We start from the raw sequence: 57,671 nt of genomic DNA on the forward strand, positions 1-57,671 counted from the left end.
ACGATGCGGCTTAATACAATTGAAACTAAAATTGTATAAAGTCACAATTCTTAGGCTGGAATGTGTAAAAGATTTTTAAATCAGTTTACAGGTTCTGTAAAATCTCTTAGGATCATAGTTAATTAATGTATTTTTCAATTAATTTTTTGTTTCCCGAAAATCAGGAATGTGTCTTGTTTAGCAGGCAATAACATGACCATCATCATTTATCAGAGCAACATAATTACACCATTTACAATAGATTAATTATTGAACATTAAATTGAATGTTATGGAAAGTATTCTTATTATCAACAACAATTCTCCCAAAGCAAACACGCCCCAATTTTTGCTTAAAAAATAGCAAGTCAAACCAATTAAAAAGGGTTACCAGGCAATTATTTAAACAAATTTTCTGATGATCTGTTGATTAAACTAATGAGCTTACCAACTTCAATGAACGCCATGGTTTTGGAAAGTCCGGGCAAGCCCCTGGTTTATAAAGAGGTGCCTGTTCCCACGCCTTCAGCAAACCAGGTATTGATAAAGGTAATCGCATGCGGGATCTGCCGTACAGACCTTCATGTAGTTGACGGTGAACTAAATCACCCTAAGTTACCGCTCGTTCCTGGTCACGAGATCATTGGAAAAGTAGTTATTCAAGGCAATAATGTTCTCAACATTAAAGTAAATGACATTGTTGGTGTACCGTGGCTGGGGTATACCTGCGGCATTTGTAAATTTTGTAAAACAGGAAAGGAAAATCTATGTAACAATGCAGGCTTTACCGGTTATACAATTGACGGCGGGTATGCTGAATATACAGTTGCGGATGCGCGCTTTTGTTTTTTACTTGATGATGAACACAGCAAACCAGGTGCAGCACCCCTGCTCTGTGCAGGCCTGATAGGTTTCCGGTCCTATAAAATGATTAACTCCGCAGCAAAAAATATCGGATTGTATGGATTTGGTGCAGCAGCACATATCCTGATACAAATTGCAGTGTCACAGGGCAAAAACGTTTTTTCATTTACTAAAGATGGGGATACAACTACACAAAACTTTGCCAAAACACTTGGCTCTAAGTGGGCTGGCGGAAGCTCCGATGTTCCGCCTGTTAAATTGGATGCAGCAATAATTTTCGCACCCGCAGGTGAATTAATTCCAATGGCATTAAAAAACCTGGAAAAGGCAGGACAGGTTATTTGTGGCGGGATCCATATGAGCGAAATTCCAGCCTTTTCTTATGATTTATTGTGGGAAGAAAGGTCCGTTCAATCTGTAGCAAACCTTACCCGAAAGGACGGTCAGGATTTTTTTAAAGTCCTGGAAAATGTACCTGTCCATACAGAGACCGAACTGTTCAGTTTGCAACAGGCTAATGAGGCGCTTGAAAGGTTAAGACAAGGAAAAATAAAAAGTGCAGCTGTCCTTGTGATGAATTGAACATTAGTGACTTTTCCCGGAAATTGTATTTTAAAATCTTAAAGGATATTGTGAATAGGCAAAGTGTTATTCTGTATAGGATTTAATTAACCAGAAAAACAGGAAGATTTGAAAGCACATAAATACTTTTCATTTTTTTATTCCTGACCATTTTCCAATTGTAATTTTTATGCTATAAGGGGGGCTGTCTAGATTTTGGAAGGTATATTTACTATATTCGATAATTAAACCATATTACCATGAAACCTGCTAAATTCATACCGCCGCTATTACTTTGCTTTATTGCATTTGGTTTTACAACCATTGATAAAAAGGATCATTGGGAACAATTGTTCAATGGGAAAAACCTTACCGGCTGGGATACTTATATTGGGCCTGACCTGGATAATAGTGGCAAACCCATTACCGGCGAACCCTTAGGCCTGAATAACGATCCCCGGCATGTTTTTACCATAGTAAAAGATGGGGGTGAAAATGTAATTCGCATTTCGGGTGAGAATTGGGGGGGCATATCCACAAAAAAGGAATATGAAAATTATCACCTCCAATTGCAGTTTAAATGGGGCGCGCTTTCATGGGGGCAAAAAAAGAATAAAAAGAAAGATAGCGGTCTGTTGTATCATTCAGTTGGCAAATACGGGGCAGATTATGGTGCGTGGATGCGTTCGCAGGAATTTCAGATTGAAGAAGGCAATTGCGGTGATTTTTGGGGTGTTGCGGGCGGTTTTGCTGATATTCCTGTAGTTAAAAAATCGGATACAGATTATGTTTACGATCCGCAGGGAACCCTTACCACTTTTAAAGAAGGCACTAAACAAGGCAGGCATTGCATAAAGGGAACTGATGCAGAAAATCCGTCAGGCCAATGGAATACGGTAGACCTATATTGCCATGGCGATACCAGCATACATGTTATAAATGGTAAAGTAATGATGATTTTATATCACAACAAACAAATGGATAACGGACAGGAGTTACCGCTTACAAAGGGGAAAATTCAAATACAATCAGAAGGTGCAGAATTATTTTACAGGCAAATAAAGATCCAGGCAATTAACCGGTTGCCTGCAGAATTTATTAAGTAAGATCATAGGCTTTTTTCATAAGCTTTCTATTTATACTTTTAAATCATATACCGTAAAATATCACAATTGGAAAAATTGAGCTATAGCTTCCTATCCGCTTTTCCAGCCATTTTTGGCAAATCATTTTGCATAGCAATCATCAATTCATCCATGGCGCTTTCACATAGTGGTAATATTTTTTCGGGAGTGATAAAAGGTATGCCGGCAACCTGCGCACCTGATTTTTTTGACAAAGCCTCTTTTTTTACTGAAAATATCTTATCGCCGTTCCTGTTAAATAATACAATATTAACCTGAGCATTAACCTTTACAAGCGCCACCCGGCCTAAACCCCTCGATTCCAGGTCAAAATTGATGTATACTTTCATTATGCCATCACATTGATCAAAAATGTTAAGCAACTTTTTTTCATTGGCATTTCCCTTTAAGGGCAGGATCACTTTATAGCCATTAACAGGGACGTAAGTATTTCCTTTTAAAATATCCTTGAATCCACCGTTCTCCGGAGCAAAATCTTTATAAGCATCATTACCTGTAACCTGATTTTCCGGTAAAAGCTGAAAAGGAAAACTCTTTGCGTAGTTTTCAAAGAATTGATCGTGAAAATTTGTGAGCAATGGCCCAATATTAAATTTAAGGTCATCGCCAAGTTGGGCAAAAGCAGCTGTCATGCTGGCCGGGCCTGTGTTAGCTACGTCAATTAACTTATTGACATAAAAGGTAACAACTGCCACTTTTTTATTTTGAGCATAAGCGCCGGTTATTAACTGAATTGTAAATAGCAAGGAATATATTATCGATTTCTTCATTTTTTATTTAAGGAGATGTCGTTTTCTTTGAGGCTGCAAAACTAAATAAATATTGTCGAACGTCGCGGTAGATGCAACTTGAAACCCTCCTACCGCTATTTTCCGGGCTTTTATACATGTAATAAAAAAAAATGCGTTCCGGATCTCGTCCCGGAACGCTCTTCTTAAATCGTAAATAATTTTGTTCAACTATATCCCTTAAACACCGTTGTCTTTGTTTTGTTTAACGATAGTTAGATAATAAGATCTGCGTTCTTTGCATCCACGCCTGGTCAACACCTTCCATCCGGGTATCTATGTTACTTCCGTCAAAATTGCAAAATGTATAGTAACCATAGTTGGTAACATTTCGTAATTTACTGTTCATGTAATCTATATTTTGCTGTGCATAATCAAGCCAGGCAGTATTACCATCAGTCTGGTAAAGCCTGATCATTGCCTGCGATCCCCAAACACACCAGGCCGGGTTGATCCTGCCATCTGTTGTATTAAAAATGTACACATGGTAAGTGCTATTCCACAAGGTAGTATTCATACTAATGCCCAGATTCTGCGCTTTGGTTGTATAGCTGCTATTGCTCATTATGGTGGCATATAAAAGATCAGCTTCAAGCATTATAGCATTATCATAAGTAAATTTCTCAGTGTGTTTGGTACCTGAACCTCCTCCGTCAATCTTCCAGATATACAGGCCTGTGGTACTATCAAACATATTTGTTTCCAACCATGTTTTAACCGAGTTTGCCCAGTCGCGGTAATAGGTTTGCCCTGTTACCTGGTATAATTTCAGAAACAGCTGCATAGCTAAACCATTGGTTTGCGTTGGCTTCAGGTCCTTAGTGCCTGAGTGCCACCAAAACCCGCCCCCGTAAGTTGTATCCCACAGGCCGCTATTCATTAACCAGTTGGCAACAGCTTTTGCCGAGTTTAAATAGTTGGTTTGAGTGGTTCCTGTAGTTACGTTGTAGGCATCGAGATAAACAAGACCGCTTAAGGAATTATCATCAACATATTTATCACCGCCTGCTCCGGAACCATCAACATTGGCAGCAGAAAAATAGCCACCCGTCGGTGCAGAACTGTCCCACATGTGGTTCATCCACGTGTATGAATTATTCATATAAGAAGCATACCTCGAATCACCCGCCTGGATCATTGCAGCATCAGCATAAATCTGACTTACATTATACCATTCATAGCAGCTGTTTGTTGTGAGATTTACTTTGTAGCTATTGTAGCTTGTTAATATATTACCTACGACAAATGCATGTGTATCCTGCGCTTTTGCCCAATAAGCCGAGGTTGACCCGTTAACCTTAAGATGGCTTGTAGTTTGATCTTTCGCTTTAGACGGGTCAGCATTAATTTTGACATTGTCTTTTTTGCACGAGGCCATAGTTGCAATAAAAGCCAATGCCGCTAAACCCCTGATAAAGTGTTGTTTTTTCATAATATTAATTTTTAAATTGGTTTCTATTATATTAATCCAACACATCCAATCCAGCGAACTATCTGTTAAAATAATTGCTAATGCATAGCTTATCTTTATTTAAATATGTAATAATGTATGTACATTTTTATTAGCAAGATTTCACTATATATTTATTTAATAATCAATTCTTTCTACTACTTTCCAGCTTACTCAGCCGGGCGTATAATTCAGCAATACAAGCCTCATCAAGCAGCCATTTTGGCTTTTTAATTTGGGCATCGTCAGCGGTCCAAGTATTTGTTAGCAATCCGTATTTATCAGTTGTATTTTGCCATGCGTAATCAAGGTCTTTTCCTATAGTCTCTATATAGTTATAATTGCCATCAACCTTATATAAAGCCTCATAGCCACGGAACAGCACTGTTACAAACCAGGGCAAATCCATACTAATGGAAAGATGCGGATCATGCTTCAGATCACTGAAATGTTTATATGCGCCATTCGCTGTAACCTGGGCATCTTTAAGATAAGTCTTATTATGTGTAAATTGATATAAAAGCACTCCTGCCTCAAGCATAGAGCCCGAATTATAAGTATAGTAAACCTTATTAGCTTTGCCGTCTATCGTTTTTTTATCATTCCAATAAGCCCCGGCAGAGTCGCGCAGATTGGTATGCATCCAATTATAAAAGCGTTTTCCCCAGGTTAAATAATATGGATCTTTAGTTGCCTGGTAAAGTTTAAGTGCTACCAATGTAGCCATTCCGTTACTGCAGGCCGGCTTCTGGTCCTTATGTCCTTCAAGCCAGGTAACCCCTCCCCCAAGCTGATCATCCCATCCGCTTATAATAAATTTGAAAGCTGTTTTGGCATGGGTTAAGTAAAGTGGGTTCTTTGTGTTAAAATAAGCTTCCAAATATTCAATACCCACAAGCCCGTTGTCATCGTAATAACGGTCATCCTTTTCAAACATTGACGGATAGGCCTGGTAACCAACCGGTTTGCGTTTGGTGTCAAGATATTTCTCCATTCCCATTGCCATGCTATCCAGGTATGGCAGATATTTTTTATGCTCTGCCGGGATCTGTAACAATGCATTTGTTGCGGAAAAAACACCTGAATAAGGCCACAAAAAACTAACCTCTTTTTCCTTAACCTTGTCCCCTTGCATATAATCAAGAGAATCATTTTTTGATGAAGGGTAATTTTCTAAGAACAGGCATTTATATTTTGGAACACGATAGTATTTCCAGATCTTACTATACATAAGCTCTGCTCTTTGCAAATATTCTTTCGATTTTTTGTCCTGCTGGGCAACAGCAACTGTGCTAAACAGGGATAGCCCGGCCAAAACAAACAATGCAGATTTTATTCTAATAATTGAATAGGTACTCATAGATGAATTTTATAAATTTTATTTATCTGGTTAAACTATTGTGCAGATGGGGGCGGGGTTTTAGTCCCCCAGGCCTTATTTGGCTGGCTTCCCATGGTAAATACCATTTTACCACCCTTCATCAGTTCGTCCCGGTACAACCAGCAGTTATTTAGCTGTTTGCCATTAAACTCAACTGATTGTATATAAAGGTTTGTTTTTGAATTATTTTTTGTTTCGATAACAAGCGTTTTATCATTGCCCAATGTGATGGTTGCCTTATCAAAAACAGGGCTGCCAAGCTCAATTATTGGTTTGGCATCAGTAAATCCTTTAACATCAAACAAGCCAAGCGCGGTCATTACATACCATGAGCCTAATTGTCCCTGGTCTTCATCCTGCCCGTAGCCATAACCATGAATTGGTTCGATCCCGTAAAAGCCGCCAGAGATGAGCCTTGTCCATTTTTGAGTTAACCATGGTTTGCCCGAGAAATTGAAAAGCCAGCAAATATGCAGACTCGGCTCATTACCGTGGTTATAAATAGCATTGATACCTGCAAAAGCATTAATCACCTTGCCACCGCCAAAACCATCTTTTTCCGACGCTATAAAAATGCTGTCGAGCTTATTATTAAAATCATCCCTACCGATGGTTGAAATTAAGGCAGCAGGGTTTTGCGGAACGTAGTAGGTGTACTGCATAGCATTTCCTTCCTGGTAGCCACGCCATGGCGCGTAAGGGTCAAATTTGTCAATAAAAGTACCATCGGCCTTTTTTGGCTGCAGGAGCTTATTTGCGGGGTTATATAAATTGCGCCAGCCGTTTGAATATTTTATCAGCTTTTTATAATCATCCATCTTGCCCAAATTTTTTGCCATTTGTGCGGCGGCGAAGGCGCTGAAGCTATATTCCAAAGTGTGCGATGCCGAAAAATGGGCACCGGTTGAATCAGTTCTATCCTCTTCAATAAACGGCGAATAACCATATTTCAGAAACGCTTTGGTATCCATTTTCCCAGAGCCAACTTTGCGGTTCTTATAACCCAACTCGTTATTTTTAACAGCGTTATAAGCAAGGTTAATATCATAGTTGCGGATGCCAACCTGGTAGGCCGCAGCTATTGACAGGCCTACAAAATTAGTGCCCACTCCCGATACATATTCGCTGTTTGCAATACCATCGCCAAACCAGCCCTTATCTTTATAGATCTGTAGCTGAGTATGCACAAAATCCTGGTACCAGCTGGGGTATGATAAAGCCCATAGCTGGGTTAAATCCCAAAAGCCGCCCCAAATTGCATCGGTATTCATAAAATTGTAGCTTAGCTTACCATTGATATCCAAATGCAGCTGCCCTATTTTACCACCATGCGTTGGATAAGCTCCGTTAACATCACTGGCAATACCCCTGCCTAATAATGCATGATACAGGCCGGTATAAAATTTTATTTTGGCGGTATCATCTTTCCCTTCAACCCTAAGCTTGCCAAGCTCATGCTCCCAGGTTTTTTGTGCATTTATTTTAGCCTGGTTAAATGAAAGATTAGCAGCCTCGGCCTGTAAATTTGCTTTAGCATTCTTTTCTGATGTATAGGAAAGGCCAACTTTAATTTCGATAGCCTCACCTTTAGTTGTTTTATAATCAAAGAACAAGCCCGCTCCTTTTCCGTTAGCTGATGATGATGTTTGAGTGATGCCTGTATCTGTAAATGAGCCAATGTTTGCTGGTTTTTTGCTCACCTCGCCATAAATAAACATTGATACCCTGCCGCCCTCATCATAGGTTTTTACATATTTTGGATAGGTAATAACAAAGCCTTCAAAGTGGGTATTATCAACCATTTTTATCCCGGCATCCATAACCGCGCCGCTTTCGCCCTGTACATTGCCAATATCGAGAATGATGTGCGACTGATCACTTTCCGGGAAGGTATACCTGTGGAAACCTACCCTTTTAGTTGCGGTAAGCTCGGCTGTAATGTTGTAATTATCCAGCAATACTTTGTAGTAGCCCGGTTCAGCTATTTGATTTTTACGGTCGAAATTTGAACGGTAGCCTGTGTTTGGCGTATCAAGCGCGCCGGGCTTAACTTTTAACGGCCCCATAGTGGGCATAAAACTGACGCCGCCAATCTGCCATTCATGAAAATGCACAAACCCTTCAATTGAGTTTTGGCGGGTATCATAGCCCACGGCCTCCCAGCCCTGGTTATTCCCATAATGTCCGTTTGTTGATGGCGCCAGTTTGGCCATTCCACCAGGTACCGCTGCCGGGGTATAAAAAAACCACCTGCTGTGCGCAGTACCAATATTAGGGTCGACATATTTTAGTAAGCTTTGTGCCGCTAACCTGCCAGAGGACAATAAAATAGCTGACCCAAAAACCAATGATCTGATTGTTATTTTCATTTAAATTTATAATTACTTATACTTTGAAAGCAATACCTGCACTCTTTGCATCCAGGCCTGGTCCACGCCCTCCATGCCATATTTACTGTTGCCATCAAGCCCGGCATATTGCCAGTATCCATGGCTTGAAGCATCACGCATCACCACATTTATCGCATCAATATTTCCTTTGGCATAATTCAGCCATGCTGGATTGTTATCCGCCTCATACAGCCTGATCATTGCCTGCGAGGCCCATCCGCAATAGGTTGGGTTTATCCTGACATCACTGGTGTTAAAAATATAAACATTGTGTGTGGCATCCCACAAAACAGTATTCATTGCTGTGCCCATAGCCTGGGCCTTAACAAGGTAGCCGTTATCGTTCATTGCCTTTGCATACAGCAGATCAGCTTCTAACATAATAGCATTATCGTAGGTAAAGATCTGGGTATCTACCGTGCCGTTTTTTTCAATTTGCCAAATATAAAGCCCTTTACTGCTATCATACATTTTGGTGTTTAGCCAGCTATTTACAGAAACAGCCCAATCATGATAAACCGATTGGCCGGTAATTTTGTATAATCGCAAAAACAGTTGTAAAGCAAGTCCGTTTGATTGGGTAGGTTTATTTGTTTTATCCGTATTCCACCAAAAGCCGCCGCCAAAAGTAGTGTCCCATAAGCCACTTTTTATAAGCCAGTTTGCACAATTTTCTGCAGCAGTAAGGTATTTTGCTTTGTTGGCGTTTGTGCTTATTTCGTAAGCATCAAGGTATGCAACCCCTGTTAATGAGTTATCATCAATATATTTTGTTCCGGATGCGCCGCTGCCGTTAAGGTTTGCAAATGCAAAGTATCCACCGTTAGGGTCTGATTTATCCCAAAGGCCATTCATCCACGCAAATGTTCCGTCCATACTATCCTGGTATGATGCATCACCATTTGCAACCATGGCGGCATCAGCATAGATCTGGCTTACATTGTACCATTCATAAGCGCTGTTGGCATTAGCACCCGTATTTACCCTGTAGCTTTTATAGGATGTAAGCAGGTTGTTGGTTATATATTCATGCGTTTCGTTAGCTTTTGTAAGATATGCAGAAACAACAGGTGTAGTATCCGGCGGCGTATTCCCTCCGGTATCACCTTTTTGCGGCGTTACTTTTTGCTTGCTGCACGATGCTGCTAAAAATATTAAAACAGCCATCCATCCGTATAAAAAGTTTTTCATAGTGATTTTTTTAATCAATTCACCTGCAACCTGGAAAACGGTTGCAGGTGAACTTTTATTTAATTATTCCAGGTTATCCGGCAATGCATTTTAGTTAAATGCAGTAGCAGTGTACCTATATGGCCCGGTTGCCTGGAAATAAACATCAACCTTTACATTGTGTGTATCAGCAGCGGGATCAAACTTATAGGTATTATTCCATTGATCGTTAGTAACCGGCAGCAGGTAAAAATAATCAGCAGGCTTACCGGCAGGCGCATCATTATTAGCATTTTCGCTTCCATAATATTCCAGCCCGGCCGGTGTATGTATAATATATTTAAAGCGCTCATCACGTCCCCATGAAAACTGGTAAAATGTGACCGGAATTTTAGCTGCTTCCCAGGTACTGTTGCCAATGTAAGCCAGCTGGCCGATCTCGTCATTATATGCAGACATGTATAAGCCTACTGACTGAATTTCTGTTGCATCAGTTGTAGCCACATTAAAATCATAACTTAAGCGGTAAGTTTTTGTAGCCCCGCTAACAGTTGTTGATGAAGTGCCCTGCTGAATTACATTACTGGCATTTAAATAATATTTGGTGCCGCTTGCATCCGGTTTATCAGTTAACTGGTAAGTACCTGCCTTTAAGCTGGTATATAACTCAAAAAGACCATCAGCAGTTTTCTTCAGCGGAATTGCCTTGGTAACATCGGCGCCACTTTCTGTTGCAGTACCGGTAAGATACATAGCAGTTGGGAGTATTGCAAAGCCGGCAGGCCTTTCAATAGTAAGGCTCCTTGTCATTGTGCTTAGCATTGCGTTGGTGGCTTTGGAAGCAATTACCGCCCATTTTATTTTCCCGCTGCTTGATGATGCAACGCCTGCCAGTGCCGCAATTTTATTCAGGTCTTTTTGTGTAATGGTTGCCTGTGCCTGAACACCGGATCCATCAGAAACCGTTTTATAAACAGGCTTGCTGAAGTTGCCATCGGCTTTATCAAATGCAATTTCATATAATACCAGGTCGCCATCTGCTGCCTGTGCAGCATTCCATTTAAACACCAAACTTGAACCTGTTATTGGCTGAATTTTAATATCAGCCTGGTCTGAAGGTTCATTAAGGATACTCACTGGTGTAAGGCCAAGGTTCAGCGACCTTGTATCTTTTTTGCAGGATGTAAAAGCGACAACGGCTAACAGTACTGCAAAGCTTAATTTTATTAATGTTTTCATCTCTAATCTATTTTGTTTAGGTTGATTAATAGCCAGGGTTTTGAGTAAGATTCTTATCCAAACCAATATCATTTGACGGGATGGCCCACAGGTAATCTTTTGCAGGGTTAAACTGTCTTTTTTGTGTACGGATATAGCCATTGTCCGTTGATTGATCTGAAGAGAATTTGGCGCCATGAGCATAACCATTCATTACCACTTCAGCTGTTTTCCATCTTCTTATATCATCTACCCTTAATCCTTCCATGGCCAGTTCAACCCTTCTTTCGCGCCTTATGATATTGGTCATATCAGCATTACCCGGATAATTTAATGCACCCGCATCTGTAAAACCAGCCCTTGCACGTAATGCGCCTATGGTTTTGCTCCACACTGATGCATCCATTTGTCCCAGGCTGTTTTTTGCTTCGGCATAGGTTAATAATACTTCCGCATATCTTAGTAAGTGAAGGTTATTGCCAGATACATAGCTGGCTTGCGCACCTGGATCAAAATATTTTCTCCAGTAATAAGCCGTTGCCGATGAGCTTTGTGAGCTTGGGGTATATTCATCCGCACCCGGCTGAACAGGGTCGGAACCTGGTTTTATATAAATAATTTTGTTTGATCCGTTAACTCCGCCGCCACTATTCCAGTTATATCCATCGTAAACAACAGTTGCAGTTAATCGTGGGTCCCTGTTTATATAGGGGTTGTTTTGATCATATCCTGAACCTGTATCGTTTATCCCTTTGCCATTCAGCATTATATAATCGTTAACCAGCTCCTGGGTTGGTGCCATGTTACTAACGCGCCCGCCTACAGAACGTGGTGCAAAGTCCCAGAAGTCTTGCCATGTTCTGATAGTCGGCACATATTGAAGCGAAAGTATTACCTCATTATTGGTTTTGTTTACTTTCGGATCGCTAAATAAATCGTTATAGCTTGGGTTTAATGAGTAAGTTCCGTTAGTAGCCTGGTCATTCATCAGCTTTTCGCAAACGGTTACAACATCAGCCATCCTATCGCCCTGGTATAATAATACCCTGGCTTCTAACGCTAATGCTGCTCCTTTAGTGATCCTGCCATTTTCACTTGCCGGCATCTGATCTTTTGAAGGCAGTACGGCCGCGGCTGCCTGCAGCTCATCAAGCACGAACTTAACTACGGTTGCTTTTGGTGAACGGGCTATTACTTTTGCTTCTTCCGGGGTTTCATCATGAGCAAGGATCGGTACGTCACCGTACCACTTTGTTAAATTAAAATGTTCAAAAGCACGGATAAAGCGGGTTTCTGCTTTTAGTCTGGCTACGGTAGCTGCCCCCAATGTAGTGTTCTGATCAATATTACCCAGGAAAATATTACATGATTTTATGGCTGAATAATAATTCGCCCAATCACCCTGGAACTTTGCTGTTCCTGCGGTGGCATTCCCGCTGGCAATAAGGTTCAGATCGCCTGATGGTGAATAAGCGTTGTCTGATATTGCTTCCGGGTTAAAATACAAACCGCTGTTATATATTAAGCTGTAATTATTATATAACGCGCTGTAAACATTCTGGTCTACCTTCCAAAAGGTAAGGTCGGAGAATCTATCTGTTGGTGCAATGTCCAGTTTTTTACATCCAGCCGCTGCTATCAACGCAAAGGATATAATGCAGATCTTCTTTAAAAATTTCATATGTGTATTTTTAAAATATTTTTATTAAAATGTTATATCAAGTCCGGCTCCGTAAAACACAGGAAGCGGGTATTGCCTGGCGCTGTTTGAGGCCGCATTTGCATTCAGGTTATTACCAAATTCTGATGTTTCAGGATCAATAAATTTCAGCTTTGTAAGTGTCAGCAGGTTTTGGCCGATAACCGAAACTCTTAATCTTTCCATCCCTATCTTTTTGCTCATGCTTTTCGGAAATGTGTAACCAATATTTACGTTCTTTAACCTTGCATAAGCGGCATTGAACTTATACAAGTCAGAGCCTGTGCGCCAGTTATATGTATTCGATGGCGACCCGATGGCTGCAAGCCTTGGAAACCTTGCATCAGGATTGGCAGGCGTCCAAAAATTTGTTTGGTGCTCGTATAAGGTTTGTCCATAATTGTAATGGAAGGGCTCAACAAGCTCGCCCCTCAAAAACTCATCTCTTTTACCAACGCCCTGGATAAACATGGAGAAATCAAACCCGGCTACATTTAACCGGTAAGTAAAGCCGAATGTATACCGCGGGAAAGGATTACCTAATACGGTTTTGTCATTGGCATCTATTTTACCATCACCATTCAGATCTTTAAATTTCAAATCGCCCGGCCCAACTTCAGCTCCGGCAATTTTTGGTGAATTTGCTATATCTGCCTGGTTCTGGAAAAAGCCATTTGTTTCATAACCATAGTATTGTGTAACCGGCTGACCTACTTTCCTGATCAGTTGAAACACATCCTGGTTTATAATTTGCTCAGTTGTTCCGCCGGTCAGTTGTAATAATGTATTTTTATTATCAGCCAGGTTTACGCTAAAGCTTTGGGTAACTCCTGGGGTTCTTAAATTATAGGTTAACGCAAACTCCCAACCCTTATCCCTAACTTTGGCTACGTTATAATCAGGTAATGCGGCACCGAAAAGTGAAGGGACATCATATCTTGGCTGTAAAATATTGCTGGTTGTTTTATTAAAGTAATCAAACGATGCTGAAAGCTTATCATTAAAGAAGCCAACATCCAAACCAATGTTTAAGGCTGCTGCTTTTTCCCATGTCAAATCATGGTTTGACAATAATGTACCGGCACCACCTACTGAAACATTATTAAAACCATAAGCGCTTGGGTAGTTGAAATAAGTAGTTTGATATTGGTAGTTACCCACATTTTGGTTGCCCAATACGCCATACGTAGCACGTAATTTAAGATTGCTTATCGTATTTTTAAACTGCTGCATAAACGCTTCGTCAGATATTAGCCAGCCGCCGCTTACTGATGGAAAAAAGCTGGCCCTGTTGCCCTTGGCAAATTTTGATGATGCATCATCGCGGAAGGTAGCCTCAAAAAAGTACCTGTTTTTATAATTGTAATTTAACCTCCCGAAAACAGAAAGCAAGCTGTTAGCATTCACTGCGATGCTATTGGTTGAGTTGATAGGATCTATTATGGTTCCTGTTGTTGGCGTACCTAATAATGGATCGGTTAATGTTTTTTGTAACTGGAACCCGTTTTGCGAGTAGCTTTCGCTTGATACGCCAACCTGCACTTTGAAAGTGTGGTCGGATATTGTTTTACCATATTCCGCATACAATTGTGTATTCAGCAATAATGATTTTGCATTGCCATCAAGCACGGCACGGTCATCGCCATAAACGCCTGATGGTAAATAATTAACCTGTGTACGTTTATAAAACGTACCGTTATTTTGAATAGTACCGCCAAATATGCCGGTTATCTTCAAGTCTTTAGTAATACGTAATTGGCCGTTAAAGGCGCCAAAGATCTGATCATTATCTGCCTGGTTGTAGCCGCCTTTTTGCAGCACACCATATTCATTGTACTGTGATGCTACCGGGTTGGTTAAGTAATTGCCGTTAGCATCTGTCCAGCTATAGTTAGCCGGTACACGGTTAGCATCGGCAAATATATTATTGTCGCCTACGCTGTTTGTCTTGTTACGGGTTTTGGTATAATTAAGGATAACATTGGCTTTAAAGATCCCAACTACTGATGTTTGATTTAAGCGCAGGTTATATTTTTGATACCCGAAGTCGGCACCATCGCCGCCATTGCCTATTAAATTGCTGCCCTGGTTTTGGTATCCGGCTGATATATAATAGGAGCTGTTTTCACCTCCGCCCGTAATGGCTACATTTTGCGACTGCTGGGGTGCCTTTTTCAACAAATGTTCTATATCCCATGTGCCATTACCTGCATCTTTCAAGGCCTGGATCTGGTCAGGTGTATAAGCAGGCGGCAAACCTGAATTAACTAATGATTCGTTTTTGTAATATGCATTGTCAGATGCGCTTACTTTGTGTACCAGCACCTGCGCATCCTGTATTCCATAGCTGCCGTTATAGGTCACGCTTGGTTTCTGATTTATTTTGCCGCCTTTTGTGGTCACTAAAATAACGCCATTGGCTGCGCGTGATCCATAAATAGCAGCCGAACCGGCATCTTTTAATATGGATACGTTGTCAATATCATTGGGGTTAATTGTATTCAGGTCGCCGCCGATAATACCGTCAATAACCACCAAAGGGGTATTATCGCCCAGCGTACCAACTCCCCTTATGTTTACAGTAACACCACTGCCGGGATCAAGCTGGGTTTGCTGGATAATAAGGTTTGGCGATTCGCCCTGCAATGCCTGGTAAGCATTTAATACCGGCTTGTTCTCAATATCCTTTGACCCGATAGTTCCCACAGCACCGGTTACACTTACCTTTTTCTGCGTGCCGTAGCCAACAACCACAACTTCATTAAGCTGACTGGCATCGGGTTTCATGCTGATGTTAATGGTTGTTTTATCACCAATTGCAACTTCCTGTTTGGCATAACCCAAAAATGAAAAACTTAGCGTTTTTGAAGTATAGTTATCGGGGATGCTTAAAGTGTAATTTCCTTTCACATCCGTAACTGTACCAGTTGAAGTGCCTGTAATGCTTACACCTACGCCGGGCATTGGCTGTCCCGTTTCGTCCGTTACATTTCCTTTAATGCTGATCTGTGCATTTATCTTCGGAAATATTAAATCCGTCCTGGCGGCGCCATAACTTACCGAAACGGTAAGGGTTAAAACAACTGCCGACAACACAGGCAGCCATTTAATCTTTCTTAATTTGTGTAATAATTTAATTCTCATAATTATCAGTTGATTAGTAGTTATTTTGGTTATACAATTGATTTATTGTTGGTTATATGTTTCTTTCCAGTATGATTCGATGTTTTCCAACGACCTGCCCTTGGTTTCCGGAATAAGTTTCCACGTGATCCATAAGGCTGGCGAACAGCACAAGGCGAAGAGCCAGAAAGTCCATGACGAGCCAAGTCCTTCCAGCATTAGCGGGGTTAGTTGCCCCACTAAAAAATTGCCTACCCATAACGAGAGCGTAGCCAGGGCCATTGCCTTGCCCCTTATGGCATTTGGGAAGATCTCTCCTATTACCACCCAGCAAACCGGGCCGAACGAAAAAGCGAAACAGGCTATAAACGCTAAAATGAATATCAGGATCCAGGGCCCGGATGTTAGGCCGATTGCGAATAATAACCCGATAACAATTAATGAAATTACCGCGCCGGCAATTCCTGCAAATAACAGCGGTCTTCTCCCCCACCTGTCAATTGTAAAAATGGCTACAAAAGTAAATACCACATTAACCAGCCCTATGGTAACCTGTCCGCCTAAAGCATTATTTAGTGTAAAGCCGGCTTGTTCCAAAATCCTTGGCCCATAATAAATTACTGCGTTAATACCGCATACCTGCGAAAGAAAGGGCAACAGGAGACCTATCCACATTGCCTTACGGTAAACAGGCTTAAATAATTCCTTTAATGATCCTTGTGATACCTCATCCCCCGATGCTTTAAAAGCCGCTATCTCATTTTTTGCGGCATTAGCACCGTCAATTTTTATCAGGATCTCTTTTGCTTTTTGCTCTTCGCCCTGCAACAGCAACCACCTTGGCGACTCAGGCACCATGAATAATGAGATGAGAAATATAGCAGCCGGCAGAGCGCCAAGGCCAAGCATGGCCCGCCATACTTCGGTAGAAAAGATCTTATTCATACCTTCACTACCAAATGAACTACCTGCATGATTAACCAGGTAAGCGTTTGAGAAATAGGCCAGCACTATCCCAATGGTTAAAGCGAGCTGGTATAATGAAACCATCATCCCGCGGAACCGTGACGGTGAAAATTCAGAAATATACAAGGGTGATACCATTGAAGCCACTCCAATCCCCAAACCACCTATCAACCTGAAAATTACCAATGCAATGAATGAGCCGGAAAGCATACAGCCCAATGCCGAGGCAAGAAACAATACTGCTGAGAGGATCAGCACTATTTTGCGGCCATATTTGTCGCTTAGTTTACCCGAACTGCTTACGCCTATAATACAGCCAAGTAACGCACAGCTTACAAACCAGCCTTCATAATTCGCATCAAGGTTAAAATCGTGCTTTACAAGGCTAACCGTTCCCGAAATTACGGCTGTGTCAAACCCGAATAAAAACCCGCCAAGGGCCGCTACCAGGCAAACCATGTACAGGTACGTATTGCTCTTTTTTGTTAAAGTATTTATTGTTGCTGTATCCATCGGGTTATTTTAAAAATGCGTTTATAACTTTTGCTTTGTTTTTGCCAAGGTTGGTCAGCTTGTAGCTGTTTGCCGCTGCCGGGATTACAAAAGTTTCGGCATAAACGAATATTCGGCTTGATCCGTCCGCTGTTTCTATCCGTATTGATTCGCCTTCAACCAGCATCATCACATGGCAGCAGTTATCGGTTTCTATTTTTATCTCACTATCAAAATCAATGCGGTGCACATCATAAAAATGATCGGCATGGGTTGGCAAATGGATGAGCTTCCAATCTTTTCCGGTTTCTAAAACTTTCGGGGTTGAGATCAACTCTTCCTGTACGCGGTTTCCTTTACGCTCAAAATTCAAATTGTTAAAGGCGTGGTCAATATTGATAGGGCGCGGGTTGCCATCAAGGTCAAGTCTAAGCCAATCGTACATTTTAAAAGTAAAAATGTATGGCGTAGCGCTTATCTCCAGTACCAGGTTCCCGGCACCGGCGCTATGAACAGTACCGTTGGGGATTAAAAACAGATCGTGTTTTTTTGCGGGATGCGATTGTACATAATCGGTAATGTTTACTTCAGTCCCTTCATCCTGGCTTTTCTCTAATTCTTTTCTAAAGGTTTCGGGCTCAATATTTTCCTGGAAGCCTAAATACACATGGGCATCTTCTTCGCAATCCAACATATAATAAGTTTCATCCTGTGTAATAGTTTCGCCAAATGTTTCCCGGATGTATTTTAGCCTTGGATGGCATTGGATAGATAGATTTCCACCATCGTAAGTATCTAAAAAATCAAACCTTATCGGGAACTCATCACCAAATTTTTCAGCATGCCTGCCCAGCACCTGTTCTTGGTTGTGGAACATCAAAAAATCAAACGATGCTTCCAGCAAGTAGCCGTCACTTTCAAAAACAAGCCCATTCTCAGGTACGATCAATTCAAACGACCATGCATAATTAACGACATCCTTATTTACATTTGGGATATGTTGTTTTATCCACTGACCGCCCCAGGTACCAGGCTCAAACCATGGCCGCACACGGATTGTTGAATGACTGATCTTGTTCAACCCATCCGTGAAATCGGTCGCCAACATCCAGTTAATATCCGTTGGCCATTGACCATCAGCTAATACCGTTATTTTATCAAGTATTGCTTTTTTATGCTGATTTAGTAAAACCCAATCCACAAAATAAAAGCGCTTATACATAATGAATGGTTCAGAAAGCTTATTGCTGCCCAGGTTGGTAACAGCGCCTGCCCTCATCCTGAATTGCAATTCATTTTTTGGCAGATCTATATAAATAACCGGCGCGTCCCATCCCGTTAATGCGGCGGCAGTGCCTATCACAATATTTATATCATATGTATTATCAGGCTTGCTGGCAGTAAGTGTTTGCAAGTTATAAAAGTCTTTAAGCTGCAGCGAACATTTGGTTCCCCAAACAGAATCAGCCGTACCTAAAAAAGGCTGTGTCAACGCATCAATTTCTTCGGATGATTTTAATTGTGTAGCCGTATTTATCCAGTTTACTGTTAAGCCCTCATTGGTTATTTGTTTATTTAATTCTGACTGGATGGTTTCATAAAACACCCCTTCGTAGCCATCAATAATAACCGTTTTATGTTTTATAATCCATTGTGCAAGTGATTTGTAGCTATTAAATATTTTATTGCTGCCCAGGTTACAAACCGGGTAGATATTATAAGCCCCGTCAGTTACTTTGTAATTGTTTAATTGTACGGGCATTAAAAATTGCGAGGATTTACGCAACTGTTTTTCTGCATGGTCTTTATTAATAATTGGATCAGTAGTAGTATTTAAACTCATATTTTATTTGTAGTAATGTATATACATATTAATAAATACATAAAAATGCCGCTATTTGGCATTTAGTTATTCCGCAAGAAAATTAAATAAATGGTTTATTATGTTATAATGTACAAACATATAAATAAATTTGAAATTCCAAATTATTTATTGAAAATTTTTATTGTTGCCAGAAATACAAATAATTAACCCTATATTTTGACTAAAATATGTACCAACAATAAAACTAAATTGCAAAAATGTTTACTATTGTAAATTATTAAAATCCATGAAATATTCTATTGATCACAAAAGCCCTATCCCGCTGCATGCCCAGGCCGAAACGATTTTAAGAAAAATAATTGAGGATGAAGAGTATCAAAACGGCAAGGTATTACCTAACGAAGTTGATCTTGCTAAAAAACTTGCAATATCCCGCACTACATTAAGGCAGGCTATAAATAAATTGGTTTTTGAAGGATTATTGGTACGTAAAAAAAGGACCGGTACCAAAGTTGCCCAAGCGGCAGTGAGTTCAAAATCAAATAACTGGCTAAGTTTTTCGCAGGAAATGAAGCTGAGAGGTATTCCTATCAAAAACTTTGAGCTGCATGTTACCTGGGTTTATCCAGATGAGGCTTTAGCTAACTTTTTTGAAATAAAAACAGATCGCAAGATCCTTAAAATGGAAAGAGTAAGGGGCAAACCTGAAGAACCATTCGTATACTTCGCTTCGTACTTTCATCCACGTGTTGGTTTAACAGGCGAAGAAGATTTTAAAACGCCTTTATATGAAATGCTGGAAAATGAACATTCGATAGTGGCCACCCTGTCCAAGGAAGAAATAAGCGCGAAAGCAGCCGATGCGTTTATCGCGGGTAAACTTAAAGTGGCTGTTGGCAGCCCGGTGCTTTTCCGCAAACGCTTTGTATTTGACCAGGGCGAAAGACCAATTGAATACAATTTAGGCTATTATAAGGCTGATAGTTTTGTATATTCTGTAGAAAGTTCAAGATAAAGCTGGCATAACTAATTAAATAATGCTTTAAGCTTTTCTGTTTTAACTGATACAGTTGGCTTGTATCCAGGCGTGCCCATATATGTTTCCAGACTGTATAGTAACTGTTTCGCTTCGGGACGTTTTTCCTGATCAGTGAGCAGATCAATTCCCGAAACCATTAAGCTTCCGTTTCCCACCTTGCATTCAAAGATCAGCCCCAACGGCCTTGCTGTAAACCAGTCGTCAATGATCCTTACAATAGGTTTGATATCGCTTGAAAGGCTATCCAGCCGGATAGCATTACTATGGCTCATCCCATCCTGCCATTCCCAGTTACTATAATAATCAGTTGGAAATTCCGCCAATGCCGGATGTTTGGGATTGCATAAGATCCCTAGCGTATGCGGGGGTTGATTATTAGTCCATGAGGTATTCCAGAAAATACTTGAAAACCCTACTGCAACACTACCGCCCATAGTTTCCTTAATTGCGCCTTTTTTTAGGGTAAGTAAAACCTTACCGCCGTTATTCAGCGTGGTCAAAGCTTTTTTGTCCAGTTGTTGGGTAACATAGATCTGCTTATCGGGTTCAGGGTTGTGTGAAGGATAAACAAAAATATCCCATGAGTTAATATGCCCGCTGGCTTCTACTTGTAATACCAATTTCTCTGGCTGGTTGATAGCAGACAGCGATTGGCTGATCTGGCCAAGTTTAAAGCCGTTTCCAATCGGTATATCGGTGGTTTTAAACTGCCCTTTGTATAAAACTTTGCCTTTATTATTCTGCAATTGCCATGTTGGGGTGATACTCTTTAACGGAGCGTTGCCATAATGAGCTATCTCAACCGAAGCTTCAAGGTTTTCATTATTTTGGTAGATGAGCTTTGCCATCCGGGCAAGTGGTACTGTCGCATTACAAAACCTGCTGTATTCCTTTGCTGTAACATAACCCTTATCATCCCAAAAAGGATCCAATATGCCTACCAGTGCAGTACCCTGGCCCGGGAAATCATGGAGATCCAATAATTGAAACCCGCCGAAACCCGGCGTGCGGAGAGCCGCTTCAATATCAGTTTTATAACAAAGCACTTGTAGCTTACCTGATGCCATTAGAAAGCTATCGGCAAGAGAGGTTAGGTTGTGTTCTTTTAAACGATCATAAAATATTTCGAAATTTTTAGGTTTAAGCACGCCGTCATATTTTTTTATTTCTTTGAAATCAGGATAAACACACCATTGACCAATCTCATGGCTTACGGTTGGCTGTGGCCATTTATTGATGATGGATGACCAGTCGTAATTGGTACTTGGAGCTTCTGCATTTATAATGCTCTTAATGCCAGCCCCCCAGGCCTGAATCCGCGGATCAGGTGTGCTGTTGTAGTCACTTTCGGGGACAACAGGCCAGCCTGAAGCTGTTGTATATAACCGTCTTGAATCTTTTTGCTTCCAGTATTTAACAAATCCTGTAAGGTATTCAAGGTGATGTTTGCCGCCGGGTTCATTACCATAAGGCATCATACAAAACGAGGGATGGTTGCCAAAAGCGTTAACTATCCGGTTACTTTCTGCATAAATAAATTTGTCGATGGGTTTGCCGTCCCCTACCGTTGCCCAGGCAGAACACTCAATAGATAAATAGAATCCGGCTTCATCAGCGGCTTCAAATGCGGCTTCAGGCGGGCACCAGGAATGAAACCGCATGTGATTAAGACCGTATGACCGGCACACGCCGAATATTCTTGCCCACGCCGCTTTATCTGTCGGCGGGAAACCCGTTTTAGGAAAAATAGCACATTCCAAAGTCCCCCGTAAAAAAACCGGGCGATCATTAATTGTAAACTGCCTTCCTTTAGCAATAAATTTACGCATGCCAAAAGTAACTTCCCGGCTATCAGTTCCGCTTTCTCCCTTTAAAGTTACCTCCATGCGATAAAGATTAGGATTGAATTCATCCCATAACAGCGGGTGAATCCCCATCGGATAAGTAAAAGATACTATTGTAGAATCTTTACCGGCGGCAACTGTTTTTTGCAGGGTTGGCAAATTCATAGTTCCATTGTTTTCCTGTACGCTGAATGCCAGTTTCAGCAAACCTGTATTGCCATACAAGCTATTGATCTTTACTTTCACTACAACCAGTTTCTTATCTACGTCCGGAAATAATTGAACAGATGCAAGATAAACAGCGGGCCTGGCGCTAAGTGTCATCTCTCCAATAATACCATTCCAATTGGTTTGAGTATTATCACTTACGCTGTGCGCATCTGCCCCCGGGTCAATATCTTTAATCCGGTTATCAATCCTTATTGTAATTGTGTGTGTTCCGGGCTTAAGAAGGCTATCTAGTTGATAGATATGAGGTGCTCCCAATGCGTTTTGCATCCTTGTCCCCTTACCATCAATCCACAAAGTTGTTTCCCAATGGCATCGTTCAAGGAATAGTTCAATATGCTGACCAGACCATTCCCGGGGAATAACTACTTCTTTTTGATACCAGGCTGCGCCCACATAATGTTTTACAGGCTGCAGCCAGAATGAAACTTTAATATTACCGGGTTGCCGGTATTTGACATAGCTTGAATCTTTGTACCATTGGGCATTCCATACGCCTCCCGTCCAGAGCGTATGGGCTGTGACATCGTTCCCTTTTCCGTTCGTAGTCATAGAGCCCGGAAGATGGATGGTTTCGGGTAATTTATTGTTAAACCATTTATCTTTCACCCCGATGTCAAGAGAATCAATGGCGAATGCCCAGTTTCCTGAAAGATCAATTTTTTTATTTTGAATAACCTGTCCGCTGCCGGCGATACTGCAGCAGGTAAGCAAACCTGAAAGGATAAAGTAAATGATCTTCTTCATGGTGAACAGCCGGGATTAAGGTTGAAATATATTGGTTAACAAATCTGGTAATTAACCGCCTTTAAAAAAATGAGATTTCACCAGAAATAATGCACTATCTTACTGAATTTCAATCACTTTTTTAAGCTGGTCATAATATGCTTTCATTGTATACCACGATTTCTTTTTATCACCCTGATCTGACAGCAAACCCTTACGGTTCCATCCTTTCTGATAGGTTGATTGCATCCTCACCGGCGACCTGAAATCAGCAAGCACCCATGGACAAACGCCTTGTAAAAAAGGAATCTTTTTGAACATCTTTATTTGATTGTTATAGATGTTCACTACATAATCTTCACTCCATGCACTTGCTTTTACCGCGGTATCAATCTTGTTATTGTATACCGATTCACCGCCAAATTCAGACATGATCATGGGTTTGTTGAAATTCGAGATCCACTCAACTTTTTCCGGGTCTTTTGGCCAATCTGTGTACCAGCCCATATATTCGTTAATGCCAATTACGTCAACATACTTCATTACAGAATCTTTCAATTCCATTTTGTAATCGTGGTAGCTAACATTATTAAAAGCGGCTGTTACTAACCGCGAGGGGTCTAATAATTTTGCTTCTTTTGCAAGCGCTACAAGGGTTTTATCTCTTTCTTTTGACGGACTTGTTTCGTTGGCAATGCTCCATAAAATAACATTACACCTGTTTTTATCCCGCTTTATCACCTCCCTTAACATCAGCTCAGCTTTATTTTTTACGGTTGAATCGGCAAAATCAATTCCCTGGTAAACCGGGATCTCTTCCCATACCATCAAACCTTTTTCTTCAGCCTGTTTAATCGTGTATTCATTGTGCGGGTAATGAACAAGCCTTACAAAATTACACCCCAATTCCTTTGCCCAATTTATTAAAACCTGCGCGTCAGCATCTGAATAAGCCCTTGTTTTTCGTTGAGGGATCTCTTCGTGAATGTTAACACCTCTTAAAAAAACAGGCTTCCCATTCAGTAATATTTGCGTACCATCAACTTTAATTGTACGAAAGCCTATCCTGTCGTTAATGCTGTCATTTTCAACACTTAAACCAGCATTATAAAGCCTGGGTTGTTCGGGTGTCCATAATTGGATCTTCCTTTTTAGGCTGATAGCTGCAGATCCTTTGTCGTTAGTAGTTATTTTCTCGTCGATCTTTAATTCAGGGATCTTTATTGAAATTTTCTGACCGGCTAATTCACTGTTCAATTTTGCGTAGCCGATAATGTGACTCTTATCATCCGGGTCGAGCTGAATTTTGTAATCTTCAATAAATACTTTTTTTGTTTTTATCAAATGAACATCCCTTGTAATTCCCCCATAATTAAACCAATCAAAACCAAAGCCGGGAATGCCGTTTTTAACCCGGCTGTTATTTACCCTTACAATAAGTGCATTGCCATTCTCTTTAATCAGATCGGTTATTTCAAATTGAAAGGGAGTAAAACCACCCTCATGCCTGCCTAATTTTTTACCATTGAAATATACATCAGTAATATAATTCACAGCACCGAAGTGAATAAACAAACGTTCATTTTTATCCGGAACGTGGCTGAACTTTTTTTTATACCATACCGAACTTTCATAATAAGTTAGTTCCGGTAATTGTGAGTTATAATCTCCGGGTACATTCAATGTATTCTCTTCAATAAATGAATATTCAACAAAATCATTTTTGCCGGTTGGCTTGGCATCTTTATAAACAGCCCGCCAGCCTATACCTGCATCAAACGGATCAATTATGGTTTCCCACCTGCCATTTAACTGTTCACTGTTTCGCCCATACACATTGATCATGCTTGTTTGTGCATAACCCAATTGAAACAGGATAAAAAACAAGAGAAAGCTTAACAGTCCTTTTGATTTCATAGTTAAATTTTAAATACTTTGATCAAAACTTATTATCAGCAAGCCATTTTTCTATCAACTGAGGATATACCGAAGTGCCGCCTGTTTTATTTCTTATCCCATAACCATGACCACCTTTTGGATAAAGATGCATCTCAGCCGAAACTTTAGCTTTTTTGAGCGCGAGGTAATAATACAAGGCATTTTCGACTTTGATAGGATCGTCTTCTGTTTGCATGATAAATGTTGGCGGTGTTTTTTCAGTCACCTTTATCTCCGGCGCAAGTTTGCCTTCTTCCTTTTCATCAACTAAATACGCAGGGTAGGCTAATATGGCAAAGTCGGGACGGCAGCTAAGCTCGTCTGCAGCATCAACCTGCTGATAGGTTCTTTTATCGTAAGTATTGCTTACCAACGCAGAAAGGTGCCCGCCTGCCGAAAAGCCCATAATACCGATATGATCCGGCTTTATGCCCCATTTGGCAGCATTAAACCGCACTAATCCCAGGGCTCTTTGCGCATCCTGCAGTGGCGCCTCATACCTGGGTTTCCCAGGTAATGCAGGTACCCGGTACTTCAATAATACGGCGGTAACTCCTATCGAATTAAACCAGGTACAGAGCTCAGTCCCTTCCAAATCCAAAGCCAGGATGCCGTATCCTCCGCCCGGGCAAATTATAACAGCTGTACCGTTTGCATTTTTGGGTTTGAAAATCTTAATTGTCGGATTGGTAATATCCGCCAGGCGGATCACGCTCATACCTTCTACTTTATCGTCATTGGGCATAGTTATATCATGTTCAACTAATTTATGCCCGCTTACCGTGTCAACCAACCTGTTTTGGGGCCATAAATTAATTTCAACAGGGGTCTGGGCCTTTGCGGTTATAGTGATAAGACAGGCAAAAATCATGATATACTTTTTCATTTTAAATTACATTTATCCAAAGTACTTATTTAATATTTATAATGTAACTAAACTTTTGAGATTCAGAAAAAGGTGTGCATGACGCTATAGGTTTTGGTCCGCATGAATTTGAACCCACACCAAGTGTACGTGCATCAATGCATAAAACTGTTGCACTGCTCTTTGGCAAATCAATCCTATACTCTACATTTTCCATTTCTTCGTCGCTATATGGCAATGCCGATACCTGCAAAAGCGCTGTATCTTTTTTTACCGTTAACGATGAACCTGTGTTTGAACTTACCCTCGCCCAGCGCACATCTTCATGGTTACCGGCTTCCATTGGTTTTTCATAAGGTGTTAGCTGCTGTGCAACTGTACTTTGATACTGGCCGACATCAAAGCCAAGCTTGCGGTCCGAATAATTTTCCATTGGCCCTCTGCCAAAGTAATTAAACTGGTCATAGTCTTTGTTCAGCATAAACCGTACCCCTACTCTTGCAAGCGGAATTGTCGTGTTATTGAAAGAAACGTCGTTGCTAACTTTTATAGTTCCATCACCGCCTATTTCGTAATTAACTTTATGGGTCACTACAAAACCGTTTCTGCCTTTACCCTCCAATTCGGCAAGGACCTCAACGTTATTATCGTCACTTTGCTTAAAAGAAGCTTTGGTTACAGACCATACTAATTTTTTAAGCCCATATTTTTCCCATGATTCATTTGCCCATATATCATCGTTACGGTGTGGTGCACGCCATAGGTGCAGCAAAGGGCCTCCCTGGCTGATAAGCATATTGTTGTTATGGCTTTTTATTTCGGTGAATGTTCCTTTTGTTTTACTAAAAACAAGGCTAAAATCCTTCCCGGCCACATAAATATTATTATCATCATTTGATGCTTTTATTGGTGCACCAGCATTTTTAGGGCTTTCCGCTGCACCCGCACCTTCTACAGGTAATACAAGCTGCTGCGAAGCAATTTCAAATCCTTTTTTTGCCCAAAGTTCATCTTTTGTTGTAGAAAATGAGATTTTTAAAAAGTATTCTGCACCCGGCTTAGGTGTAAACTGGTAAGGTACCTTAACATCTTCAGACTGGCCCGGAGTAATGTGTCCAACAGGTAAAGTTCCTTTACTTATTTCCAAACCATTTTCTGTTAAGCTCCAGCTTGCCAGGAAACCATCTAAGCTGATAAACTGGTAACGGTTATGAATATTTACTATTCCTTTTGATAAATCAGCAGGCTTAATACTGATCCACTGATAGGCATGCTTTAATTCCGGAAAATGCGGTTTAGGGGTACGATCTGAAAACACAACGCCTTTGTGAATAAAATAATGATCATTTGGTGTTTCGCCAAACCCGCCCCCAAATGCTATGATAGGGTGTTTAAGGTCGAATTTATTATAGATGCCCTGGTCCTGCCACTCCCAAATACAACCACCTAATAAATTTGGATATTTATCAAACAGGTCGTTATAATCGGCTACGCTACCCATTGAATTGAACATAGCATGGGCATACTCGCAGAGGTAAAACGGCTTGGTCAGCTTATCATCGGTAGCATATTTTTCAACCCATCCCAGCGATGTGTACATTTCGCTATCCATATCGGCAGGGTTTTTATCTCCTATGCCAAAACCCTGGTAATGCGTAGGGCGGTCCGGATCAATATTTTTAATAATATTTAATGCCGCCCTAAAATTTGATCCGCCGCTGCCGCATTCATTTCCTAACGACCAGATGATTACCGAAGGGTGATTTTTAAAATTCTCAACGTTCGCCACATTACGATCAATAATTGCAGCCGTTATTCTTGGATCTTCATTAAACTCATCCCATGCACCATGGCATTCAAGGTTTGCCTCGGCAACCAGGTAGATCCCGTATTCGTCGCACAGCTCATACCATCTCGGGTCATCTGAGTAGTGACATGTCCTTACATGGTTACAATTAGCCTGCTTGATCAACACGATATCCTTTATCATCTGTGCTTCGGTAATGGCATGGCCAACATCCGGCCAGTTCTCATGGCGGTTTACTCCTTTAAGTTTTACAGGAACTCCGTTTACAAGGAACAGTCGCCCTTTAATTTCAATTTTTCGGAACCCTGTTCGGGTTGAAACAGTTTCAATGGTTTGATCTTTATCTTTTATGGAGATAACAGTAGTATAAAGTGCAGGTGTTTCAGCTGTCCATTTGCGGGGATGCGTTACCGGGATCTGAACGGTTAAAGTAATCTCGGCACCCGGCTTTAATGCAGGAATTTCGACTAAGCCTTTTGCGTTATCAACCAGTTTGTTGTTGTCATAAAGGTCAACTGCTAAACGGCGTGGTTTGGTTATTACGTTCCCGAAGTTCTTAACTTTGCCAACAACCTCTAATGTAGCATTATTGAATGCGCTGTCGAATTTGGTTTTTACAAAAAAATCGCGAATGTGTTGCTGGGGCGAGCTCCAAAGGGTAACATTTCTGAAGATTCCGCTCAATCGCCACATGTCCTGATCTTCCAGGTAGGTGCCGGTTGTAAAACGGTAAACTTCGACGGCAATAATATTGTTGCCTGGCTTTACAAAATTGCTTATATCAAAATCGGCAGCATTGCGACTGTTAACACTGTAACCAACTTTTTTGCCATTTACCCATAGAAAAAATCCGGCATCAACACCATCAAAGGTTACAAAAATGCGGCGGCCTTTCCAGCTTAAAGGCACTTCAAAATTACGCCTGTAGCTGCCTACCGGGTTTCTTTCTTTATAAGCCGTAAAACTTACAGGCGGCGTTGTCATTACGCGGGGGAAATCTTTTTGAAAAATATAGTCGTAATTGCTATAATAAGGCGTACCATAACCTTCAATTTGCCAGTTGGAAGGCACTTTTATAGTTGCCCATTTGTCAACCTTGTAACTTGTTCTATAAAAATCAACAGGGCGTTGCTGCGGCCATCCAACCCAATTAAATTTCCATAATCCATTAAGTGTTTTGGCGTACGATGATGCATGACGATTTGCCTTTAACGCTTCAGTTAAATTAGCATATGGCATTAAAGTGGCATGTGCAGGTTGTTTATTTATACCGATGCACTCGGGGTCTTCAATTTCTTTGGGGACAAATGCAGTATCCGTTTTTGTCAGCCAGCTTGCTGACCGCATTTGCCCGTTGCTTATTTGATAGCCAAAGGCTAAAATTAAGATCAGTACAGTTTTTGCAATTTGTTTTTTAAACATCACTTTGCTCATTGGTTATTCTTAATAGGTTTGATAGTTTAGTTGAATTATTTCCGCTTGTTTTGCAAAACAAAAAGCAGTGGTTCTTTAATGTCACAATCGAGGTTGCCTAAATCAATTAGGCATTGCATTATGTACAATAATGCTCCTATAATGCTCCTATTTGATCTCACCCAGCCGGACTTTATATTTTTCTATTGGCTTACTTGTTATTACTACTTATTGGTTCCGCTTACTTTATTTATAACCCAGTTCCCAATTTTTGTGCCTTGTAAAAAGCCATTATCAATAGCATCCATAAAGTGGATCCCGCCCCAAAACCTGGAAATAGCAGCTTCCTTTGCAGCCTGGTTGAACGAATTAAATTGCCTTGGATGGATCCCAAAGCTTATCTCAACATTATCTGTATAGTGAAAATTACCCCCAAAGTAATGTGTAAGAATTATGGCAGAGGCCGCAGAAATTACCGAGTGACCGCTAATATATTCAGGGAACGGCGGTGTTTGTAACAAGGGTTTCCAATTAACATCAATATACCTGCGAAGGGCAGTTTCCGGGCGGATACGGTTGGTACGGTATTTATCATCCCAACAGCATATAAAACCATCCAGTAGCCCAATTGATAATACCGTATGGATCTCCATTGACTTTGAAAACCCGGTTTTTGTCTGCTGGCAAGCTATGCCCGCAATACCCATCCAATGCGCCCCGGGCGAGATCTTTTTTAAGCCAACCAGCATATGCCCGTTATCCTGCATAGCAAATGGGTTACAATCCCAAAAACCGGCTACGGTACGCTGTTCATCTGTTAATCCTTTTCCGCTTGCTTTATAATTCATCATCATAAATTTATAAAAGGCAGAATTCTTGTTAGTGGAAAAAGGAATTGGCGTGTCGGGCAAAAACTGAGAAGCAGAATCAAGTGTTAACGGGCGAATTGTATTAAAATAAGGTTCAACCGGGGCCATATATGCCGGCGGAGTTGGGTCCCATGTGCTATCCTTTCCAAGGGGCGTGTACCTGGTATAATTGCTGATCCTGTTGTATTTGTCCTTTTTTGCATACGCAAGTATTTGTTTACTTATAGCTTGTGCATAACGTTTTGAACTATCAATTGCCTCATCTGTAAAACCTATTTTTCTACACGAATCCAAAAGGTCCTGTTCATATTTAATTAATAAGCTGCCTGATGGCTGCAGTTTCCCCGCTGTTTCCAACATAGCAATTAACGCACTCAACTGATAAGCATACCCCTCAGCGAATCCCGGCTTCTTTACAAACGGATATTCATTTAAAATACCATGCATGCTCTTTACACTTTTGTCATTCTCTGCTATTACTTCATAACCCGCCAAACAAGTGTACGAAAAAAAGCGTGCGGCCAAAGGCGGGTTGGTTACATCATGAACCATAACAGCCGTCATCTTATCAATTACTTTAGTGATGTCGGCACTTGTTAATGTGGGCTGCACTTGTTTTTTATTGCGGCAGCTGCTATACAAAATAGCGGCAGCAAACAGGATAGCTATTAAAAAAACCTTTCTTTTCATACAGTTAATTTTCTTTATAGGCCTTTACCCCCTGTTGATTAATTCCGAATAACAGGGTATGGTTTACCTCTATCACGCTCCTTACATCTCCCCACAATTTAAATCCAGACTGGATCTGCGGGATATACTGAAAATGGCCCTTGCCATCCCCTTTTAATAAAATACCATAATTAGCATCATACTTGCCAAAACGGAGTCTGGCCCTGTTAATATTGCCGCATAAAAGCAGATCCTGGTTACCATCATGGTCATAATCCAAAGCTGTAATAGTGTACACAGGCGAAAACTGCACCTGTAATGGCAATGCGGATGGCTGTAATTTACCTTTGGCATCGCTTAAAAAACAAGTAGTGGCCAGGTTATTGGCTTCTAAATGCCCGGCGTCTTTTAGTTCTAAAGTGGTAAATATATCGGTAAGCGCTGCATCTGCATAACTCTTGTAATCAGGAAAGCGTGATCTCATCATGCTGATCTGCTCAAGAAGTTCATCCCGCGAAACGTATGGATAGCTTTTGTGCTGGATATAAAAACATAGGATAGGATCAACTGCCCCGTTATCATCAAAATCCTTATAGTACATCTCTGCGGGCTCATCAACACTGGCTTTGCACTGGGTATTTAACCCCTGGTTTCCAACTATCAAATCCGGGTGTCCGTCATGGTTAAAATCATCCACAAAAATCTTATTCCACCAGCCGCTATTAGGTTCATCAAAATAGTTTTGGGTGTTATTTACAAGTTTACCATCCATATTAATCAGTACGGTTACGGGCATCCATTCTCCTACCAAAACCAGGTCAGGCTTTTTATCTCCGTTCATATCTACCCATGCGGCATCGGTAACCATGCCTATATGCTGCAATTGGGGATTATATTTTACCGTTTCATCAGTAAAATGCCCTTTGCCGTCATTAATAAGAATATAGCTTGATGGTGTTTCAGGGTATCTGCCGGGTATTACTCTCCCGCCAACAAATAAATCAGGATGGCCGTCAGCATTAATATCGGCAGCCCTTACACAGCTTTTACTGCTCAGCATTACCGGCAGTGTTCCTTTTGATTTGGTAAAGTTGCCTTTGCCGTCATTTAAATAAAGTCTGTCCTGCAATAATGGATCATTAGACAGATAGTTATCATAGCCGCCGGAGCACACATACAAATCCGGTTTACCATCACCATTAGCATCAAAAAATACGGCATCGGCATCGCTGCTTTTTTTATCGGCATCAAAAGCCGGTTCTGATTTTGCTGTGAACCCCCTTCCTGTTTGTTGAATATATAGTACCCCCGGCTTTCCATTACCTCCGCCCACATAAACATCTTCAAGCCCATCGCCATTTACATCTCCCTTTGTGATGCATGGGCCACCAAATGATAACGGGTTTACCATAAGCGGCTGCCGTTTGAAATCGTTAACGCTATTTTTTTCTTGCTTATTTGCAATAGGCGAATTAACCTCTGTAAAAACAGGTTTTATTGTTTGAGGGATTTGAATACTGTTAGCGGCATCCTTTTCGTTGAGCGTTAATTGCTGATCGGCTTTAACGCCCTTTAAAACCTGCGCTTTCCCCTGTTGCCATACAATGCGCAAAGAATCTACCTGTTTATCTTTCCCTAACCCAAAATGCAATATCGGTGATACGCTTGATTGAAACCCGCGACTCGGCATTTGCTCAAGGTATTGTTTTTTGTTTTTTATGTAGATAGTAACCTTTGCACCTATCCCCTGGGTGTTCTTTCCCGCGCCTTCGAGTTTGAGCTGCAGGTAATGGTTACTTGATTGTTTGTTAGATTCGTTTTGATAGATAAATGCAGCCTGGTTAATATTGTTAACAACCAAATCAAGATCACCATCATTATCCAGATCTGCATAGGCTGCGCCATTGCTGTTAGATGACTGCGAAATACCCCAAGGAGCGCTGGTGTTGTTAAAGGTTAAATCCCCATTATTTTTAAAAAAGCAACTCTTTACCTGCGAGGAAGGCATTTGTTGTACCAGGTTAAATATATCCTTACGCATTAACCTTCTGTCCTTCAAAAAGTCACCCATATATTTTACAAAATCCATATTTGTAAAGTCACGGGTATAGCCATTGGTTACAAAAAGATCTTTCCAGCCATCATTATCATAATCAGCAAATAAAGGAGCCCAGCTCCAGTCGGTATTTGAGATCCCGGAGAGCTGCCCAACTTCGCTGAAAGTTCCATTGCCATTGTTTATTTGCAGCATATTGCGCATATACTGGTAGTAGAACCCGGTTTTAAGAGTCAGGTCAAATTTTTCATAATTATCCGGCGCAAACAATAATTTTTGCCGGCGATTATCTTCCGGAAGCATATCAAGTGTAAAAATATCAGGTAACCCATCGTTATTGATATCTGAAACATTATTTCCCATTGAAAATTGGGAAGTATGCCCTACTGATGCTTGTAATTTATTAGTGAATGTACCATCCCCGTTGTTGATATACAGAAAATCGGGTATGGTATAATCATTGGATATGTAAATATCGGGCCAGCCGTCTCCATTAATATCTGCTATTGCCGCCCCAAGCCCGTAGGTAAGGTCTGAACTGCTTATGCCGGCCTGTTCAGTTATATTTTTAAAAACGCCATTATCGTTTCTGTACAATCTAACGCCGTTCAGAGAGTTTGATTTTTTTAATGCAGCTATGGTATTTACCTCATCTAAAACAGGTAACTGGATGGGACTGTGGTTTAATAAAAACATATCCAGGTCGCCATCCCGGTCATAATCAAAAAAAACAGCCTGGGTACTGTATCCCTGGTCGGCTAATCCATATTGTTGTGCTTCCTCGGTAAAATGAGGAATGCCGTCTTTATCATTTCCCTGGTTAATAAATAGTTGATTTTCGCGCTTTACAGGCCCAACATTTCCTGAATAACAAACATAAATATCCAGTTTCCCGTCACCATTTATATCAACCATAGTAACCCCCGTTTTCCATGGGCCCGGTCTGCCGGCCACATCTGCAATAGCTGTTATATCAGTAAACTGCATATGTCCCTTATTAAGATACATTTTATTATCGGTCATATTGCCGGTAAAATACAGGTCCTGTAAGCCATCCCCATTCAAGTCGCCGGTAGCTACTCCCCCGCCATTGTAAAAGTATTCATACATCAGCACATTGGTATTCAAACCTTCGCTTAATATATTACTAAAATCCACATGGGTTTGTTCTGGTGTTAACAGGGTAAATAAGGGGTTGGCATTACCGCTGTCGGCTTCTTTGTTTTCAGCTTTGTGGCTGCACCCCATTAAGGTTATGATACCGGCAGAAAGTAGCGGAATAAATATTCTATTGTAAATGTTCACCAAATTTTGGGGTTAAATAATGGATTAAAACTTAAAAGAATGCCGGTATTTTACACCGGCATTCTTCACACTAAAGATATAGAATTTAAATCTCTTTAATTAATAACCAGGGTTCTGGACTAACTTATTATTTTTATTAATCTCGTCCCTGCCTATAGGCGGGAAATAAAGCTTGTCATTCCACGTACGATTTTCAACTCCAGGATCAATCTCCTGAACGGTATAGGTATAGTTGTAGTTATCGGTACTATACCTGTAAGTGCTCACTGTTTTTCCAGGTTTTAAAACACCTGTAATCTTCATTATTTTTGCTTTATTACCAAGTGTTTGCGGAGCAATCATCCAGCGGCGCGCATCATAAAACCGTTGTTCTTCAAACATCATTTCTACATTACGTTCATTCCGGTATCGTTGTACCAGTGCATCACCTGCATCTGTAATGGCAGGCATACCCGAACGGAAACGGATCTTATTAAGCCAGATCTTGGCTTCGCCTTCTTGTCCCAACGCTAAACACGTTTCTACATAATTAAAAATAACTTCGGTGTACCTGATCAAAGGTGATGGCACTTCTGCTCTGATATTTTGATCAACGATTGCCGGATTAGGGTCCATAAACTTCCTGATACCATAACCGGTACGCGTTCCGTTCCAGTTTTCAATAGGGCCGTTCCTGGTGTCCAAACCAAAGTAGGCCACAGGACTGCTTGCACTACCTGTTTGATAGGTGCCCATTTGAATTTCATTATAAGGATCTATCCCTGCGCCATCAGCCGTGCGCGGCTTCCATGGTGCACCATCATATAAAACAGATGCATATAAACGCGGGTCTCTGTTTGCATAGGGGGCTGCTGCTTCCGCAGGCTTACTCCAGTCGAATTTTGTGCCATCCATCATTTCATAATCATCCACCATATTTTGAGTAGGCTCGCTTGCTGTCCAGCCATGGTATCCATTGGGGCCATTGTTTCTGCCATACCAGGCACCGTCTTCATCTTTACTATTGCTGAAATACCTGGCAAATATAATCTCTGCTTCGCCGCCATTTCTTGATAAATATGAGTTTTGATAGTTTGTAAATGCATCAGTAGCAGAAGCAGGGGCAGCTAAAGTAAGCATATAGCCATAGTTGCCTAAAGCCATTACTGCTTTTGCCGCATCCTGCGCCTTTTGCCAGCGGGCGATACGGTCTCCGTCTACATAGCCCAATAACTCCGGATGAGCAAATTGAGATATAACGCTTGATTTACCCTTTGCAGTTGGGATGTCATGCAAATCACTGGCTGCATATAACAACACCCTTGCCTTCAGGGCTAAAGCAGCAGCACTTGTAGCGCGCCCTTTTGCCAAAGTTTTACCTTGTAATAGGGTGCTGGCCTGATCTAAATCACTTATTATAAAGTCAACACATTCGGCATAAGTGTTCCTTGCGATGGTAAAGTCAGGCGTGTTAAGCGCATACGATGCTTTTACTATTGGAACTCCCCCATAATATCGCAGCATTTGATTGTAGAAATATGCCCGCAAAAAGTAGGTTTCTCCTTTTAGCCTGTCAACTAATGTTTTATCAAGAGAGGACTTAGCAAGGTTCTCTAAAGCAAGGTTAGCTGCCCTGACCCGGGCATACATTTCACCCCACTCATATGTATTATTTACCCATCCCAAATTAGACGGGCTTATATTTGCCTCCATTATATCCTGTTTCCCAAAATTATAGAGCGCATTGTCGGTAATGCAATCCATATTTTCTCCACCGATCTCTCCGTTGTGCAAGCCATTATACTGCTCGGTTACAAACGCCTCTGAAAGATTAGGATCTGCCCAGGTAATATCTGCTGATGCCTGGTTTAATGGCTTTGTATTCAAAAAGTCTTTCTTACACGAAGTAAGCAGTGCTCCCGATACAATTGTTATTATTGAGATATTTCTTATAAATGTTTTCATATCGTTAAAATTAAAATTTTACACTTGCGCCCAAATTGATAACTCTTGCCTGCGGATAATACTGACCAGATGAACTGGTTGCTTCAGGGTCATAAATTTTCTCTTTAGACCAGGTAAGCAGGTTAAGGCCATTTGCATAGAACCGCAAATTGCTGATGCCAATTTTTTTACCAATTGATGCAGGAAGCGTGAAACCGATTTCAGCATTTTTAAGCCTGATATAATTTGTGTTCAGCAACCAATACGTGTTTCCGCTAGAAAAATACTGGTTATTTCTGTCAACTGTGCGGGGGTCTGTTGTGCTTGGGTTCGCAACCGTCCAACGATGGTCATAGCTGTACTGCAGGAAATTACCAATAGTGCCTGATTCAGTTTGCAGAAAAAGCTGTCCGCCGGCTGCACCCTGGAATAATACAGTTAAATCAAAGTTTTTATACTGCACCCCCAAATTTAAACCTCCCTGGAAGGTAGGGTCACCTGTTTTATCATTCCTCACCTTGTCATCACCGTTAATTTTATGATCTCCATTGTAGTCCTTATATCTCATATCACCCAAGCGGATGGTACTTTCACCTACACCACCGTAGTCAACATAGTTAGGATTAGTTTTATCGTTCGCTACGTCAACTTGAGCTTGCGTAGCGAATATGCCATCATATATGTAATAAAGCTGGCTGTTTATAGGATGTCCTGTGGATTTTTGCCATGCCGGTGCTCCCGGAACTTCAGACCAATAATCGATCTTGTTTTTGGCATAGCCGCCGTTAATACCTACATTAAACCTCAAATTTCCAATATTATCATGATAATTTAATTGAAATTCCCATCCTCTATTGCTCACTTTCCCGATATTTATGGGAGGTATCAAACCTCCTGGTATTGCTGTCGCAGGAATAGCGCCATTATAAGCCAATAATATAGAGGTACGTTTGTTTTGGAATGCTTCCAATGTAAAATCTAATTTTCCGTTAAACACAGTACCATCCAAACCAATGTTAATATTATTAGCTACTTCCCATGTGAAATTTGGATTGGGTACCACATTCTCATATAACGTTTGAGCCGGTGCACCATTAATTATATATGAACCCACATTATACAAGGGTAAATAAGCGAATTCGTCTAAGGTATTGGTACCAGGTTTAACAACATAGTCATTACCTAATTGGCCCCATGAACCACGCAACTTTAAATTTTGAACGAATTTTACATTGTTTTTAAAGAAACCTTCTTCTGAAATTCTCCATCCCGCTGAGATCCCGGGGAAAAAGCCAAAACGGTGAGTTTCCGGGAACATATATGAACCATCTACCCGCCATAAAAACTCAGCTAAGTATTTTTCTTTATAATTATAGCCCACCCGGCCAAAATAATTTAAACGGGCTTTTTCCCAGGCACCGCCATAATTACCTATCTCCGCGTTACCTCCGGCAGATAATTGATCAATAGATGTTGAGTTAAAATATTTACGGTTGGCGCCAAAATAACTATCGTTTGATTTTTCTTTGGTTATACCTGCAAGCACTACGACATTATGACTGCCGAAACTATGCGTATAACTTGCTATTCCTTCAAGCATGCTGCTTAACTGATCATCAGAGCCCTGGCTAAGATTTGCCTGTGCAGGCCCGCGGGCCACTTTGGTAAGCACCGGGGTTTTACCATCAGCTTGATAATGCACATTATCCCAGCTGTACACGTACCAGGGTGTTTGCCATGATTTAGTTTGTTGCATATATTTATCTAAAGCAACGTTTGCGGTAAATTTTAGACCCTCTACTCCGGGAACAGAGATCTCAAGTTTTCCATTAGTCTGCACATAATACCGGGTGTCTTTATTGTACCCGGTTTGATTGGTGGTGATCAATACCGGTTGCTGGCCGTTTTCAATATCCGGTCCGGGCAAACCATTTGGCCAATAAGCCGGCCTGTATGGATAACCACGCATTAACATTCTGAAGATATCATTGGCTCCTCCTCCGTTCGGAAAGAAACGATTTTCCTGGCGGCCTGTTACACTGAAAGAGGTATTGATGTATTTATTAATCTTAGCGTCGAGATTTAAGCGCAAATCATATTGCTTATACCCGGTAGCAGAATTTTTGTAATACCCGTCCTGGTTTTCATATCCTATCGAGGTAAGGTATTTCACAGTTTCTGTACCGCCCGATAATTGCACATTTTGACGAGATTGAGAAGACCAGTCTTTTAAAGTAGCCTTAAACCAATCTGTATTGGGATGCCCCCAGGGATCAGAGCCATCAGCAAATTTCTGAAAGTCAGAAGGCTGGAACGTTGCTGTAGTAGTAGCTCCGTTATCCGGCCTGGTAAACTTACCTGCCGTTTTAAACGCGGCGGATGCGTCGGACCAATATTGCGAAGGTAAGCCATACAGATCTATTTCGTTCACCATTGTGGCATATTCGGTAGAATTAGCCATTTTAGGTATGGTGGTAGGCTGTGCCCATCCATGGTTATAAGTGTAAGAAAGCTCTGGTTTACCCAATTTACCATGTTTGGTAGTAACCAAAATAACACCATTAGCTGCCCTTGCTCCATAGATAGCTGCAGATGCATCTTTTAATACAGAGATGCTTTCGACATCGGCAGGATTTATACGGTCAATATTGTTTTGCCCCGCCGGGGACGGAACGCCATCTATAACTACAAGCGCATCGTTGTTACCTAAAGTGTTGGTGCCTCGGATCCGGATAGTTGAATTGTCATACCCGGGTTCGCCGCTTCCGTTCATAGCAATAACACCCGGCATACGGCCAGCTATAGAGTTAGAAAGGTTCAAGGCTGGTGATTTCACTAATTCCTCGCCTTTAACTGACGCAACAGAACCTGTCACCGTTACTTTCTTTTGCACACCATAGCCTACAACAACAACCTCATTAAGATTTTTAGATGATGGCTGTAAACTTATGGTTATAGATGTCTTTCCTTCTACCGGAATTTCTGATGTTTCATAGCCTATGTAAGAGACTACCAGGATTGAATTATCAGGTATGGATGAAAGTGTAAAATTTCCATTCGCATCGGTTACTGTACCCATGGCAGAATTTCTAACTTTTATTGATACCCCAATTAAGGTTTCGCCGGTTACCTTGTCAATTACTTTTCCTTTTACGGTTATTGGAGCGGCTTTATTTTTATTAAAACCGGCGGTATTTTTTCCGGACGTTAGTAAATTATTATTACTGCTATTTTTTGCGCTGGCAAAACTAGTGAGTAATAAAAATATTAAGATATGCCCCATCATTATCTTTGAGATTTTTGATAATGTGAGTGCTTTTTTAAGTAAATTATGTTGCATAGTTGATTTTATTAGATAACAGATAAAAATTAGGTTCTAATTCACGACAATTATTTAATTGCCGTACAATCACTCTTTATAGCTACGTACAGTGTTTTTTTCTCATGGTTTTTTAATTTTTAGGTTAGTAATTGGTTAATTATCGGTTTATACTGGGTGTATTGTGTTTGTTTATATTTATAACCGTATAAAATACATTTATAATTTCATTCCCTAACATGCTAAGCCCGCTGTTGACAACGAACAGGGTATCTGCTACAAATAATTAATTAATGTAAATAGTACAGGTATTATTGGCGATGCTAATCTGGTTATAATAGCGTATTTTGAAGGGGGGTAAAATCGTAATTATAGGGGGGCTATTTCATAATAAAAGCAACTTCTGCGACTTTCTGAATAAAATAAGCAATAAAATTACTTTTAGCGTTTGGCTTTTGTAACAAAATGTTTACTTACCTGGTTAAATTGTTCCCTGTACTTTTTTATATATTCAGAAGGGTTTATACCAAATAACTTACTAAACTGTTCCCTGAAATATTTGGCATTATTTATACCAACTTTATAAGCTGCTTCGGCCACTGTACAATCAGTATTTAGCATAATTTCAGCCGCTTTACGGAGCCGGATGTACCTTATAAACTCATTTGCAGATCCGCCGGAGATAGCTTTGATCTTTTTATAAAGATTGGAATGGCTCATGCCTATTTCGTCCGACAGATTTTTAATACTGAACTGCTCATCATCCAAATGGCTTTCAACTATAACAATACACTTTTCTAAAAACTCTTTGTATTCTCCCGAGATCTTAAAGTTGTTGGACTTTAACGTAATTGCATTATAAAAATACCTATGAAGGTTTTCATGGCTTTTTATTAATCCATTAACCCTGGCTATAAGCACTTCCTTTTCAAAAGGTTTTGTCATATAATCATCGGCGCCGCATTCTAACCCTCTTAGCTTAATTTCGGGCAGGGTATTAGCTGTTAATAAAATGAATGGTATATGGCTTAATGATGCATCCTCCTTTATACGGCTGCACAGGTCTATACCGCTTAAACCATTCATCATCACATCGCTTATAACTAAATTGGGTGTAAGCTTACAAATCATATCATAACCGTCACGGATATTATCAGCCTCAAAAACCTCGTATTCATCCCTAAATATTTGTAACAGGTATTGTCTTGTCTGGTAGTTATCTTCAATTACAAGCAAGACTTTTTTTGAGCTAACTAATGCGTTGTAAGCGTCTGCAGGTGTTTGATTTAAGCTTGTGGTTTCTATTGCCGGCACCTCATTGTCCATAAGCTCGTCTAAAAAAACCGATGCTCCTGTCGTATCTTCAAAAATTAAGCTATTGCCCAAGTGTTTTTTACCTTTTAAAAGCGCAATACTAAAAGTACTCCCTTTAGTTTCCTGGCTTTCATAACTAATGCTGCCTTTGTGATTATCAATAAACGTTTTAACTAAATAAAGCCCGATTCCAAACCCGCCCCCCTGCGACTGACTTATATTTTGGACCTGGAAAAATCTGTCAAAAAGCTTTTCGCCTATTTCTTTACTTATGCCATAACCTGAATCTTTAATTTGAATGGTTACGTTCTCTGAATTTTCGTTAATGCTGCAGCTTACATTACCATTATCAGGGGTGAATTTTAAAGCATTTGAAATTAGATTAAAAAACACAATTTCCATTTTTTCACGATCGGCATAAACCTCTATTTCTTCACTCACGCTACTAAAATAAAAGTGAATATTTTTAACTTTTGCCTGGTAACTAAAGTAAAAGAACACCTCTTTGCACAGATCTACAATATTAAGCCTAACTATTTTCAGTTTATCTTCGCCACTATCAGCTTTTCTGAACAACAGTAACTGATCTGTTAAGCTTAACAAGCGTTTTGCATTGCGATATACCACCTGCAGGCTGTTCAGATCTTCATCAGTTTGACCTTTGCCGGATAAAAGTTCTTTTACCGGGTTTATAATTAAAGTAAGCGGCGTACGGTATTCATGCGAGATATTTGTAAAAAATGAAAGCTTTTTTTCGTTCAGCTTTTTTTCTTGTTCGGCAGTAACCCTGGCAAGCTTAATATCATATCTTAGTTTTGACTGATTGCTTTTATAATTTACGTAGTAATAAACCAACGCTATGATAAATAAACCAAAAAATAAATAGGCATACCATGTTTTATACCATGGCGGTAAAATACGGATATTTATAGAGGCATAATCAGCAAACCAAACACCATCCTGGTTTGATGCTTTAACCTTAAATACATAATCGCCAGGCTCCAGGTAACGATATGTGGCTGATTTTTGCGTTTGCACATAATTCCATGACTTATCAAGGCCTTTAAGCTGGTAGGCAAATTCACTTTTTTCGGAATAAGCATAGTTTAATGCCACATACTGAACAGAAAACACTGATTGCGCCGGTTTTAAAACTATTTGGTCTGATCTGTTAATAGCCTTGCTTAAAATATGATCTTTCTCTCCTACTTCTATATCTTTATTAAATAACTGCAAACCTGTAATAATAACCTTAGGCTTAAACCCGCTTCTTTTTACATCATCCGGAAAAAAAATATTGTAACCTTCAGTGCCACCAAAGCACATAAAGTTGTATCGTTGGCTGTACATAGATGAGCCAGGGCTAAAATGACCGCCTTGCAATCCATTTGAAAGATCATAATTTAAAACACTTCGTGACCACTTTTCAATTTTTGACAAGCCTTTATTAGTGCTTACCCATATATTTCCTTTTGTATCCTGCTCTATAGCATTTATAGTACTGTTTGCCAAAGCGTCATTTTCAGTATATTTCGTAATTTTATTATTATCTGTATCATAACTGATCAGGCCGTTACTTTCGGTACCAATAAGCAATTTATTTCCATAACATTTAAGCGAATAAATTACCCTGCTTGGCAAAAATTTATCTATTTCGGCACTATTAAAACAACTGATGAATTTATGCCGGTCTTTGTTATAACACAAAAGCCCCGAACCACAAGTACCTATATATACATTCCCCTTTTTATCCCCGCAAATTGCCCGGATATTATTAGTGGCAAGGGTGTGGTTATTTGATGAATAGTTTATAAAAGTGCTTTTCCCTTTTGGCAACATACTTATACCGCCCCCGTTGGTACCGATCCATAAATTATTTTCAGGGTCTTCATAAATTGTTCTTACATCGTTGCCACATAAACTTCCTGCATCTTTGGCATTATGCATGTAATTACTAAAGCGGTTATTTTTTTTATCATACTTAAATAAACCATGTGCGTATGATCCGAACCAGAGATCGTTATTTTGTCCTTTGTATGCAGTGAGGATGGCTACATTTTTTAAAGGCGCGTTTATCCCATCTGCATAATAATGCTGAACAACCTCGCCATTCAGCTTCTTTTTATAAATGCCATCTCCATCGCTTCCCAGCCATAAATAGCCTTCATCATCCAGGCACATTCCATAATATCTTAAATACCCCGAGCTATGAGGCCCAGGCAGCTTATTGTTGAATTTTTTAAATTTATCGGGTACATTACCCAACAAATATATACCATCGCCATAAGTACCCGCCCACACATTTTTATCCTTATCTAAATAAAGCCTGTTTACACTGCGTTCTGTTATATTAAAATTATCATCATTTTTTACAGCATCAATACTTACACTCTTAAAATTTGATACCGTAGACTTTTCCAGGTCCAACTTATACAAGCCGCCATCCTGCAAACCAATAAGTAAATTATTATTGTCTTCTAAAAGGGAAGAAAAATTATTGCTCCGTAATTGAAATTGAGATCCGTTAAAAGCATAAATTTTATTTTTCGTTCTTTCATAAACTGCAAGGCCCCTGGTTGTTGCTATCCATATGTTTGAATAATGATCTTCAATAATTAAATTTACCCTTGCCCCCGGAACAAGATTTAAAGGCATTCCACCACTTACCTCATTTTGTACAATGCCATTTTGCACCTTATAAACTGAAACTAACCCTTCCGATCCCACCCATAGCAAGCCTTTGGAGTCCTGATGAATAGTTGTTAATTGGTTTGATGATGGTACCGGCTGATTTTTGGGTTTGTAGTTTTTAAACTGCCGGGTTAATTTATTATAAGAGAAGATGCCGGCAGTGTAAGTGGAAAACCATACTATATTTTTTTCGCCCGATGACATGCCACTTACATTGTTTATTAACAAGTTAGCACCGGGCTGAAACTTTAAAAACTTTTCGGTATTGGGATCAAATTGATAAATACCCAGACGTGTTGATATCCATATACCCCCCTGGGCATCTTTAAATATCAGTTCGATGTAATTACTGGGAAGGCCATAAGGGTTAGCAGCGTTATGCTTAAAAACTTTAAAATTTATTCCGTCAAATCTGTTCAGGCCATCCTCTGTTGCAAACCACATAAACCCATTATCATCCTGAATTATATCGGTAAGAAATCCATAGGAGAGTCCGTTTTTAAACGAATATTTTAAAACCTTCCTGTTATAAGGTTGCTGGGAGAACGCACAAAACCAGCACATTACACATAGTATAATTAAAAACACTCTTCTCATAAATGGTATTGTAATTGGTTAAAACAGCAACATATTGACACTGCTATCTCAAAACTAATAATAATAATGTAATATAAATGTTGCACAGACAATTTATCAAATGAAAATTTAGTATTTAATTCATTTTATGCTTTTTTGGTTATATACATTTGTTAAAATCTAAAAGTATGCAGGCGTTAATATTAACAAGCAATTTTTTGACTATATCTTGCTTTATAAATACCTTGCATACAATGGCTAATTCTCTATCCTATATCCTAACCCTTTTAGTAGCAGGTATTGCGCTTATCGTATTATTAACTACCAGGTATAAGCTCCCGGCATTTTTCGCATTGTTCCTGGCGTGCCTGTTAGTTGGCCTGGGCATTGGCCTTCCGTTGGGCAGTGTTATATCTGTAATAAAGGACGGTTTTGGTAACATATTAAAATCATTAGGCTTAATAATTGTATTGGGAACCACCCTGGGCCTGTTGCTTGAATACACGGGAAGTACCACAGTGATGGCAGCTTTCCTATTAAAAAAACTTGGAAACAAGTATGCGCCTTTAGCTATGAGCATTACCGGTTTTATCGTGGGCCTGCCAATATTTTGCGATTCGGGATATATTGTACTGAGCGGCCTGAACCGCTCAATGGCAAAACGCACCGGCATTTCTATAATAACCATGTCGGTTTCGCTTGCTACGGGTTTATATGCTGTTCATTGTTTAGTTCCTCCTCATCCGGGAAGCTCAGCCGCAGCAGTAACCATCGGTGTTGACTTTGGGAAACTGATATTAACCGGAATGGTGGTTGCAATACCTGCAATGATTGTTGGCAATTTATGGGCCAAATATGCCGGAGGAAAAAACATCGACCCAATAACTGAAGATCCAATTGCAGTAAACGAAACAGGTAAAGCACCCTCATTATTAAAAGCCTGCCTGCCTGTTTTTGTGCCAATAATTTTAATTGGCACGCGATCTTTTTTAACAACAGGTACAACTCCTTATCCGGGATGGATAATGTTCTTACTTTCATTAGGCGATCCTGTTATCGCATTGCTGATCGGGGTATTACTGGCGTTTAATTGCAAACAGGGGTGGCAAAAAACTGAATTAAGTAAAATTTTGCAGGAAGCTACAGAAAAAGCTGGTGGCATATTGGTAATAATAGGCATGGGAGGTGCATTTGGCGCTATTTTAACAGCCACCAAAATAGGTGAGCATTTTAGCCAGTCGTTGACATTAGGCAGCATGGGGATCTTCTTCCCATTTTTATTAACATCTGTTTTAAAAACGGCGCAAGGTTCATCAACTGTTGCCATTATTACTGCGGCTTCTATAGTGCTGCCGCTGTTACCGGTGTTAGGTTTAAACACTGAAACAGGCAAGTTGCTTTGTGTGCTTGCCATGGGTGGTGGCTCAATGATGATATCGCACGCTAACGATGCTTATTTTTGGGTGATAGCAAAATTTTCCGGCCTTGAAATGAAGACAATGTTAAAGGTATATTCAACAGCAACCATATTAATGGGGTTAACAACGTTAACAATGGTTTATATTTTATCAAAAATATTATAGTATGCATATACTTATTGCGCCAAACGCTTTTAAAAATAGTCTTGATGCTGCGCAGGTTGCCTTAGCAATTCAGCAGGGTATAGCACTAAGCAAACTTGAGTGTACTACAGAATGTTTCCCCATTGCAGATGGTGGCGATGGCACGGGCAGCCTGATCATTAAAAGTTGTAATGGCGCTATAATCCGGAAAGAAGTAAGTGACCCGCTGGGGCGAAAGACCGCATCTTTATTTGGGTTGATTGATAATGGCAAAACGGCCGTAATTGAGATGGCCGATTCATCAGGCTTGCGGCTGCTAAAAAAGGATGAGTTAAACCCGCTAATGGCATCTTCATATGGAACAGGAGAACTGATCAAATTTGCATTAGATAAAGGTGTAAACAAGATAATTATTGCTATGGGCGGCTCAGCTACCGTGGATGGCGGCTGTGGCATATTAAGCGCATTGGGGGTTGCATTTTTAGATAAATCAGGCAACCGTTTACAAGCCATACCTGCAGATTTGATCTATATGGTTAAGATTGATACCGCTGCACTTGATAAACGAATTTTTGACTGCGAAGTAGTAATACTTTGTGATGTTGATAATAAGCTTTTAGGACCGGAAGGAGCCGCAAGTGTGTTTGGCCCCCAAAAAGGTGCACAGCCTGGTGATGTAACGTTTTTGGAAGGTTTTTTAGAAAACTTTGCAAAAGTATCGGCTGCACAAAGCGGGAAAAACATGGCGGAGATCAAGCATGGCGGGGCTGCCGGCGGCGCTACGGCTGGTTTACATACCTGGTTAAACGCAAAGCTGGTAAATGGTATCGCCTATTTTTTATCGCTTACTAATTTTGAAGACGCTTTAAACCGAAGTGACCTGGTAATTACCGGCGAGGGAAGCATTGATAGCCAAACCTTACAGGGAAAAGGCCCTTACGGCGTTGCATTGAAAGCAAAAAACAAAGGAATACCTGTTATAGGAATAGCAGGGAAAGTTCCGGCAGAGCCTGACGAAGAGCTGCTAAAATATTTTAATACTTTAGTATCTATCAACAATGAACCAATGGATATTGCAATGGCTATGGCCAATACGAGAGAGAATTTGATAAGTACGGCAACCGCTATTGGTAATATGATAGCATTATCAAAAAAACACTAATTGTACTTGCTAATTTATACACTATAAAATCAGATCAAACATCTTTAATAAAACTTAACTTAAAGTTTACCGCCTGGTATTTGCAATTATTTAGGAAGCCTATTTATCCAATACTGCCCTGCCAAAAACAATAAAACGGTGTACGTAAACTTCTTCATGTTATGTGATAAATTTACTTTAATATGCTGCATGTTATTTCAGTTTTAAATTGTTAATTCCGTACGGGCCGGTATAAACAGTTTTGTTTCTTAAGGGTGAATTTGCGGGTAACTGATAGTTAGTAAAAGTTTTTAAATGCGAAGCCGAAGTAATTGTTGCCTTACCCGGGTTTTTAAAGTCCGGTTTTATATTTAAGCCGGTCACTTTTCCATCCTTTTGCTCTTTACCTGTTTTAAGAGCCCATGCGTTAAGGGCTGCTAAACCATCAATGTTAAATCCTTTTTCTATACTCCACCAGTTGTTATCGTGGTATATTACATCTCCAATTTTGTCCTTGCCCCTGATAAGTGTATCCTTCCCTACGAATATATTGTTGTAAAAACGCAATCCCCTGCTTTTGCTCACTTCCGAAAAACATATTGCTGCCACTTTTGAATTGTATATAATGTTGCCGTAAACATCGCAATCATAGAATTGCTTTTCGTCATCCGAGCTATTCCATACATAAAGCCCTGCTTGCGAATCGGAAACGGTGCCATCATTTTCGCTGATGTTGTACCTGAAAATATTGTGGTGCCAGGGGCTGGCTCCCCAGTATTGAAAAATGCAATACCCGCTGCCCTGGTTTTCGTACGAGACGCAATACTGTACTATTGAATTGGTAACGCCTCCATCAAAATCAAACCCACCCCCATCAGCGCCCCCCTTAGAGGTTTTGTTGCGATACGACAAGCAATGTTGAATAACTACGCTATCAGCTTCATAAGCCCAGATCCCTACGGGGCCGTTACCAATACGGGGCATATCCCAGCCGTTGTTTGTTGCTGTACAATGATCTATCAATACATTCCTGCAATCGCCAACTACTATCCCATTTCCGCTGTGATTAGTAAGATTTGTTGGGTCGCCGGGGTTATTTTCGGTCCGGCAATTTAATATTTTGATGTTTTTGCTTAGCCTGGTTTGGTAAGGTCCTTCAACCGTTATTCCAGCCGAACCATTGTCATGTGCAATAACTTTGTTCACCACGATATTTTGTGAGGAATAAATAAGCAAGCCCGATTTTTGAAAACCTGAAATATCCAGGTCATCAGCCTCAATTTTATTACTGCTGATAATAGCCAGCCCATCTTTTATATTACCAGATTTTCTACCTGAGCCTTCAAGTGTAAGATGCTGAAGTTTAATATTTTTACCTTTGTAAATCCTTATGGCTGTACTGTCTTTAGCGTTTATGATAGCATGACCAGTACCATAGGATGTAATTATAACAGGCTTTTTTTGAGAGCCCTTAATGCCTTGAGTAAGTTCCAGGGTCCCTTTAAATGTTTGGCCCGATTTAAAATAAACTGTATCGCCTGCTTTTAAATGAAGACTGTTTATCTTATCAATAGTTTGGAAAGGTTTGTTTTTTGTGCCCTTATTATTATCATTACCTGATTTGTTTATATAGTACGCTTGTGGATAGGTTGACTGCTGTGCAAAGCTTTTTTCCGCATTACATAACTGTGCAGCTAAAATGGCACAACAGTACACAACAAATTTTCGAAGAATCATTATAATTGGTTTTAGGAACAATAAGGTGTATGATGATCAAAGCTAATCATCACAAAATTATTTAAGGATATTAATGTACATAATTTTGTTTAAGCCGGGAATGGCAAAGTTTATAAACAGCATTTCTTTATATATTAACAATACAATACATTTGCCAGGGCTTCAAGCAAATCCATTTAACAAATGCACAAATATTCCAAACAAACCCGCCATTTATTAGCAGTCGACTGTATTATTTTTGGATTTGATGGTGAGCTTTTGAAGATACTTTTGATACAACGTGGCTTTCAACCCGAAAAAGGCAACTGGAGCCTTATGGGAGGATTTGTAGAGCTAAACGAAAGTTTGGACCAAGCATCAAACCGGATCCTGAAACAATTAACCGGCTTAGAGGGGGTTTATTTGGAGCAGCTGCATACCTATGGTGATACAAACCGCGATCCGATTGAGCGCACTGTATCAACAGCTTATTTTGCGTTAATTGATATTCACAAATATGAAACACAGCTGAGCAATGATTATCATGCAGAATGGTTTCCTTTAAACCAGGTGCCAAAGCTTATTTTTGACCACCGCGACATGGTTGAAGCCGCCAAAAGACGAATCCGTTACAAGGCTGCCTTGCACCCTATTTTATTTGAGCTTTTGCCTGATAAATTTACTATCCCGCAGCTGCAAACCCTTTATGAAAGCGTTTTTAATACAACCATTGACAAAAGAAATTTCAGTAAAAGAGTTTTAGCAACCGGTTTGTTGATAAAATTAGCTGAAAAAGATAAGACCGGCTCCAAACGCGGTGCATACTATTACCAGTTAAACAAGCAGAACTATTATGCTAAGTTCCAGGCATTTTTAAACTTTATACCTAATCCGGATACTTTATCGCTTTAAATTTTCAAGTTCATTTACCGGAAAAATCCATAATGTTTTATCCAAAATTTCATTTTATCAAAAAATAAGTGTTATTTAAACACTAAATTATAACTCAATTATGATTACTGATAAACTTGTAATTGGAGTGGACTATGGTACCGACTCTGTTCGCTCTGTATTAATCAATGCACTTAATGGAGAGGAGATAGCCTCTTCTGTATTTAATTACCCCAGGTGGCAGCAGGGATTGTATTGTAATGCCGCTGAAAACCAATTCAGGCAGCATCCGCTTGATTATATTGAAGGGCTGGAAACAACTATAAAAGATTGTTTAAAAAAAGCTGGTGCCGGTGCTGCGAAAGCTGTAAAGGGTTTATCGGTAGATACTACAGGCTCAACCCCCGTTGCAGTAGATAAAAACGGGACCCCGCTTGCACTAACTCCCGGGTTTGAACAGAACCCGCATGCCATGTTTGTTTTATGGAAAGATCATACCGGGGTAAATGAGGCTGCACAGATAAATGAACATGCAACCAAATTTGATATCAACTACCTTAAATATGTTGGTGGGATCTACTCGTCTGAATGGTTTTGGGCGAAGCTGCTGCGTACATTACGGGCGGATGAACAGGTAGCAAAAGCATGCCACTCATGGGTTGAACATTGCGATTGGATTCCCTTTTTATTAACAGGCGGTAATGATGCTGCACTAATAAAGCGGGGCCGCTGTTCGGCTGGGCACAAAGCTTTATGGGCAGAAGAGTTTGACGGGTTGCCATCTGATGAATTCTTTTCATCGCTCGATCCCCTTTTAAAAGGATTTACTTCAAGGCTGTTCAAAGATACTTATACATCAGATGAAGCTACAGGTAACCTAAACACCGAATGGGCAGAAAGGCTCGGCTTATCAACGGACATTGTGGTTGGTGTAGGTGCTTTTGATGCCCACATGGGCGCTGTAGGCGGACAGATCGAGCCTTATCACCTGAGTAAAGTAATGGGAACATCAACCTGCGATATATTGGTTGCCCCTGCTGCCGAAATGGAGAGTAAGCTGATCCGTGGTATTTGCGGGCAGGTTAACGGCTCCGTTATTCCGGGTATGGTTGGTCTTGAAGCCGGGCAATCTGCCTTTGGCGATACTTACGCCTGGTTTAAGAACTTGCTGGCGTGGCCATTAAACGGCCTTTCCTCATCATCTCTTATCGATTCAAAAACGGCAGAGGCGTTAAAGGAAGAACTTTTAGGAAAGATAATCCCTGAACTAAGCAGGCAAGCCAGTCTTTTACCAATTGAAGAAAACAGCGAGCTTGCCATTGACTGGTTTAATGGCCGCCGTACACCTGATGCCGACCAGACACTAAAGGGGGCTATAGCAGGTTTAGGTTTAGGTAGCGATGCACCGCGTGTATTCAAAGCGCTGGCCGAGGCTACCTGCTTTGGCGCAAAAAGTATTGTCGACCGTTTTGTAGAGGAAGGCATCCCGGTAAAAGGCTTGATCGGCATTGGCGGGGTTGCTAAAAAATCGCCCTATATTATGCAAATGATGGCAGATACTTTGGGAATGCCTATCCGCATCCACCAGTTTGAACATACCTGTGCCCTGGGTGCCGCTATGTTTGCGGCCGTTGTTGCCGGTATTTATCCAACGGTAGAGGATGCAATGGCTGCTATGGGCAGTGGTTTTGATGCAGAATATTATCCCAATAAACAATACAAAGAAATTTATCAGAACAGGTATGAGCAATATCTTGCGTTGGGGAAATTTATAGAATTACACTAATTTTCTCGAATTGTATCGAATTTCACGAATTAATGAAAGGTGTAGATCAATTATATTTTATTGAAAATGAGTAAATATCAGCATATAAAACAAAATGCATATGAGGCAAATATGCAACTGCCTAAGTTAGGATTGGTGCTTTTCACTTTTGGCAACGTTAGCGCAGCCGACAGGGCGCTTGGCGTTTTTGCCATTAAACCCGGCGGCGTACCTTATGATGAACTTTCACCGGATAAAATGGTGATAGTTGATTTTGACGGCAACACCGTTGAAGGTGATTTGAGGCCATCGTCTGACACTAAAACCCACGCGGTGCTTTACAAGCATTGGGAACAAATTAACGGCATTGTACATACCCATTCAACTTATGCAACATCATGGGCGCAATCACAACGTTGTATCCCTATCTTCGGTACTACGCATGCTGATCATTTAACTGTTGATATTCCCTGCGCGCCGCCAATGGATGACGAAATGATAAAGGAAGATTATGAATATCAAACAGGGTTTCAGATCATCAATCATTTTGAACAAAAGGGACTGGATTATAAAGAAACAGAGATGGTGCTGGTAGGCAACCATGCCCCCTTTACCTGGGGCAAAACCGCCGAAAAGGCTGTATATAACAGCGCTATTTTGGAAGCCGTTGCACAAATGGCCTATTTAACCGAGCAGATAAACAATAACGCCCCGCGTTTAAAAGATTCGCTTATTAAAAAGCATTTTGAACGGAAGCATGGGCCGGATTCGTATTACGGACAGTAGTCAGTTTGCAGTTATGAGTGGACAGTTGGCAGTTGCTAAGAACAGTAGCAGTTAAAAGTGACAGTAGCAGTAATGAAGCCATAAAACAATTACTACATCAATAATTCATTAACTAAGACAATCACTAAATCGCTAATTCACTAAATCACTAATTAAAATATATATGATCAATCTAAAAGCATTTGAAGTGTGGTTTATAACCGGAAGCCAGCACTTATATGGAGAAGAAACTTTAAAATTGGTTGCCGAACATTCGCAGCAAATTGCCAAGGGCCTGGATAATGACCCGCAAACACCTGTCCGGATTGTTTATAAACCTGTTGTTAAAACCCCCGAGGAGATCTATGCCACTTTACAGGAAGCCAATACCACTGAGAACTGTATTGGTATAATTACCTGGATGCATACCTTCTCTCCTGCTAAAATGTGGATAAGGGGATTAAGTATCTTACAAAAACCATTATTACACCTGCATACCCAGTTTAACCGTGATATTCCATGGAGTTCTATCGACATGGATTTTATGAACCTTAACCAAAGTGCACACGGCGACCGCGAGTTTGGTTTTATTGTATCGCGCATGCGCAAAAACCGTAAAGTTGTGGTTGGGCACTGGCAGGATCCAGAAGTTTTAGCGCAAATAAATGCATGGACAAGAGCAGCAGCAGGCTGGCACGATTGGCAAGGCGCAAAATTTGCCCGCATTGGCGACAATATGCGGTATGTTGCAGTTACCGAAGGAGATAAAGTTGAAGCTGAACTAAAATTCGGCTATTCTGTAAATACTTATGGCGTAGGCGATTTGGTAAAAGTGATTGATGAAATAAGCGAGGAATCTGTTAATGAACTCGTTACAGAATATGAGGCCACTTACACCATGAATGCAGATCTGCTAAAAGGCAGAGCCAAACATCAATCGGTTTATGATGCTGCTAAGATAGAATTAGGCTTAAAGAAGTTTTTAGAAGATGGCGGCTTTAAAGGCTTCACCGATACTTTTGAGGATCTGCATGGCATGATCCAGCTGCCAGGTATTGCTGCACAGCGTTTAATGGCAGCCGGTTACGGTTTTGCCGGTGAGGGCGATTGGAAAACAGCGGCTTTGGTACGCGCCTTTAAAGTGATGGGCAGCGGCTTAAAGGGCGGCAATGCTTTTATGGAAGATTACACTTACCATTTCGACCCGAACAACCAGCTTGTTCTGGGATCGCACATGCTGGAGATTGATGCTTCGCTGGCTAATGGTAAAGCTGCATTAGAAGTACACCCATTAGGAATTGGCGGTAAAGCTGACCCGGCAAGGTTGGTATTTAATGTTGCCGGTGGTGCTGCGCTAAACGCGTCAATTGTTGATATGGGCAACCGTTTCCGTTTATTAATTAACGAAGTAGAAGCTATTGAACCGCAAAATAACCTGCCTAACCTGCCCGTTGCTCGGGTGTTATGGAAACCATATCCTGATATGAAAACAGGATGTGCAGCATGGATCTATGCAGGTGGTGCACACCATACGGCTTACAGCCAGAATTTAACCGCTGAACACCTGCAGGACTTTGCCGATATTGCCGGATTGGAATTTATACGCATAGGCAAGGATACCAAACTGGATCAATTGCGGAATGAATTAAGATGGAATGATGCCAGCTATAAATAGAACATCGGTTTAAAAAGAAAACGGCCCGGTTAAATTTGGAATTTAGCCGGGCCGTTTTTAATATTGATTTTCAAACTTTAACCGTTTATACGTTTATAAATGTCATACCATAATGAAATATATAAATCTGCTTTGTGTTGCCTCGTTATTAATAGCATCGTGTTCCTCTGACAATAGCAAATCTGCAAATAAAGATTCCATTGATGTTCATGCTGCCGATACTGCTAAAATTAGCGCGGCGGCGGCAAGTCCCCTTTGCTTTTTAAGAACGGAAGGCAAAAGCAACCGGGATAGTACCAGCATTGAATTGATAATTGAAAACAACAAAGTAACCGGCCGGATGATATGGCTTCCTTACCAAAAGGATAGCCGGAAAGGCGCAATTGAAGGCACAATTAAGGGCGATACCATAAATGCCGTATGGAGTTTTATGCAGGAAGGCATGAAAGATACATTGAACCTAAAGTTTAAGCTTAGTAACAATGAGCTTTTGCAAAAGCCTTTAAAACAGAATGTAAAAACCGGAAGGGAACAAACTGACGAATCGGTGGGTTATACGCTGAATTACCCGGCGAGTAATAAGGTTCAGCGTTGATTATAAACAATATAACCTTTGTCATTGCTGAGGTATGAAGCAATCGCATGCTATACAGAGCGAATAGAAAGATGTAGAACTTGCATAGTTCGCGATTGCTTCGTACCTCGCCATGACAAAGGGGTTAACAAGCTTCCAGCACTTCCCCCTTTAAAGATATTTCCACAACTTTAATAACCGGTCTTGCCGGCTGTTTCTCCTTTCTTGCTTTCCTGTATTTATCAAGATTAATGAGCAATACACTGGAAAGTATAACAACCAGGCCGCCGATCTGTAAAGCAGATATTTGCTCACCTGCAAACAACATCCCTAAAAGCACGGCGATAACCGGGTTTACATATGAGTGTGTGCTTACCTGTGTAACCGGGCGTACCTGCAACAGCCAGATATAAGCGCTGAACGCACCGATAGAACCAAATAATATCAAATAAACCACGGCCATCCATGCTGATGCGGGCACCTGGTGAATGTTAAAATGGCTAAACTCGTTGTGCGCAAATGCGGCGGGCACAAATGCAATCCCTGCAATTATCATCTGCCATGCAGTATTTAATCTTGCAGGACTGCTGCTCCCGTTCTTTTTTGAAAATAGTGAACCTGCAGACCATGCCATACTACCCAGCAACAACAGCCCTACTCCCCAGGCCATTGATGAATTATGACTGCCGTTTAGAGCTTTGCTTACCTGCTCGCCAAAGAGCAATATAACACCTGCAAATCCAATTATCATCCCTGTAATTACCGCCTTGTTTTTAAAATTGATGTGCCAGTTGCCTTTATCAAGCATTACAAACCAAATAGGGCTTGCCGATACCATAATGGCAACCATGGCACTGGGTAAAGTCTGCTCAACCCATATTACTATGCCGGTGGCTATAAACAAGGTAAGCAAACCGCTGATCCCCGAATTGATGATGTCTTTTTTTACCCAGATCTTATCACCCTTAATAGCGCTCCAGCCTAGTAATAATAAACCGGCAGTGGTAAAACGAAAGGCCCCCATAAGCATTGGCGGAAAGCCATGTACAGCCTTCTGGATAAAGAAGTAGGTTGAACCCCAAACGATATAAACTGTAGCAAAAGCAATTATTACCAATAATGCAGGCGCCTTTTGTTGATTGGTTGTTGTCATGATATTTGATTTTTATTTAATAATGAATCTATACTCCATTTGTATTCGGGCAGGGATGCAAGCAACAAGCTGGCTGAGCAAACCGTAAAAACTGAATAACCTAAAGGCGACTCAATCCCGAACGATATCGCCATAGCCAGCCCGAAGGCAAGGCTTAGTAAACAGCTGCCCATAGCTGCAATGCGTGTAAATAATCCGGCTAATAATAAAATGCCAAAGCCCCCTTCGCAGATAGTAGCCAGCACAGCAAAAACAGGTACAAATGAATGCGGCATAAATACCATTGTTTGGCGTGCATATTCCATAAAGTGGACCCAGTCGCCCCAGCCCACGTGTGGCTGTCCGTGTGCGCCCAGGATGCCCAGTCTGTCTGCCACTTCCCATAAATAACTGCAGGCTAAACTTGCTCTGAGAAATATTGAAGGGAACACATAATTTTTGATTATTTGCATGACTTCTTTTATTTACTATGTAAATTTACGACTAGATTGGCCTACCTTTATAGTCCAGAAAACATAAACAAGGTAGTCCAGAATGCAATTTCCGAAAGGTCTTATAACAATCGACAAAAATTCCCATGTAGCTGTATATTTGCAAATAGCCAACGGAATTATCAGCCACATCAGGCGCGGTATATTAAAGCCATCTGCTGCCTTGCCGGCAAGTCGCATTCTTGCTGCCGATCTGAAAGTTCATCGTAAAACGGTGGTTGCCGCCTATGATGAGCTGTATGCCCAAAGCTGGGTTGATGCTTACCCGCGCAAGGGAATTTTTGTAGCTAAAAACCTTCCTGATGTATCTCCCAGAAAAATAACGACCGGGATACAATCATACTCCTATCCTGAGGAAACTTTTTTTGAGATAGCCAATGATAAATTTCCGTCATTAGCCCTATCTGTAAAAAGTCCTGAACATAACCTGGTTTTTAATGATGGTTTTCCCGATACCCGCCTGGCTCCTGTCGAGCTGATGGTAAGGGAATACAGGCGTTTTGCCCGGTATCATTTTACCTCAAAATATTTGATGTACGGGCCTGAGCAGGGTTCGGAAAATTTAAGAACAGAACTGGCCCGTTTTTTTGGCGAAACACGCGGGCTACAGGTTAAGCCTGAAAATATTTTGATAACCAAAGGTGTACAAATGGCTTTATACCTTATTGCGCAGTTGCTGCTTACAAAAAATGATACGGTAATTGTGGCCGACCCCGGTTATAATGGCGCCAACGAGGTTTTTGAACAAGCAGGTGCTAATTTGGCCCTGGTGCCTATTGACGAACATGGTATTAACATTAACCACATTGAGGCCATCTGCAAAAAGAAAAAAGTAAAACTTGTTTATGTAATTCCACATCATCACAGCCCTACAACTGTAACTCTGAGTGCTGAGCGGCGCATGCAGCTGCTTGAGCTGGCCCGCAAATATAAGTTTGCTATTGTTGAGGACGATTACGATTATGATTTTCATTATGCCAGCAGCCCCATATTACCTCTGGCAAGTATTGATTATTATGGCTCGGTAATTTATGTTGGTTCTTTTTCCAAAACCATAGCGCCGGGCATCCGCATGGGTTTTATGATCGCACCGAAAAACCTTATTGCACGGGCAACACGCTTCCGCAAGCTTATTGACAGGCAGGGTGAGCAGCTTTTAGAAGAAGCGATGGCCAACTTGTTAAAAAATGGTGACATAAGCCGGCACCTTAAAAAAGCAAACAAGATCTATCATGAAAGGCGTGATATACTATGCCGCCTGCTGCAGGAAAAATTAAACGGATCTGTTAACTTCAAAATTCCGGATGGGGGCTTCGCTGTTTGGGTTGAATATTTAAACGGGCTTAAACCACAGGAGGTATCAGCCAAAGCTGCAACCATGGGCCTGACCATTAGCAACGGCAAAGATTATTATCATGATCCTGCTTACCTCAATAATTGCATCAGGATTGGTTTTGCATCGCTAAATCCAAATGAATTGGAGGCAGCCGTGGATATTTTGGCAAAGGCGGTGATATCATTAAGTTGAGAAAAACGTTAATGCATTCTGTAATTGAAATAAGCTTACTTTTTATCTGTTGAAATGCAGTAAGAGGTTATTTCCTGCAATCTCCCATCTTTAAACTTGTATACATCGCACGATGAAATATGATTTGACCTGTTTTCCTTCTCTATAAAAAATTCTGCTGTTCCGTTTATAGCAATACAATCGCCATCAATTATAATATTATCTGTTTTAAATTCAGTTGTTACCTGGGTAAAGTATTCTGCGGTTTGGTTACAGAATTCAATAATATTGGCCTTTCCGGTTAATGTTTCATTACCAACAATGTTCCAGGTAGCATCATCCGCCAGATGGGGGTATGCAAATTCAAAATTACCGCCCGAAAATTCAAGGCTTATTTGTTTGTGGGGTGACTGCATCTTTTCAATTTACTTATTATGGATAATATCATTCTTTTTAACACATAAAGCTACCATTATTGTTGCAATTTTGAGTTTGCATATCCTGTTTCAACCTGTTATTGCTATCACTTATTTATTATCTTTGCAAGCATCGTAACATACTTATGGAGTATACCCAACTGGTTAAGGGCCTTAACATAAATTATACAGAAACCGGCGAAGGAAAACCGCTTGTTTTATTGCACGGCTGGGGATCGAGCTTGCAGGTGTTTGAAAAGATCCAGCAACATTTTGAAACAGATTTTCATGTATTTGCTATCGATCTGCCCGGATTTGGCAAAAGCCAGGAACCTAATGAAGTTTGGGGTGTTGAAGAATACACCCAGTTTATTGAGGAGTTT

35 protein-coding genes (1 of these 35 only partly in view) are annotated in these 57,671 nt (G+C 40.6%); 12 read left to right on the plus strand and 23 right to left on the minus strand.

Annotated features, from left to right (window positions below; all coding sequences use genetic code 11):
- Positions 1–416: 416 nt before the first annotated feature.
- Both JWQ54_RS26205 and JWQ54_RS26210 read left to right on the plus strand, forming a co-directional pair.
- Positions 417–1,424 (plus strand): zinc-dependent alcohol dehydrogenase family protein, encoded by a 1,008-nt coding sequence (locus tag JWQ54_RS26205; RefSeq protein ID WP_299590843.1) that lies wholly within the window; start codon positions 417–419, stop codon positions 1,422–1,424.
- Positions 1,425–1,663: 239 nt separating this feature from the next.
- On the plus strand, positions 1,664–2,509 hold the full coding sequence (locus tag JWQ54_RS26210; protein WP_299590844.1) for a DUF1080 domain-containing protein: 846 nt from the start codon (positions 1,664–1,666) through the stop codon (positions 2,507–2,509).
- 80 nt (positions 2,510–2,589) lie between these two features.
- On the opposite strand, the gene JWQ54_RS26215 is transcribed toward JWQ54_RS26210, so the two are convergent.
- From JWQ54_RS26215 to JWQ54_RS26260, 10 genes are all read right to left on the minus strand, one after another.
- Positions 2,590–3,318 (minus strand): hypothetical protein, encoded by a 729-nt coding sequence (locus JWQ54_RS26215; protein WP_299590845.1) that lies wholly within the window; start codon positions 3,316–3,318, stop codon positions 2,590–2,592.
- Between the two features lie 223 nt (positions 3,319–3,541).
- On the minus strand, positions 3,542–4,768 hold the full coding sequence (locus tag JWQ54_RS26220) for a glycoside hydrolase family 76 protein (RefSeq protein WP_299590846.1): 1,227 nt from the start codon (positions 4,766–4,768) through the stop codon (positions 3,542–3,544).
- 163 nt (positions 4,769–4,931) lie between these two features.
- A complete protein-coding gene (locus JWQ54_RS26225; protein ID WP_299590847.1) occupies positions 4,932–6,146 on the minus strand; it encodes a glycoside hydrolase family 76 protein in 1,215 nt (404 codons plus the stop codon).
- Positions 6,147–6,181: 35 nt separating this feature from the next.
- Positions 6,182–8,536 carry a GH92 family glycosyl hydrolase gene (locus JWQ54_RS26230; RefSeq protein WP_299590848.1) on the minus strand — a complete coding sequence of 785 codons (2,355 nt, stop codon included), beginning with the start codon at positions 8,534–8,536 and terminating at the stop codon, positions 6,182–6,184.
- Positions 8,537–8,548: 12 nt separating this feature from the next.
- Positions 8,549–9,748, minus strand: a complete 1,200-nt coding sequence (locus JWQ54_RS26235; protein ID WP_299590849.1) for a glycoside hydrolase family 76 protein — start codon at positions 9,746–9,748, stop codon at positions 8,549–8,551.
- Between the two features lie 90 nt (positions 9,749–9,838).
- Complete coding sequence (locus JWQ54_RS26240; protein ID WP_299590850.1) at positions 9,839–10,966, minus strand: SusE domain-containing protein; 1,128 nt, start codon at positions 10,964–10,966, stop codon at positions 9,839–9,841.
- A 25-nt stretch (positions 10,967–10,991) separates the two neighbouring features.
- The gene (locus tag JWQ54_RS26245; RefSeq protein WP_299590851.1) at positions 10,992–12,626 is read right to left on the minus strand and encodes a RagB/SusD family nutrient uptake outer membrane protein; all 1,635 of its coding nucleotides are present in this window, start codon (positions 12,624–12,626) and stop codon (positions 10,992–10,994) included.
- A 24-nt stretch (positions 12,627–12,650) separates the two neighbouring features.
- Positions 12,651–15,788: a TonB-dependent receptor gene (locus JWQ54_RS26250; RefSeq protein WP_299590852.1), complete on the minus strand. Its 3,138-nt coding sequence runs from the start codon at positions 15,786–15,788 to the stop codon at positions 12,651–12,653.
- Positions 15,789–15,830: 42 nt separating this feature from the next.
- Positions 15,831–17,246 (minus strand): sugar porter family MFS transporter, encoded by a 1,416-nt coding sequence (locus JWQ54_RS26255; protein WP_299590853.1) that lies wholly within the window; start codon positions 17,244–17,246, stop codon positions 15,831–15,833.
- A 4-nt stretch (positions 17,247–17,250) separates the two neighbouring features.
- Positions 17,251–19,068, minus strand: a complete 1,818-nt coding sequence (locus tag JWQ54_RS26260; protein WP_299590854.1) for a class I mannose-6-phosphate isomerase — start codon at positions 19,066–19,068, stop codon at positions 17,251–17,253.
- 268 nt (positions 19,069–19,336) lie between these two features.
- On the opposite strand from JWQ54_RS26260, the gene JWQ54_RS26265 reads away from it, so the two are divergent.
- Positions 19,337–20,065 (plus strand): GntR family transcriptional regulator, encoded by a 729-nt coding sequence (locus JWQ54_RS26265; RefSeq protein WP_299590855.1) that lies wholly within the window; start codon positions 19,337–19,339, stop codon positions 20,063–20,065.
- A gap of 11 nt (positions 20,066–20,076) precedes the next feature.
- On the opposite strand, the gene JWQ54_RS26270 is transcribed toward JWQ54_RS26265, so the two are convergent.
- The 9 genes from JWQ54_RS26270 to JWQ54_RS26310 all read right to left on the minus strand — a co-directional run bounded on the left by JWQ54_RS26270 (position 20,077) and on the right by JWQ54_RS26310 (position 43,653).
- Positions 20,077–22,908 (minus strand): sugar-binding domain-containing protein, encoded by a 2,832-nt coding sequence (locus JWQ54_RS26270; RefSeq protein ID WP_299590856.1) that lies wholly within the window; start codon positions 22,906–22,908, stop codon positions 20,077–20,079.
- 99 nt (positions 22,909–23,007) lie between these two features.
- Positions 23,008–24,804, minus strand: a complete 1,797-nt coding sequence (locus JWQ54_RS26275; RefSeq protein ID WP_299590857.1) for a glycoside hydrolase family 2 protein — start codon at positions 24,802–24,804, stop codon at positions 23,008–23,010.
- Between the two features lie 22 nt (positions 24,805–24,826).
- Positions 24,827–25,711 carry an alpha/beta hydrolase gene (locus tag JWQ54_RS26280; protein WP_299590858.1) on the minus strand — a complete coding sequence of 295 codons (885 nt, stop codon included), beginning with the start codon at positions 25,709–25,711 and terminating at the stop codon, positions 24,827–24,829.
- Positions 25,712–25,736: 25 nt separating this feature from the next.
- Positions 25,737–28,931, minus strand: coding sequence for a glycoside hydrolase family 2 TIM barrel-domain containing protein (locus tag JWQ54_RS26285; protein ID WP_299590859.1), 3,195 nt, complete (start codon positions 28,929–28,931; stop codon positions 25,737–25,739).
- A gap of 203 nt (positions 28,932–29,134) precedes the next feature.
- Positions 29,135–30,469 (minus strand): vanadium-dependent haloperoxidase, encoded by a 1,335-nt coding sequence (locus tag JWQ54_RS26290; RefSeq protein WP_299590860.1) that lies wholly within the window; start codon positions 30,467–30,469, stop codon positions 29,135–29,137.
- A 4-nt stretch (positions 30,470–30,473) separates the two neighbouring features.
- Positions 30,474–33,752: a VCBS repeat-containing protein gene (locus JWQ54_RS26295; RefSeq protein ID WP_299590861.1), complete on the minus strand. Its 3,279-nt coding sequence runs from the start codon at positions 33,750–33,752 to the stop codon at positions 30,474–30,476.
- A gap of 156 nt (positions 33,753–33,908) precedes the next feature.
- Complete coding sequence (locus JWQ54_RS26300; RefSeq protein WP_299590862.1) at positions 33,909–35,753, minus strand: RagB/SusD family nutrient uptake outer membrane protein; 1,845 nt, start codon at positions 35,751–35,753, stop codon at positions 33,909–33,911.
- Positions 35,754–35,763: 10 nt separating this feature from the next.
- Positions 35,764–39,072, minus strand: a complete 3,309-nt coding sequence (locus tag JWQ54_RS26305) for a TonB-dependent receptor (protein ID WP_299590863.1) — start codon at positions 39,070–39,072, stop codon at positions 35,764–35,766.
- Between the two features lie 420 nt (positions 39,073–39,492).
- Positions 39,493–43,653, minus strand: coding sequence for a hybrid sensor histidine kinase/response regulator transcription factor (locus tag JWQ54_RS26310; protein WP_299590864.1), 4,161 nt, complete (start codon positions 43,651–43,653; stop codon positions 39,493–39,495).
- Positions 43,654–43,886: 233 nt separating this feature from the next.
- Between JWQ54_RS26310 and JWQ54_RS26315 the strand changes: the two genes are divergently transcribed.
- Both JWQ54_RS26315 and JWQ54_RS26320 read left to right on the plus strand, forming a co-directional pair.
- Positions 43,887–45,215, plus strand: coding sequence for a GntP family permease (locus tag JWQ54_RS26315; protein WP_299590865.1), 1,329 nt, complete (start codon positions 43,887–43,889; stop codon positions 45,213–45,215).
- Position 45,216: 1 nt separating this feature from the next.
- Complete coding sequence (locus JWQ54_RS26320; RefSeq protein WP_299590866.1) at positions 45,217–46,356, plus strand: glycerate kinase; 1,140 nt, start codon at positions 45,217–45,219, stop codon at positions 46,354–46,356.
- Between the two features lie 192 nt (positions 46,357–46,548).
- On the opposite strand, the gene JWQ54_RS26325 is transcribed toward JWQ54_RS26320, so the two are convergent.
- Positions 46,549–48,072 (minus strand): right-handed parallel beta-helix repeat-containing protein, encoded by a 1,524-nt coding sequence (locus JWQ54_RS26325; RefSeq protein ID WP_299590867.1) that lies wholly within the window; start codon positions 48,070–48,072, stop codon positions 46,549–46,551.
- A 183-nt stretch (positions 48,073–48,255) separates the two neighbouring features.
- Between JWQ54_RS26325 and JWQ54_RS26330 the strand changes: the two genes are divergently transcribed.
- The 5 genes from JWQ54_RS26330 (at position 48,256) to JWQ54_RS26350 (ending at position 53,742) form a co-directional block, all read left to right on the plus strand.
- Positions 48,256–48,963 (plus strand): NUDIX domain-containing protein, encoded by a 708-nt coding sequence (locus tag JWQ54_RS26330; protein WP_299590868.1) that lies wholly within the window; start codon positions 48,256–48,258, stop codon positions 48,961–48,963.
- A 100-nt stretch (positions 48,964–49,063) separates the two neighbouring features.
- On the plus strand, positions 49,064–50,728 hold the full coding sequence (locus JWQ54_RS26335) for a ribulokinase (protein ID WP_299590869.1): 1,665 nt from the start codon (positions 49,064–49,066) through the stop codon (positions 50,726–50,728).
- A 66-nt stretch (positions 50,729–50,794) separates the two neighbouring features.
- The gene (locus JWQ54_RS26340) at positions 50,795–51,493 is read left to right on the plus strand and encodes an L-ribulose-5-phosphate 4-epimerase (RefSeq protein WP_299590870.1); all 699 of its coding nucleotides are present in this window, start codon (positions 50,795–50,797) and stop codon (positions 51,491–51,493) included.
- Positions 51,494–51,656: 163 nt separating this feature from the next.
- Complete coding sequence (araA, locus tag JWQ54_RS26345; RefSeq protein ID WP_299590871.1) at positions 51,657–53,147, plus strand: L-arabinose isomerase; 1,491 nt, start codon at positions 51,657–51,659, stop codon at positions 53,145–53,147.
- Between the two features lie 112 nt (positions 53,148–53,259).
- Complete coding sequence (locus JWQ54_RS26350; RefSeq protein ID WP_299590872.1) at positions 53,260–53,742, plus strand: hypothetical protein; 483 nt, start codon at positions 53,260–53,262, stop codon at positions 53,740–53,742.
- Positions 53,743–53,866: 124 nt separating this feature from the next.
- On the opposite strand, the gene JWQ54_RS26355 is transcribed toward JWQ54_RS26350, so the two are convergent.
- Together JWQ54_RS26355 and JWQ54_RS26360 are read right to left on the minus strand one after the other, a co-directional pair.
- Positions 53,867–54,874: an EamA family transporter gene (locus JWQ54_RS26355; protein ID WP_299590873.1), complete on the minus strand. Its 1,008-nt coding sequence runs from the start codon at positions 54,872–54,874 to the stop codon at positions 53,867–53,869.
- A complete protein-coding gene (locus tag JWQ54_RS26360) occupies positions 54,871–55,326 on the minus strand; it encodes a DoxX family protein (protein ID WP_299590874.1) in 456 nt (151 codons plus the stop codon). Before JWQ54_RS26360 ends, JWQ54_RS26355 begins: the two co-directional genes overlap by 4 nt.
- Before the next feature lie 82 nt (positions 55,327–55,408).
- Between JWQ54_RS26360 and JWQ54_RS26365 the strand changes: the two genes are divergently transcribed.
- Positions 55,409–56,893, plus strand: coding sequence for a PLP-dependent aminotransferase family protein (locus tag JWQ54_RS26365; RefSeq protein WP_299590875.1), 1,485 nt, complete (start codon positions 55,409–55,411; stop codon positions 56,891–56,893).
- Between the two features lie 35 nt (positions 56,894–56,928).
- Here the strand turns inward: JWQ54_RS26365 and JWQ54_RS26370 are convergent, their stop codons facing one another.
- Positions 56,929–57,288: a nuclear transport factor 2 family protein gene (locus JWQ54_RS26370; RefSeq protein ID WP_299590876.1), complete on the minus strand. Its 360-nt coding sequence runs from the start codon at positions 57,286–57,288 to the stop codon at positions 56,929–56,931.
- A 146-nt stretch (positions 57,289–57,434) separates the two neighbouring features.
- Between JWQ54_RS26370 and JWQ54_RS26375 the strand changes: the two genes are divergently transcribed.
- Positions 57,435–57,671: the beginning of an alpha/beta hydrolase gene (locus tag JWQ54_RS26375; RefSeq protein WP_299590877.1), read on the plus strand. 540 nt of this gene lie beyond the right edge of the window; 237 of the gene's 777 nt are visible here — the first part of the coding sequence; it begins with the start codon at positions 57,435–57,437; the stop codon falls past the right edge of the window.

The sequence above is a fragment of the Mucilaginibacter sp. genome, assembly GCF_028288225.1.
GTDB lineage: Bacteria > Bacteroidota > Bacteroidia > Sphingobacteriales > Sphingobacteriaceae > Mucilaginibacter.

What these genes read in the sequence shown, in the direction of transcription:
- JWQ54_RS26240 (WP_299590850.1), bottom strand. Translation starts at nt 10,966, where the DNA reads ATGAAAACATTAATAAAATTAAGCTTTGCAGTACTGTTAGCCGTTGTC.
- JWQ54_RS26300 (WP_299590862.1), bottom strand. Translation starts at nt 35,753, where the DNA reads ATGAAAACATTTATAAGAAATATCTCAATAATAACAATTGTATCGGGA.
- JWQ54_RS26235 (WP_299590849.1), bottom strand. Translation starts at nt 9,748, where the DNA reads ATGAAAAACTTTTTATACGGATGGATGGCTGTTTTAATATTTTTAGCA.
- JWQ54_RS26295 (WP_299590861.1), bottom strand. Translation starts at nt 33,752, where the DNA reads ATGGGGTGCAGCCACAAAGCTGAAAACAAAGAAGCCGACAGCGGTAAT.
- JWQ54_RS26305 (WP_299590863.1), bottom strand. Translation starts at nt 39,072, where the DNA reads ATGCAACATAATTTACTTAAAAAAGCACTCACATTATCAAAAATCTCA.
- JWQ54_RS26205 (WP_299590843.1), top strand. Translation starts at nt 417, where the DNA reads ATGAGCTTACCAACTTCAATGAACGCCATGGTTTTGGAAAGTCCGGGC.
- JWQ54_RS26335 (WP_299590869.1), top strand. Translation starts at nt 49,064, where the DNA reads ATGATTACTGATAAACTTGTAATTGGAGTGGACTATGGTACCGACTCT.
- JWQ54_RS26320 (WP_299590866.1), top strand. Translation starts at nt 45,217, where the DNA reads ATGCATATACTTATTGCGCCAAACGCTTTTAAAAATAGTCTTGATGCT.
- JWQ54_RS26355 (WP_299590873.1), bottom strand. Translation starts at nt 54,874, where the DNA reads ATGACAACAACCAATCAACAAAAGGCGCCTGCATTATTGGTAATAATT.
- JWQ54_RS26260 (WP_299590854.1), bottom strand. Translation starts at nt 19,068, where the DNA reads ATGAGTTTAAATACTACTACTGATCCAATTATTAATAAAGACCATGCA.
- JWQ54_RS26350 (WP_299590872.1), top strand. Translation starts at nt 53,260, where the DNA reads ATGAAATATATAAATCTGCTTTGTGTTGCCTCGTTATTAATAGCATCG.
- JWQ54_RS26315 (WP_299590865.1), top strand. Translation starts at nt 43,887, where the DNA reads ATGGCTAATTCTCTATCCTATATCCTAACCCTTTTAGTAGCAGGTATT.
- JWQ54_RS26220 (WP_299590846.1), bottom strand. Translation starts at nt 4,768, where the DNA reads ATGAAAAAACAACACTTTATCAGGGGTTTAGCGGCATTGGCTTTTATT.
- JWQ54_RS26280 (WP_299590858.1), bottom strand. Translation starts at nt 25,711, where the DNA reads ATGAAAAAGTATATCATGATTTTTGCCTGTCTTATCACTATAACCGCA.
- JWQ54_RS26285 (WP_299590859.1), bottom strand. Translation starts at nt 28,931, where the DNA reads ATGAGCAAAGTGATGTTTAAAAAACAAATTGCAAAAACTGTACTGATC.
- JWQ54_RS26230 (WP_299590848.1), bottom strand. Translation starts at nt 8,536, where the DNA reads ATGAAAATAACAATCAGATCATTGGTTTTTGGGTCAGCTATTTTATTG.
- JWQ54_RS26370 (WP_299590876.1), bottom strand. Translation starts at nt 57,288, where the DNA reads ATGCAGTCACCCCACAAACAAATAAGCCTTGAATTTTCGGGCGGTAAT.
- JWQ54_RS26245 (WP_299590851.1), bottom strand. Translation starts at nt 12,626, where the DNA reads ATGAAATTTTTAAAGAAGATCTGCATTATATCCTTTGCGTTGATAGCA.
- JWQ54_RS26210 (WP_299590844.1), top strand. Translation starts at nt 1,664, where the DNA reads ATGAAACCTGCTAAATTCATACCGCCGCTATTACTTTGCTTTATTGCA.
- JWQ54_RS26325 (WP_299590867.1), bottom strand. Translation starts at nt 48,072, where the DNA reads ATGATTCTTCGAAAATTTGTTGTGTACTGTTGTGCCATTTTAGCTGCA.
- JWQ54_RS26255 (WP_299590853.1), bottom strand. Translation starts at nt 17,246, where the DNA reads ATGGATACAGCAACAATAAATACTTTAACAAAAAAGAGCAATACGTAC.
- JWQ54_RS26275 (WP_299590857.1), bottom strand. Translation starts at nt 24,804, where the DNA reads ATGAAATCAAAAGGACTGTTAAGCTTTCTCTTGTTTTTTATCCTGTTT.
- JWQ54_RS26250 (WP_299590852.1), bottom strand. Translation starts at nt 15,788, where the DNA reads ATGAGAATTAAATTATTACACAAATTAAGAAAGATTAAATGGCTGCCT.
- JWQ54_RS26365 (WP_299590875.1), top strand. Translation starts at nt 55,409, where the DNA reads ATGCAATTTCCGAAAGGTCTTATAACAATCGACAAAAATTCCCATGTA.
- araA (WP_299590871.1), top strand. Translation starts at nt 51,657, where the DNA reads ATGATCAATCTAAAAGCATTTGAAGTGTGGTTTATAACCGGAAGCCAG.
- JWQ54_RS26310 (WP_299590864.1), bottom strand. Translation starts at nt 43,653, where the DNA reads ATGAGAAGAGTGTTTTTAATTATACTATGTGTAATGTGCTGGTTTTGT.
- JWQ54_RS26330 (WP_299590868.1), top strand. Translation starts at nt 48,256, where the DNA reads ATGCACAAATATTCCAAACAAACCCGCCATTTATTAGCAGTCGACTGT.
- JWQ54_RS26265 (WP_299590855.1), top strand. Translation starts at nt 19,337, where the DNA reads ATGAAATATTCTATTGATCACAAAAGCCCTATCCCGCTGCATGCCCAG.
- JWQ54_RS26270 (WP_299590856.1), bottom strand. Translation starts at nt 22,908, where the DNA reads ATGAAGAAGATCATTTACTTTATCCTTTCAGGTTTGCTTACCTGCTGC.
- JWQ54_RS26360 (WP_299590874.1), bottom strand. Translation starts at nt 55,326, where the DNA reads ATGCAAATAATCAAAAATTATGTGTTCCCTTCAATATTTCTCAGAGCA.
- JWQ54_RS26215 (WP_299590845.1), bottom strand. Translation starts at nt 3,318, where the DNA reads ATGAAGAAATCGATAATATATTCCTTGCTATTTACAATTCAGTTAATA.
- JWQ54_RS26340 (WP_299590870.1), top strand. Translation starts at nt 50,795, where the DNA reads ATGAGTAAATATCAGCATATAAAACAAAATGCATATGAGGCAAATATG.
- JWQ54_RS26290 (WP_299590860.1), bottom strand. Translation starts at nt 30,469, where the DNA reads ATGAAAAGAAAGGTTTTTTTAATAGCTATCCTGTTTGCTGCCGCTATT.
- JWQ54_RS26225 (WP_299590847.1), bottom strand. Translation starts at nt 6,146, where the DNA reads ATGAGTACCTATTCAATTATTAGAATAAAATCTGCATTGTTTGTTTTG.